Genomic DNA, 57671 nt, shown 5'->3' on the forward strand with positions numbered 1-57671 from the left:
CAGATTTACAGTCTGCCCTCGTTGGCCGCTTGAGTATCTCCCCGAGGCCTTTGATAACAACGAATCTTGTTGTTGTTAGCGGTGGCAAATATAGTAACACTTTTCGTTTCTACAAACATTTTTCATACTTAATTTGTAATTATTTTTAGTAGAACATTTAAAGTATTGGAATTGAATTAAATAAAAAAATCTCCACAAGGGAGATTTTTTTGTTTGACTATAAATGGGTTTTATTTTTTGTCTAAAAGCTCAATAACTTTAGCTTTTAAAGCATCCCCTCTAAGATTTGTCGCAACAACATTTCCTGACGCGTCAAGGATAAATGTGGCTGGTATTGATTCTACATTATATTGTCTTGCTATAGGTTCATCCCAAAATTTTAAGTTAGATACGTGAGTCCACGTTAACTTATCTTTCGCGATAGCTTCTTTCCATTTTGCTTTGTCTTTGTCCAAAGACACACCAATAATATTCAGTCCCTTAGCATGTAATTCATTATACATAGCAACTACGTTAGGATTTTCTTGTCTGCATGGTGCACACCATGAGGCCCAAAAATCAACAATTGTTACCTTTCCTAGGCTTTCTTTCAGCGAGATAACTTTTCCCTCTGGATTAGGCGCAGAAAATTCTGTCCTTCATTTGCCGGCTTCTACACCTGCACCTGCAGCAGGAGCTGCTCCTACACCTGGATTTTTCATTTCACCAAGTTTGGTTTTAATTGCTTTACCTGGTTTAGTGTTTTTCAACGATTCATCAAATCCATTGTAGATTCCTTCTGCTTTTTTAATATCTGCAGTTGGGTCATTCAACATTCCTTGAATAATCAAAGCACTGATTAATGATTTTGGGTGCGACTCAGCGTAACCAATATATTTTGTTTTAGAAGCATTTCCAACTTCTTCTTGAAGTTTAGAAAATTCTTGCATCAATCCGTTTATTACAACAGTATCTTTAGATTGTTGCGCAGCATTCATTTTTTCCATGTTCTGAGATTGGAAATCCATTAATTTCTTTTGGATAACTTTAATCTCTTCATTGAATTTTACATACTCATCATTGTTGTAAGATCCTGAAACTTTAGCGTTTTGAATACTATCCTTATTAATGACAATTTTAATATCACCATTTTCTAAGATGAAAGGCACTTTACCTTGAACACCTTCAATTTGCAAAGTATGAAAAGCAGGCTCTAAAGCTTTACCTTCAAATACGAATTTACCATTTTCAACTTTTACAGTATCAATAGATTTTAATCCCATTCCACTTTCGTCTTGTGTTTCAAGGATAATTGTTTTTCCGTTTTCGATACCTGCGATAGTTCCCGATACGGTGTACTTGTCTTTGTTACATGAAATCAATAAAAGAGAAGCAGAAAGTAAAAAAAATATTTTTTTCATTACAATTAAATTAGTTATTATGTTGAGCGAACAAAAGTATTATAAAAATATAGAACTCTATTAATTTTTAGCTTTAAAATTTTGTTATAGTTTGTTAATTTTAATGACTATTCGAATTTAGTGTTAATTCATTAAGATTAATCTAGTTTCAGGGCAATATTCCGAACTCAATTTATCTATTTTTCATAATCGAGCAAAAAAAAAGGTCTGTCTAAATTAGCAGACAAACCTTTTTTGATTCTTTTTAGTTTCATTATACTTTTCCTAAAGTGTATAATTGTTCCATGGTAGGACTAATACTTCCTCCCGCTGGCTCTAATGTAATTCCAAATGCTTCAGCATCAGCTGTTGCATCAACTGCAAAAACACGTTGGTTATTGGCAACAAAATTATCCAATAAACCTATGCTTGTTGGAGTCAGTGGATTAAGTTTTAATGCCCATACTTGATAAACCATCCCTTTTGGAGGTTCTGGTAATCCCGTTGCATCAACATATACTTTTTGAGTGGCTTTATTCCAATATACTTTTGCAGACGATTCTGGTGCTACAGCTTGTCCTCCAAGCGCAACGACTGTATTGTTAGTATCTCTTATGATAGCTAAACTAGATTCGATTGCTTTTTTCTCAAGAATCAAACTGTTTAATTCCTTCTCAATCTTTACTTTTTCAGTCGATGCATTCACGACTTGATTGTTAGCATTGTCTAGCTGGCTATATTGGTAACCAATACCAATCATAAGTAAAACTGCAGCAGCCCAACCAATGTAAGGTGCAAAACTTCTTTTTGGCTCTAATTCTATAACTTTCGGTTCTTGTTTTAATCCTAGTTTTTCTTTAATTCTTTCAAAATTAGAAACCGAATTAAATGGTGAGAAACTAGATGATAATGCTATGATAGATTTCTCTATAGCTATTATTTCTTCATTTATATCCGGGTTATTTTTCGCTTTTGCAGAAACTTCTGAATTTTCGGCTTCGGTTAATAAACCGTAAACGTAAAGTTCCAGAATTCCTGATTCTATATATTCAATGTTTTCCATTATATTTTCAAATAGGTTCTTAAATCATTTATACAATTCCTATTGTGCGTTTTTACTGTTCCAAGCGGGATCGCAAGTTCTTCTGCAGCTTCTTGTTGCGTGTATCCTTTAAAGAATAGTAAATCAATTATTTGTATGCACTTTGGTTTTAGTCTTTTTACAAATTCATGAATACCTATTGTATCCACTTTGTTCACCATTTTAGTGCTGTCTTCTAATAGATTTACGAAATTATCAGAAGAAAGGTTTTTTTGACTATTGTTAAAATTTTTAGAACGTAATTTATCGATAGAGGAATTTCTAGCTATGTTGAGAATCCAAGTATAAAATCTTCCCTTGCTTTCGTTATAGGAGTCAATATTTTTCCAAATTTTAATGAAAACCTCTTGGAGTACATCCTCAGCTTCTTCTGTGTTTTTTACTAAAACATTTATAACGGCAAATAAGCTTTTCGAATACATATCATATAGATGTGTAAATGCTTTTTGATCTTTCTTATAAATTAAAACTAATAACTCTTCTTGGGTCATAATTATTTATTTTTCTATTACAAACTTATGCAAACTAATTAAGATTTTAATTTATTTAACAATAAAAGCATTCATAATCACTATTTTTTTTTAGAATCGAAATCTAAATTTATATAAAAATGAACAGTTTACTGTGGTTCAAGCTGAATTATTAAGGTAGTTTCTTAAATAAAAAACTTCCTTTAACTCGAACTAATTTGTAATTAGCACTTGAAAAAGGAAGTGTTTTAATATTGAAAAGAAATTGGTCTTATTTAATTCACGATGATTTTTTTCGTTACTGATTTTTTACCTTCTGTAATTTTTACAAAATAGATCCCTTTATTTAAATCGCTAACAACCATTGTGGAACCATCTGTGCTCGTTCGTTTTTTTACAGTTTGACCTAAAGAGTTGAAAATTGATACCGAAAACGGATTGTTACTATTTTCGATATAAAGGTAGTCATCCACTGGATTAGGGTAGATGCTAAATGTATTTTTTTCAAGGTCATTGGTGCCTAAGTCTTCAGTATAACATGACCATCCTAAATCATCAAATATAACTCTGTTTGAAGTAGTGGAATTATCTGTAAAACTTATAATCACATTTCCAGAAACATCTATTCCAGGAATAGTTGTTGTTGTAGTTGTTGCACTATATGGAACTGTCCCTACGGCCTCTCCATTTACACGAACCGTAAATGTACCGTTTGTTCCAGAAAAAGTTAGCTTTGTTGTAACGGTTATATCGTGAATACCATGTTCAACTATAGAAGAAGTTAAAGAGCCATTTCGTATCGCGATTGATCTAGTATTTATAGATTGATCGGTACGGGCATCAGTAGCTGTCCATGTAATTCCGTTATTTGTCCAAGTGCGAGTAAGGTAAGAACTGTTGTTGGTTGGTACCGTTTCGAAATTTTCTGAACCGCAAAATTCTGGAACTGGTGATGTTGCAAGAGTGGTAATACTGATAGTATTGCTTGCTAATGAAAAATTATTTGAGGCATCTTTTGCAATTACAAATATACTGTAAGTTGTAAGTGGTGTCAATCCTGATAGTTGAACGGTATTCCCAGTAAGCGTTGTGTTTAGAACATCATTTACATAAACATCGTATCCTGCGACTTCGATATTATCGGTAGCTACTGTCCAGTTTAAAGATATAGAACTAGAGGTAGAGGCTGTACTGTTTAAATTTGTGGGTGCTGTTGGAGATTCTGTATCTACAATTGGAGCAGTTGTCATTCCGATTACAGTATTACTTGGCTGTGACGCATTGACAGCAGCATCTTTTGCAATAACGTAAAATTTAAACGTAGTAGAAGGTGTTAGATTTCTTATCACTGCTGTTGTTGTATTTACGGCTGCCTTAAAAACGCCATCTACATATACATCATAACTTGTAACTGCCACATCATCTGTTCCTGCTTGCCAAGTAAGTGTTACTGAGGTTGCATTTAAACTGCTCACAACTAAATTTGCTGCAGCTGTAGGCGCTTGCGTATCTGGAGCAGCATTCCAAACTTTTTGAACAAATTCTGGATGGTCAATATATGGATTTCTGTTTCCTTGTTGAGCATAGATAGCATTATTTCTATCAATTTCTCTCTGATTCACAGGGTCCATAGCGCTCCATGATAAAAGCATGTTTAAAAAATCTGTAGTGAATACCTGGGTGCTAGTCCCATTAAACATGGCATACGGGTAACCCGATACCGTAGTTTCATATCGTGTAGCAAAATAAAAATACATACGAGCAATATCCCCTTTAAATTCATCAATAGGTTCAAAAATGCTTCCAGTATAACCCGCTATTGCGCTTGTACCTAGTTTACTTCCATTTAATGATGTCTGGCTTACTGTAGCAACAATTCCATGTGGAAAATTAGATCGAATTCCGTTTACTTTTCCATCCGTAGGAGTTATAAAATGTGCGTCTGAAACCATCGGGGAAGCAGAGCCAAAAGTAGATTGCGGAATAATATGTTCTCTATTGTAGCAATCACCTTCTGATGAGTAATTACCACAACGTTGTGTGCTTCCTGATGAGTAATTGTAAGGGTCTGCTCCTGAAGGTTTTTCAGAATACATATCGAGTACGGTACCATCATTTTCGTAATAGTAATCTCTGTCTGAGGTTTGGTACGTAGTATATAAATCGCCATAACTTTTGACAGTATGGTCTTTTATAGTGTTGTACAGTTGAGTTTTTAGTGTGTAACCTGTTCCAGTTGCATTGCTGTAATAGTCAGCAGGAATTTGAGCATGCCCTACAGTTGTTAGTAGGAGCGAAAGAAAAAGTAATTTTAGTTTCATATATACGCATTAATTAGTGTTTAATTAAAAATACTGCAATGTGGTTATGGTTAGCGCGTAGTTATGTTAAGTAATAGTACTTTATTGGTTAAGTTTTATCTGGAAAATCTTGACTTTGATAAGCGCCTAAATCGGGGGGAGATGTTCTTGTTATTCCTTTTATATCAAGGGGTACATTATATAGTATGCTTCCTTGAGCAAAGGCACTCGATTTTGGACTGATATTAAAATTATTTGAGTTAGTATTTTGAAAATCAGGATTTTTATTTAATATTATATTGTTGTAATGCGCCGTATCGGTATTAAACTGGTAAAGTAAATATGTAGAGGTCTCAGAATGTTTTATCAAGCAGTTATTAAATGTATATTCGAATGCAGCATTTTCTTTTTTACTAAAATTAAGGTGATTGGTATAAGAACCATAAATAATGCAATTGTTAAAAGTGGCTTGAGTAAGATTATTTACTTCGGGAGTAGCACCTAATTCAAAATTATTTAACGTTACCGATGCAGGGCTATTTCCACTCCAATTGTTATTAAAGGTACAATGAGTAAAATTATAATCGCCACCATAGGTACAAGCTAAACTAGAAGTTCCTGCCGAATTTATAACAATATTCTCTCCCTTTATCTTTGCTCCCTTTGCTAAAATTCCATAGTTCGTACAATCGTAGAACTGACTGTTTTTAATAGTCATAATATCTTTATTGTTTTCGATCAATAATCCAATAGTAGCATTTTTTAAAGTTAAATGATTAATGCTATTTTCTTTAGTTTCACTTTGTAACCAAATTGTTCCCCATTGTCCAGGAATATCATCGTACAAGGGCTCTAATCTATCACCTTCAAAAATAACTTCTCCTTCTAATTTATCTGTGGTCGATGTAGTGCCATTAATTTTAATACTTGCGTCTTTGGATACGATTAAACCAGAATTGTTATGAAAATGAACTCTAGCTCCAGGATTGAAAATTACTGTTTTCCCTTCTGGAACAGCTGCATATCCGTAGATCACATAAGGTTTTGTATTTGAAAATAGCAATTCGTTCCCGTGTGATGCGTCATTTTCATCTAAGTAAAAGCCATATGTCTTATCTCCATCAACAGTGACTGTCTCCGTTGTGCCGTCGGTATATTTCTGAGGGTATAAAAATACAGCATCTTGAATTAAAGTTACAAGTTCTACTTTTTGTAAATTGGTGCCAGCATCAAATTCAATTTGATCAGTGTATAAAAAATCAGTTGGATTTGCATCTGATGAAGCTGCAGTGGTTTCTATAAAAATAAATAAACTGTCTTTTGCCAATAATGTAACATTGCTAAACTCTTTCCCTTCGATACCTGTCATTCCGTCAACAGTCATACGGTATTTAGAATTGAGTCTTTTACCGAGATTTATTGTTGGTATGTTAATGTCATTCTTAGAATCATTGTATACTTTTAAGGTATAAGTACTTGAGCCGATAGATGTAAAGACGGTGTCTAGGTATATTGTATCTCTAGAGAAAGCCAATTTACCAGTGCTGTCAACAGTTTCAAAATCAGTACGGCAAGAGCAAATAGCGATAAGGATGCCTATAAAAATTGATAAGGAAAAAGGACGCATATAAAAAGTTTTTGGTAAAAATAAGAAAAAACTATATTGGTTTTATAATCAAAATCGATTTTGGTTCTAGAATTGTAATTCTATTATCATTATGCTAGTTAAGTTTTCCTTATTTTTACGTCTATAAAATTAAAATTATGACATTAGACAAAGTCAAAATGTTGGAGCAGTGTAACGCTTTTTCCAAAAACACCTTAATGGAAACACTGAACATTGAATACATCGATGCTGGTGCTGATTTTTTGGTAGCTAGAATGCCAGTAAACGCAGCGGTACATCAGCCCATGGGATTACTGCATGGTGGAGCCTCTGTCGCACTGGCAGAAAGCGTTGGTAGTACTGCCTCGCATTTTTTTATTAATTCGAAAGAACAAGAGGTGAGGGGAATCGAAATCTCGGCAAATCATCTCAAAAGTATACGCGAGGGATTTGTTTATGGAACTGCCAAATTAATTCATAAAGGAAGAACTATTCATCTTTGGGAAATAAAAATTACAAATGAACAAGGTGAATTAATATCATTATGTAAATTATCGAATATTGTCTTGGATAAAAAACCGCAAACAAAAAAGCTTTAGTAATATAATAAGTTCAATAAATTATGATTGATTTTTTTATAAAAGTAAAACAGCAGGAAGCACAAAATTTGCCATTCGTTATCTTTAAAAAGTCTAATAAAAAAAAGCTGGTAGGTTTTTTTCAGAAGAATGATCATCTCTATTTTGCCGAAAATTTTAAGGAAAGAGGTTTTGTGTTTGCTCCTTTTGATGGAAGTCAAATGTTGTTGATCCCAAAAGATGAATCTGTAAAATGGGAAACTAAAATCACAGTTGCAAAAAGAAAGGAAGAAGACCAAGAGGAAGTTTCTTATGATGACGATTTAAAGTCTAAAATTTATTTTGAAGCTCTTGTTCAAAAAGGAATTGATGCAATCTCACAAGGGAAGCTCAATAAGGTTGTCGTATCTAGAGAGGAAATTGTAGCTGTTCCAGAATTTGACTTGGTAACTGTTTTTAAAAAATTGATAGATAATTATCCTAGTGCTTTTTGTTATTGTTGGTACCATCCCAAAATAGGACTCTGGATGGGAGCAACACCAGAGCGACTGCTTAAGGCAAATAAAAAACGATTTTATACAATGGCATTGGCGGGTACAAAAATTGGTGATGATGTCGAAAAGGTTGTTTGGAAGTCCAAAGAAAAAGAGGAACAGCAAATTGTAACTGATTTTATTTTAGAAAATATAAAATCGATTACATCTGAAGTTGCTGTTTCAAGTCCTTACACTTTACAAGCGGGTAAACTACTACACATTATAACAGATATTGAGGGTGTTATGAATGAAAACTCAAATTTGAGTCAAGTTATTGAGGTCTTACACCCCACACCTGCAGTTTGTGGACTGCCCAAAGGTGTTGCCAAAGAATTTATTATCAAAAACGAAAATTACGATAGAAGTTATTATACAGGATTTTTGGGTGAGCTGAATATTAAGGAATTTGATAAACATCAAAGCAAATCAGATTTGTATGTAAATTTACGATGCATGCAAATCATCAATAAAGATGCTCATCTATACATAGGCTGTGGTATTACAAAAGATAGTGTTGCAGAAAAAGAATGGAAGGAAAGTGTCAATAAATCTTCTACGATGAAGAAAGTATTGTAGTTTAGAAGGAAGAATCATTTATGTCAATTCTCTTTATTTTTTAGAGAAATTGATTAAGAGTTATAAATTAATAAGATTAAAAATGAAGTTAGATATTTTAGCATTTGGTGCTCATCCTGATGACATAGAGTTAGGTTGTTCTGGAACAATATTAAAAGAAATTGCATTAGGGAAAACAGTCGGAATCGTTGATTTGACTCGTGGTGAATTAGGAACAAGGGGGACAGCCGAAATTCGTAATCAAGAAGCCACAGCCGCTGCAAAAGTGCTAGGCGTTGCTGTTCGCGAAAATTTAGAAATGCGCGATGGTTTTTTCGTAAACGATGAAAAGCATCAATTAGAGGTAATCAAAATGATTCGTAAATACCAACCTGAAATTGTTCTTTGTAATGCAATTGATGACAGGCATATCGATCATGCAAAAGGTAGTAAATTAGTATCGGATGCATGCTTTTTATCAGGTTTGAGAATGATCGAAAGTACATTGGATGGTAAAGTCCAAGAAGCTTGGAGACCAAAGCTAGTATATCACTATATTCAGTGGAAAAATATAGTTCCTGACTTTGTTGTTGATATTACAGGCTTTGAAAAACAAAAGGTAGAATCTATTTTAGCGTATAAATCGCAGTTTTACGATCCCAATTCTGATGAACCAGAGTCACCAATAACCTCAAAAACTTTCTTAGAAAGTATCAATTATAGATCTAGAGACCTAGGAAGGCTCGCAGGTGTAGAATATGCAGAAGGATTTACTGTTGAAAGGTATTTGGCAGTCAATAGTTTAGGAGATTTAAAATAATTTTTAGATATTTTTTAAACAAAACATTTGCAAAACTGAAGTTTAGTTGTATCTTTGCAACCGCAATACAAATGGTGGTTGTAGCTCAGTTGGTTAGAGCATCGGTTTGTGGTACCGAGGGTCGCGGGTTCGAGCCCCGTCTTCCACCCAAAAAGTAAAAGCCTCTCAGAAATGAGAGGCTTTTTTTGTGGAATAAAGTGCAGCATTTTGATTTCTATTTTATATACAAAAAAACGCCCTAGATCGTATTATTATGATCTAGGGCGTTGTTGTATTTTAAATGCTATTATTTTACTTCTGGTTTGTTCTGAAACACTTCAATTTCAAAAATAAGCGTCGCGTTTGGAGGAATAACTCCACCGGCACCACTTTCACCGTAAGCTAATTTTGAAGGGATTATGGCTATCAATTTTTCGCCATAGGTCATTAACTCAATCGCTTCTGTAAACCCGGGTATCATACTTCCTTTTTTACCCACTTCATAAGGAAAAGGTTGGTAACCATTTTGAGCAGCGCGATTAGGGTTGTGTTGTTCGTATGTCTTACTTAGTTCCTCGTAACTGGTGTCAAATAATGAACCATCTTCTAAGTAACCTGCGTAGTGAAAGTACAAAGTTGAACCTGCTGCTGGCTTCACTCCAGAACCCTTTTTAATAATTTTATAAGCTAATCCAGATGGAGTAGTAGTAGCCGTTGCTTTAGCTTCGGCAATAGATACCTTTTTTGCAGCAATTACAGGCGCTATCTTTTCTTCAACAGCTTTCTTGTCATCTTCGATTTTCTGAATCTCTTTTTTTCTGTTTTCCTCGTCAATTAAAGCTTGTTTTTTTTCATCTTCTTCTTTATTGTTGAAGTAGTCGCTGAATACCTTTTTTGCATTAAATTTTTTGGCATCTCTACCAACCTTTGTTATTATAACTTTAGTAATAACGTCTTCTTGCTTAATTGTGTTGACAACATCCATGCCTTCTGTGACATGTCCAAAAATGGTATGTTTTTGGTTAAGCCAAGGTGTCTCTTTATGTGTGATAAAAAATTGACTTCCATTAGTTTTTGGGCCAGAATTTGCCATAGCTAGAATTCCGCCTTTATCGAAAACCAACTCAGGAAGAAATTCATCCTTAAATGCATAGCCAGCACTACCGCTACCATTTCCTTGAGGATCTCCAGTCTGGATCATAAAATCATTAATAACTCTGTGAAATTTCAGACCATCGTAAAAAGGTTTTTTCTTTAATTTTTCGTCTTTTACAAAGGGATGATTTCCTTCGGCCAAAGCAATAAAGTTTGCAACGGTAACAGGTGTTTTTTGATATTCTAATTCTAAAACAATATTTCCTTTGGAGGTCATTATCGTTGCAAAAATCCCGTCGGTTTTTACAGGTTTTTTAATGGTTGTTTTTGTTACCACAGTTTTTTGAGTGGCTTGTCCCTGCAGGTTAAGAACTCCCAAAAGTAGGAAGCATAAAAATTTTAATTTCATTGTACAGATTTTAAGGTCTTTTTTTAGTTTACTATTTATTGTCTACTAATTCAATTTCGAAAATGATATTAGCATTGGGCGGAATTACATCTCCTGCACCTCCTGCACCATAGGCTAGGTGAGATGGGATAAATAAAACAGCTTTATCACCATAAGATAATTTTTCTAATCCTTCGATAAAACCAGGAATCATGCCATCTTTTTTTCCTGCTGTGAAAGGAATAGGAATATATTGGTTCGCTTCAGCTCTTGCTGCTTCAAACTTTCCAAAAGTTTGTGCTACATTTTGAATACTTGTGTCAAATAAATGTCCATCTTCAAGAAATCCAGCATAGTGTATATTCAAATCAGCACCTTTTTCTGGTTTTTTTCCTCCCGCTTTTTTTGTAATTACATATTTTAAACCAGTTGAAGTTTTGGTCGCCTTTGCTTTTAATGCATTAAAATAATTAGTTTTATCTTGGCGTACTTCTTTGTATTTTGAATCTAATACAGACATTTCAGCCAATTGCTGTTTTTGCTTATCTGCTTCAACAGAAAAATAATCATAAAAAGTTTTTTCGGCATTAAACTTTTTAGCAGCTTCTCCTTTACGTATTATTGTCACCTTCTTGATGAAATCGTCTTGTTGCACTTTATTGACAGTTTCCATTCCGTTTTCTACAACATTACCAAAAATCGTGTGCTTGCCATTTAACCAAGGGGTTGGTAAATGTGTAATGAAAAACTGACTACTGTTTGTTGAGGGACCGTTGTTGGCCATTGCAAGAACTCCTCCGTCTTCAAATCGTAAATCTGTAATTTCATCTTTAAATTTATATCCTGCATCTCCTGATCCTGTTCCTAGGGGATCTCCTGTCTGAATCATAAAATCGCTGATCACACGGTGAAACTTCAAACCATCATAAAAAGGTCTGTCTTTAAGATGATCATTGGTCACAAATTTATTTTTACCTTCAGCCAATGTAATGAAGTTAGCTACTGTAATAGGAGCTTTTTCATAATTTAATTCTACGATTACCTCTCCTTTACTAGTTTCAATTTTCGCATATAGACCATCAGGTAAATTGCTGTTTTCTTCTTTACACGATACGAAAGTGATTGCTAATAGCAGTAGGTATAAAATGTTCTTTTTCATTTGATATTTAGTTTAAACTGTCTTGCGATTTTATTGGTGTTTTTATTGTTTTTACATTCGAAACAGATTCTTTTTCTGCATTTTGTTGTGCTTGAAGATTAGCTTTTTTACGGTCTTCAATCTCTTTTTTATAGGCTACTTCAGATTTAAAATCACGAAGGCTTACTGTAATTAACAACGGAGTATTGCTGCCAATTTTCTTGGTGTCACCGCGATATCCGTATGCTTTATGAGATGGAAATAGAAAATTAACGCGTTCTCCTCTGTGCATTAATTTTATACCGTCTCTCAAACCAATTAACACATCTTGTTTGTCAACATAATAGGTTTGTGGTCGCAGTTCTAATTCAGAGTAAATTATATCGCCGTTCAGCTGTTTAATTTCATAAGTAAAAAATGCAACATCGCCTTTTTTAGGAGTAATAGTATCCAGATCATTTTTGGTCTTATAACTGTACCAGTATCCTTTACTGGTGGCTATGTAAGGATTTTTACTGTCTTGTTTTATAATGGCCTTGATTTGTTGTTCTTCACTAGCCACAAGTTTTTTGTTTTTTTCGACAGATTTCTTCATAAATACGCCAGATGAGTGCGAGATCGGACGTCGCACTTCCTGATTGTTCTTACAACTGAAAATAAGCAGTGAACAAATAAATCCTATTGCAATCTTAATTTTCATATACTTCTAGTTTAATTGACTAACAATCGATTCGAATTTCTGAACAGTTTCTAGCATCGAAACGTCAGATCTTCCTCCTGCAGCATTACGATGTCCACCACCATTAAAATGATCTCTTGCAAATTGATTCACGTCAAAATCTCCTTGGGAACGGAAAGATATTTTGATGATCTTTTCTTCTTTATTTTCGATAAAAATAGCAGTCAAGTGTATGCCTTTCATGCTCAATCCAAAATTAACAATACCCTCGGTATCTCCTTTAATATAATTGTAGGTATCTAACTCTTCTTGCGTTAATGTGGTGTAAGACGCATGGTGTGCTTCTAATATCTTCATATTTTGCAAAGCGCATCCTAGCAATTGCAAACGGCTGTAGGAACTATTATCGAAAAGTAAATTTGGAATTTGTGTATTTTCTACTCCTAAATCAATTAAAGAAGCGACTATTCTGTGTGTGTTTCCAGTTGTACCAGGAAATTTGAATGAACCTGAATCGGTTAAGATTCCAGTGTAAATACATGTGCCTATTTTAATATCAATTGCAGCTACTTCACCGAGTAACGATATGAAATTGTAAATCATTTCGCAAGTTGATCCTATAGAGGTATCGGAATACATATACGCAGCATAATCATCTGGCTTTTGATGATGATCAATCATAACAAAAGTTTTTGATAATGAAGCTAACACTTTTTCCATTTCTTCACCTACGCGATGGAAAGCATTAAAATCTAAAGTAAATATTAAATCTGCATCGTTTAAAATTTGAGTGCATTTTTCTTTGTCTTTTTCGAAAATTTTTACTGTTTCAGAACCCGGTAACCAAGCTAGAAAATCAGGGAAATCATTTGGAGCAATAACAGTTGGCTCATGATTAAATTTTAATAAAAAATGGTATAATGCTAGAGTTGAACCCATAGCATCACCGTCGGGACCACGGTGTGGTATAATTGCGATTTTTTTTGGAGTAGCTAATAATTGCTGTATGGCTTGAATGTCTTGTGTTTTCATAATGTGCGAAATTACATTTTTTTAATGTAATAGTGGAATGGTTTATAAAATTAACAACATTTTAGAAATTACAAGTTCTTTAGCTTTTGTCTTCTAAAACGTTCATATAAATGGTATTTTACCCCTTTTGAGTTTTGAGAACTATAGATACCAACAGATCCAGAGGCGAGGTAGGCTATACCACAAGCCAATGCGATGTAAAGTCCGCTTTCGAGACCAAAAAGTTCAATTCCCATAGCAGTGCAAGCGATAGGCGTGTGAGTTGCACCAGAAAACACTGCAACAAAACCCATACCTGCGAGTAACGCAATTGGTAACGGAATTATCAGAGAAAGTGCACTGCCCAGTGTTGCGCCTACAAAAAAAAGTGGAGTAACTTCTCCGCCTTTGAAGCCACAACCTAGGGTAAAGCCAGTAAATAATATCTTTAATAAAAAATCAAAATTTGCACTAGGGGTTGTAAATGCATCTACAATCACGGGAACTCCCAATCCTACAAATTTTTGTACGTCAAAAAAATGAATCGCAATAGCTAAAATTGCACCACCTATAAACGGACGTAAGGGAGGGTACGAAATATATTTTGCAAATATTTTACCCCAGAGGTGGGTCGTTCTAGAAAAGGTCATCGCTGCCAAACCGAAAAGAAGACTTGCTAACAAAGACCATAAAATAATTGAAACAGTCCAAGTCGGAAGTGTAGGAATAGCATAGTGCGTGTGACCAACTGCCCAAAAACCGACCGTAAAATGAGCAACGTAGGCTACTAAAAAAGATAAAATAATAGTTTTTAAATTTATTTTACTGCAATACAATACCTCTATTGCAAATATAGCTCCAGCTAGTGGTGTTCCAAAAATTGATGCAAACCCCGCACTGATTCCCATAACAATTAAGGTTCTGCGTTCCCGATTTTCTAATTTAAAAATTACTTTAAATTGATCGGCAATTGCACCACCCATTTGTACGGCTGTTCCTTCTCGCCCTGCTGAGCCTCCAAAAAGATGAGTGATCAAGGTACCAAATAAAACAAAAGGTGCCATCTTGAGAGGAATCAATTTAGTAGGTTTATCATATTCCTCAAGTAATTGATTATTGCCCTTCACAACGGAAGCTCCAAAATAAAAATAAGTGAGCCCAATAACCAGACCACCTAGAGGTAATAACCAGATAATCCATGAATTATCGATTCGCACTTGAGTCACCCATTCTAAAGAAACCAAGAAAAAAGCAGAGGCCGAACCAGAAAAAATGCCTATCAAAACACAAATGAAAATCCATTTGAGTATGATAGGCAGTGTAATAGTGACTTTTTCTAACATTAATTTGTTTTAAAGTAGGAATGCAGTCCAAAGATTTTGTTTATTCAGAAAGAACAGCTGTCAATTCAATTTCAACCAAATATTCAGGTGCAACAAGTTGATTAATTCCGTAAAAACCTGTCGTAGGTTTGATATCTTTAAAAAAGGTAGCATGAGCAGTAGCAACAGCTTCAAAAGTACTTACATCTGTAGTAAAGATACGAGTACGAATTACATCTTTCATACCTGAGTTCAATTCTTCCAATACTTTTTCAACTCTCTCCAATATATTTAGAGTTTGAGCATGAGCATCATCAGCTTTTACATTTTCACCATCAATAATGGCTACGGTACCCGAAACTTCAATAATGTTACCTATGCGCACTGCACGACAATATCCCATTTTATCTTCCCATGGTGAACCTGTAAGGATGTTTTCTCTTTTCATATTATTTATTTTGACTTGATTATTAGTGTGTTGTGTTGTTATTGTAACTTTGGTATATTTTTTGCAATTTAAAAAAAAATGTGAAATAACAAACCTTCGAATTCGTTTTAAAAAATGTAAATAGTAGGATTGTTACCTATCTAGTTTATTTTCGAAAATAAAAAAGTTTAAAATTTCATTTCGCAGATTAAAATGGGTATTCTGTATCTAATATATTAGTGATTCACCTGAAGTTGAACATTATTTTAATTTCAAATGAAATGCATTTCGTGCTAAGGAGGATAATAAAGTAAAGTTAAATTGAAGTCTAAAAGTTATTTATGAACTTGTAGTTTCTATTTTTGAAAAATAAAACAACAAATTGAGTCTTTAAAAGTACGCTATGAAGAAGTTTCTTTTTTTTATATGTATGTTGGGAATAACCACAACGGGTTACTCACAATTTGAGTTGAATAAAACCTTCAAGGTGATTCCGCCTACAGCAATACCACCCACAGCCACAAAGAAAGAGACACCTAAAAAAGTAGATGATAAAGATTTATTTGCAGTGGTTCCCGTGGTGGACCCAAAAGATGTAAAACCAATTACTGAAGACCCCACATATTCTAATGGAATCGAACCAGAGCCTTTTTCTATGATTGTAAAAAAACCTGATTTTGATGATCCTGGTCAAGTATTAAAAAATAAATTAAGTCAAAGTTTAGAGCATTCGCTTGTTAGTAGAGGCATGAAGGTTGACCCTAGAAACTTAGTCCAAATCGATGTAAATTTTGGTGATATTAGAACAAAATCAAAGTATTTTGATGTAATGTGTCGTGATTTTGGAGAAATAGATGGCGATTTGATAAAAGCTACTTTAAATAATCGTGATGTAGAAAGTCGCCTATTATTACAGAATAGATACAAAACTTTCCGAATTACATTTAAGGAAGGAATTAATACTTTTGAACTTGAAGCCTTGAATCGCGGTACGTTGGGAGGGAATACAGCTGAATTTCAAATTTATGACGATACGGGTAAATTAGTTCGTTCCGATTTCTGGGAAAATTGGGATACTGGCGTAAAAGGTAAATTTATAATTGTAAAGGAGTAATTTTTTATTCGAAATGTATGTGCAACTTCTGTTCATGACTACTAAAGATTTTTAAGCTGGTATATTCAGTTTTTATTATAAAAAAAATGGCAACTGAATATATCAGTTGCCAATTTTAGTTGTCAAACTATTTTTTATTTTGTAGCTGTACTATCTGCGCAAGCCACAGCATCAAATTTATATTTTACATTGTCATAATCGATTTTTGTTCCTTTCTCGAAATAAGAAGCTCCCATGGTGGTTACTATTTGACCATTTCCAAGAATGAGTTGATTATTACGTTTTAAAAAAGCCATTGGGTTCTTGAAAGTAATCTTTTTATTTTCGCCTTCAATAAAGGTATAGCTTGCATATAAGGTATCACCACTAAATTTCCCGACAACTTCTCCACTTCTAACTGGCGTATTGGCAATATTCATCATAAGATCACCGGTTATTTCACCATCTTCCAAAGTATTAATCTGTAAATCGAGTGTGTCTGCCTCATAAATTGCTTTGTAGCAGTCAGTGCTTATTATTTTAGCGGTTTCTACTTTTTTATCTTTATCTGCATTCTCAGATTCATTGTTTTTGCAACTCTGTAAAGCAATTGAAAGTAAAGCGAAACACCATATACTTTTGTTTTTCATAATATAGTAGTTTTAATTAATAATCAATAGCTAAGTTATGTATAAAAACTTAAGAATGTAAATAGAACGGCTGTTTTTTACAATTGTGTGCAGACTTTGATAGTCTTCTACTTGAGTAAGAATATTAAATATATTTATGATTTTAGCTATTTGTAGATAAGCAGAAATTTATTCTCATAGTTAAAGTTTAACGTTTAGCTGCTATTTTTTAATGAATCTTGATGCATCTATTTTAATAGAAATCTTATATGTTAATTACTAGCTTCGCAGCGGAATTGTATAACCAATTGCTAATGCTCCTGCAATTTGCTGTACTAAAGGTTGGAAATAATAAGTAAAGGCAATATCAAGATTATGGTTGCGACCAATTGATAGCCCTAAACTAAACGGAATATGATGTATAATTCCGCTTTCGTCACGTTCTGAGTAGGGTGTAATAGATTTGAAACGTCCTATAGAAGCACCAATACCAGATTCTACATAGGGAGCAATATAAGGGATTGGAAAAGTTAGTCTAGCTTTTGCTCCCAATAGTAGTGCATTTGTGGTGGCTTTATAGGGTGTAAAATTGCCGTTTATATCTGTACCATTCGACTTGGTAAATAGTACACCTGCATAAGGTCGAAAAGCAATCCATTTACTAGCTGTTAATACATATTCTGCCTGCGCATAAACCCCACTGTTTATAATATCAACTTCTTCCTCATACGGGAACGTCAAGCCATAACCAAACGAAAGGTTAAGTGATCTTTCTTTTATAAATTGCGCATCCATTTGATTGGTTATCAATGCGTATAAAACGATTAGGGCTGCTTTTTTCATTTTTTCTTGTAGGATTAATTTTCCTGCAAGTGTAAGCAACTTTGATGAATTTGCAAAATAACCACCCAAGTTTTTTCTGTCTTTTATAATTACAAAAATCAGCGGTAAAATGGTGAAGTTTAATGGTATTTATTGTGGTAAGGGAGCTTTTTGGTTTTTAGAAGTATCAGGGAGTTTTGAGATTATGTCAACTATTGTCTATAATTGTTGGGATTAGACTTTTTTTAAATCTACTGACAGATAGCTGTGGTAAGAGATAGTATGTGGGCACATGCTGGAAGCTATCACAAAGGGGCTATTTAGCAAATATTATTCTAGCAGAGTGTGGAGATTTGCACCGTTTTAATAATGAAAGCCAATTTAGTTCCTTTATTGAATTAGTTCCCGGAATTTACAACAGTGACGATAGTGAGAAATGTTTAGGAATTACGCCGAGGAGTCGATCTCACCTTAGGAGTTATTTAGTAGAAGCCGATTGGATCGCTATTAGAAAAGATACAGAAATGCAGAATTACTACCGAAAACATCAAGGAAAAAACGTAAAAAGTGTCATTATAAAAGTTGCCCATAAAATGGCCCGCAGAATTTTATCAGTCATCAAAACGGAAACTGCTTATCAAATAAATAAAAATTTAGTCCCGACAGACATCGGGGTAGAACAATAAAATTAACCTTCTTAACAAGCTCAATCATACAAGAAAAATAGACTACAAAACAGCCATGGTGGTTCAATCAAATGAAGCCACAACTCAAAGTCGGTAGCTATTTTATTTATTGCTTCGCTAGTTCAAGCGAAGCTCTTGGGTCTTACAATCATACTGATGCTGGTGGCTGCCAAAAGCAGACCACACATAGGAGTGTGAGCTTTAAGATTATGAAAGGAAACAATATGAAACAAAAGAGGAATAAATTCTTGGCATCATTGAAAAAGTTAGAATAACTTTTTCAGTCCTATGCCTTCGGCGGACAAAAAGTTGTTTCCAACTTTTTCAACAAGCCGTTGGGCTGGAATTCTATACTCGAAAAACACCCTACATATAACCCTCTCAAAAGTTGTTAATAACTAAACGATGCTTTACATAGGAATGGCTGTTAGGTGTTGTTTTTATTTTTTGTCAATATATGTTTTTTTGTATTCTGTGGTTAATAATCCTTTATTTTTCTCCTCGTCAAACATATACTTGTCATCATGTCCGAACCAACCTACTCCGTCCGCTTTAAATGTTTTGGAATTAGCATCTTTCACTAATTTATTATGGAAAAAAACATGATTTTTATCTTTTATGTATTTTGAAGGTTTCGCTGGTTCATTCATGAAATAAGATTTTATAATCTCTGCTGATTCATAATCTAATGAGTCAACTCTTAAAGTTTGGTAGTAATAGTAGCGATTATCTTTTCCCCAATTTTCGTCAATTGCAACAAAGAGGTGTGGAGTTACCTTCTCTAATTTGTCAAATTCATAATAAACATTATTCTTGTCAAGTGACCATAGAAGATCTTTAATAACTTTAAAAGTAGTTGGTTCTGCACCCATGATTCTAGCATCTGTCCTTCCAAACTGCAAGAGATACACATTTTTTTTGTCTTTCCAGTAATAATCTTTTACGTGTCCAAAGGTTTTTGGGTCAGCATTTTCTAATATTGACGTATCAATGAAAACATGATTTTTGTCCAATGCAAGGTCAATATTCAAATTGTGATCTATTACTTTGAAAGTTTCATAATCCGCATTTTTAACTTCTGCATAATTAACTCCTATTCTTGCTTCATTTGAACTTCTCAAATAAACCTTTCCATCTTTCTTGGTGTAACCTGTACAACTGGAAATAAAAACAGCTATTAATCCGTATATGATTTGTTTGATTTTCATTGTCTTCTCACTTTTTTTCTTAAAATAACACCTAACGGTTTGCTGCTTTGAGATGGCTGGAAGTTCGTAACCGCTAATTTTTCGGCTTAACGAAAACTTGATACGAAACGGTAATTCCACTAAATTCCAGCTAGCTCAAAATGGCAGTTGGGCAATCGTATTTATGACATATTACAATTGTTAGATTTGTAATAAACGCCATTATTCTTCAACTTAAAGTTTCCAATTGAGTCTATTTCGACTTTTATAGATTCCTTTGTTTCGGGGCAACCTTTAGCTTTCATCATATATAATTCAAATCCATTAGTTGTCTTTTTAAACGAACCCGCTTTTTTTTCTTTATGGTCAAACCACAAATCATACATTTCTAAAATTAGAATAGCTTCTGCAAGATTATCAATTTTGCCAATGAATTTTTTCATTTCTGTTTCATCTGTGACATAATGAACATCATCGTTTTCAATATATGTAACATATGAAAAACAAGTCCCTGGTAAACATCCATTAAAGAAACCTGATTGAGGAGGATAAAAAGTATAACTATTTCTAATTAATGTATCACCATATTTTCTAATCACCTCTTTTTTATTTTTATATAAATCGGGTGTGAATGTAGCATAATCCCAATAGATATAATCTTTATTTGGTTTTATCTGTTCAATTAGTTTATTTCTATCTAGATATTCATCGTTAATTTTAGTAAAACCATTTTCAATTCGGACAAAATTCTTACTACAAGAAATTAAACTAAAAAAAATTAATATTGATACTTTTTTCATTCGCATTTTGGTTTAATATGTTGCCCAACGTGTCGCGGCTTGCAGAAGTGACGAACTTCGTGACCGATTATTTTCGGTTAAGATAAAATTTCTTGCGAAAGATAAACGTGAATTTACCACATATTTCGCCATTTTTGCAAACCGCTGTTAGGCGACGTTTATTTTATAGCATTTTTAATAATATCAATTAATTGTTGTTTATTTTGCGTGTGTGGATTTGTTAATTCACCAACTAATTGTTCTAATATATTTGGCCCTATATTTTGATATGCTTTAGCTCTTTCTTCGACAGTACTTAATCTGAATAGTTCGCAGAAAGTAATAGTTTCACTTCCTTTTGTTGTTTTTGCGACAAATAAACAATTTTGAATAATGTCGATGTGATTTGAATAATCATCATAGTGAGCGTGAACTATTTTAAAATTTGTTCCATCAGCAGGATAATTTGCATTTGCATTGTACAGAACTGGTTTAGTACTTTTCTTTGTATTACAAGCAGGACAACTTAAGGCTAAGTTTAGAGATTTAAAAGTAAAGTTAGGGTATTCTGACTTTGGAATTATATGTTCAATATCTACTTGTTTAATGTCAAAGCCTAGTTGATACTTACAATAACAACATAAATTGTTTTGTTGAGCTCGTAAATGTGTTATAATGTTTTGCTTGATTGGATTAAAGACAATCTTTACCCAATCATTATGAGTACTGAAATTTTGAGAAATAATCGCCGTTTCAACAGCTGTAAAATTATATGGAGTTTGAATACTATTACTCATTATTACTTGCTTCAAAAATGGCCTTAATAACAGTTTTCATCGGGTCATTATCCATTATATATGGATAAAAATTTCGTAGTTTATTTTGTATTGTAATTAATGATTCTTTTGAACTATCATTTTTTGCTAATAAAGCAAGTGCTTTGGAGACATTTTCATATAGGTCAATATTCCTTGTTGATGGCATTTCAAATACATTAAGCAAAATATCTTCAGCTGACCATCCGTAAGTTGATTTGTCAATTGTATTTGCTGAGATAATTCCTTTTTTATTTTTTAGAGATACTACAGAAGAATTATTTGGCTTTAAATCAGATGCCAAGAAAGGCGAGTGAGAGGCAATAATTACGTGACACCCAGAAACATTCTCTAAAATTTTATTTAATAAGTCAATATATTTGGCTTGCCATAGAGGATGAAGACTGATTTCGGGTTCGTCAATTAATATCAAGCTATTATCCTTTAATAGAGGAACAAGTGATAGTAAAGTTGATAAAATGTTAGCTTCTCCTGAACTTGCTTCACTAAAATTGAATGGAGTTCCTCCCTTTTTAAAGACATGAATCTCAAATGTTCTAATAAGTCCTATTCTTCTTAAAATATTGATTAAGTCGTATTCATAAACATTTTCGCTGTACAATGAGTTGTCTCTACGAATTCTACCTATATTTTTCTCTGAAAAATTAATGGTTAATTCATTTTCTGTTTTTCGATAATATAATTTGTCTAATATAAAATCGCACAGTTCATTAGCTCTTTCTTTAACAATATTTATTAGACTGTCATTTCTATAAACAAACCTATTTGCAGAAGATTCCTCAATATAATTGATTAATGTTTTAGGGGTAATATCCTTACTTTTTTCAAAGTAAGAACTGTCAAGTCTGTAGTTCAATTTTATTACTGGTTCATAATTTAGGTAATCAAATATATGTCTATAATTTCTTGAAACATCAAACTGAGAATAGCTTTCAAAAACTATTTCAAGAGCTCGATTCATTAAAGCTTTATTTGAAAAACTATTAATTCTATTTCTAGTGCCTAAATAGTTATAATTAAAATCTCTATGATAGAATTCTTGAGTTGAATTTCGCGAGGTTCTAAAGCTTTGGTCAATAGGAAATTTGTCTGAAATACTATTTGTTACAGCTATTATTTTTGAAGGTGTAAAATTGTATTCAAAATTTGAATCCTTAAATAGATTGGGTTGAGTGATTTCTTGATTTAACTTGTTGAAAAACCTAGCAACTTCGCTTAATATTCTACTTTTTCCTGTTCCATTATTTCCAATTATTAGAGTGAAGTAATTATCGTATTTAGAGTCTAAATCATTAATCAACTCAATTCTATCGGTATTAATTGATTTATTATCTAATTCTAGGCTATATAATCTAAATCCACTCATAATTTTCTCTCAGTTTTTTTTTAAAATGTCGCCTAACGTCCCGCAGCTACACGAGGTTTGGGATTAAGAATGCGTAATATTTCGGATTTGCCAAATTTTTCAAATACAACACCATATTTAAATTAAACCAAATGCCCAAATCTCGTGTAACTGATGTTAGCTGCAGTAATTATTCAAGCGATAGTCTTTTTGATAATAAATGTAAGTTTTCAAAAGTAGAATCCCATAATTTTAAAGTTATCATTTCATCTCGTATTTCTTGATAATCATCGTTTGAATGTAAAATTGTACTGCATGTTGCTGAATAAATGGAATTAGATTGGCATTCTTTTAGAGTTTTTTCTACAATATTAAGGAGTTTGTTTCTTCTAACGGTTAAATTATTTTCTTTATACAACTTAAGACGTTCTAAAGCTGTATCAATTAATTCTTCTAAACCTTGTCCTACCTCAAATCTTTTATTAACTGCTCTTTCAATATGATTTAAATTTACTGCATCAATTGTATTTTGACCTATTACATCTTTTTTTCTAATTCTATATAATTTAAATTGTAAATGTTTTGTTGGTTCAATATTAAATGGGTTTACAATTGGATATTTTATGACATCGTGATTACTTTTTGAACCATTACAACGTTTACATGAGGGTAAAAGGTTTTCCCAATCAAGAACTTTTGAAGGATAATGATTTTTATCTTCAAAATGTTCAACCTCCATATATTTACTCTCTTCCTTTATATCACATTCACAGTAACAACATTTATTTAAGCCTATATTAAGTAGACTTTCTTTTAACCATTCTATATTCCAAACTGCTTCTCCAGTTGAGGCAAAAACAGCACTTTGAGTAATAACAAAACTTGGAGTCAATAGAATTGGAGTATAATTTCGTTCTAATTTAATCATAACTATTCTATTGATATTAATTGAAATTTTAAAAGTTTTCTAAGTTGATTTTGCGGATGCAGTAATTCATCAATTTTAGTATAAATTTCATTTGCATTTTTATAGTTCTCGAGTTCAATTTCACTTTCAAAGTTTTCTATTAGCTTATTGAAAGTTGATGTTCTTAAATCAGTCATTCCCATAATATCTGTTAGAACTTCTTCAACAGTCCATCCTTGAAAACCATACTCACTTTCAGGAAGTTCACGTTGGAAAACTTCTCCATTTTCTATTCCTAATGCAATTATTTGTTTTGGTAATGAATTTTGAATGACATGCGGACTGTGAGTCGATAAAAAAAACTGTGCTTTAGGAAAAGCTTTCATTAAGATATTTACAACTTTTTCTTGCCATTCCGGATGTAAATGCAATTCTATTTCATCGATAACAATTATTCCTTCAAAATCCTTTGCATTTACTCTTGGTTCTTTGAAACGAAATTCAATTTCTTTTATAATTCCAAATAAAATAGAAATGATTGATTTAAATCCAGAAGATAAATATTCATAATATATTTCACCACTTGGAGTGTTAATCATGATGTCATTTGATGAAGCATCAACTCTACTAAAGGTGAAATCAGTATTAAGATATGAAAAGCATTGTTTAGCAAGTTCATAATTATTTATCTGTTCTTGGCTTAATGCATTTTTATGAACTGAATATAAATATCTATGAACAAACCAATTTTTTATGTCTAGTATATTAATTCCATTAATAGCCTCCATCCAGCAAGTGTAATCGTCTTTGTTTGAATCTCTATTAACCGATGAAAGGAGTTGGTATTGAAAAGTTCTAGAAGTTTTTAAAGATATTATCTCACTTGCAAAATCATGTAAACCATACATTTGTGTTAACTTTTCAGGAATGAAAGTGTCAAATTCTAATGTAGCATGAAGGATTTCTCCATTTTTTTCCACTAACGCCTTTATTTTACAATATTCAGAATTTACACTTCTTTTTAAAATGCTTGACTGTCCATTCGAAAATAGATGTGCTATCGATTCTAAAATGGTGGTTTTTCCAATCCCATTAGGTCCACATATTATGTTCATATTAGGATTAAAGTTTAATGTAAGATTTTTAATCCCTCCAACTCCTTCTAATATTATATTTGTTATTTTCATGATTTCTGGTATTATTGCAGCTAACGTTCTGGCGCTTGGCGAGGTTGGGGACTAAAGATGCGGGATTTTTCGGTTAAACACAAATTTTCCAAATACAAAACCAACTTTAAATTCAGCCTAAACCCCCAATCTTGCCAAACGGCTGTTAGGCGTAGTTTTTATTCGGGCTTCAAGTGCATTCCTCTATCATTAAGAACTTTAATAATTCTGTCAACATTACTGTTTGATATACCGAGTTTAATTGCAATATTTTTGCGAATATCATTTGGCCAAAGGCCACTTTTAGGTAAAAGCTTACTAACTGCAAGTATTATAGATTCATTAAATACTTTTGGATGAAGAACTGGCTTTATTAATATGTTTTCAAAATGTTTTGAAGTTCTCAATCTTTGCTTAACATTTTTCTTATAGGATTTTAAAATATCACCTTCGCCCCAAATCTCAACAATATATCTCGAACCTTTTGATAGTATATGGACTCCTAGATCCTCTAAATAAAAAACTTCATCTCCTACCCAAAAATGAAATTCAGGTTCTAAAAAATTAACTTTATCAGTTATCTTTGAATCGAATTCTATTCTTAAACGTTCTCCTTTATATTGTTTATAAACCTCAATTTTGGTATTGTCATCAATTAATTTTACTACTTTCTCTGAAACTTTTTCTGCATAAGTATAGACGTCATTGAATAAGTTTACCAATAAGTCTTCGGTTACTTGAATATAAGTTTTATTAAATCCGAAATCTTTTTTAAATTTCTTATCAGCTTTTCCTAATCTATGTACTAATATATGTCTTATCTGATGGTAATATTTCATTTTCTGTAAACCGACGCCAATACTACTTATATCGATACCTAATTGTTGTTTATAATATTTGACAACATCTTCATATCCTGCGCTAGATAACGGTCTTGTTTCTTTATTTAATAAATGGTTACGTATTTCACTAACAGAGGAAATGTTTAATATTTGAGAATAATTTAGTTCAACTCGTTTTTGATTACTTTTAAAAGGTTCACTCGTTTGTTTAAATATATCTCTTACTGATTGAACAAGAAACAATTCTAATGCAGAAATAATCCTTATATATACTAGTTCTCTTCCTAAAAAAGAAATATTTTTCCCGAAGCTTCGAATAATAAAATCAGATGTTGTTGGAGGAAAGTTTAGTAAGCTTTCAACTCTAATTTTCTCATTTTTGATGTCGTTAAGTTCCCAAATATTATTTTCTTCTAATTCTTTGTAATATGGATTGTTAACTATTAGAAAGCTTGCAAGTGATTTTAATTCTAATTCAAAATATTTAAAAGCTCGTAAAGGTTTATCTGACATAGTATTGTTTTTGAAATTACGCCTAACTATTATATAGACGAAACAAACATTCGTATATACACCCAAAATCGGATAGATAAGCGAAGGTTTGTTTCGTTTTATTTGTTTTCAAATATATTGTTTTTTTTCTTACAAGTCATAAGAAAGACTTTTCGTTTGTTGCAAATTTATCGTGACAAAATGAAGTTCTGTTTTCCACAATCTTGCGTGAGGGGGAGAAGCTAGCTACCGAAGTAGCGCGTATCACCCGACAGCACTATAGAAAGGGGCTTTGTAACTGCAAACAACTTTTAGCCCCTTTTTATAGTGTTGGCATGCCCAAATCCATCTTTTTGTAGGTGTAATAATTTAGTTTTTGAGAGAATGAAAAAAAATTAAATTCCGTTTTTACATTCCAAATTTTAAAAGTATTTTTGCGGTCATGCAACACAACGTACTTATTTTAGATTTCGGATCGCAATACACTCAACTGATTGCGCGTAGAGTTCGCGAATTAAATATATTCTGCGAAATTTTTCCTTACAATCATTTTCCAGATGATTTGTCCAGTTATAAAGCAGTAATTCTAGGAGGTAGCCCTTTCTCTGTTCGCGGAGAAGATGCGCCACACCCAGATTTGTCGCAAATACGAGGCAAATTGCCAATGCTTGCCGTGTGTTACGGGGCGCAATATTTGTCACACTTTAGTGGTGGCGAAGTTGCAGCATCAAACACAAGGGAGTATGGTAGAGCGAATTTGTCATATATTAAGGAGGACGAAGTTTTCTTTGAGGGGATTTCGCCAAACAGTCAAGTTTGGATGAGCCACAGTGATAGTATCAAGGCGTTGCCTACCAATGGTGTGAAACTAGCAAGTACTCACGATGTGGAGTTTGCGGCTTACAAAATTGAGGGAGAAACAACATATGCGATTCAATACCATCCAGAAGTTTTTCACTCTACTGAGGGAGGAAAAATGTTAGAGAACTTTTTGGTAAAAATTGCCGAAGTACCGCAAAATTTTACACCAACTGCTTTTGTTGAGGAGATGGTAGCAGAATTGAAAGAAAAAGTAGGAAATGACAAAGTGGTTTTAGGACTTTCTGGAGGAGTAGATTCTACTGTTGCAGCAGTTTTATTGCACCAAGCGATTGGAAAAAACTTGTACTGTATTTTTGTAAATAACGGTTTGCTTCGTAAAAACGAATTTCAAAGCGTACTGGATCAATACGAAGGAATGGGCTTGAACGTAAAAGGAGTGGATGCTTCGCAACGTTTTTATGATGCCTTGGCTGGAGTTACAGATCCTGAACTAAAAAGAAAAGCGATCGGAAATGCTTTTATCGAAGTATTTGATGCTGAATCACACCTTATCGAAGATGTAACTTGGTTAGCCCAAGGAACTATATATCCTGATGTTATCGAGTCGGTTTCTGTAAAAGGACCTTCGGCTACAATTAAATCGCATCATAATGTGGGTGGTTTGCCTGATTATATGAAATTGAAAATTGTAGAGCCTTTGCGCATGCTTTTTAAAGATGAAGTACGTAGAGTAGGAGCTTCACTAGGAATTGATCCTGAATTGTTGGGTAGACATCCTTTTCCTGGACCAGGATTATCTATTCGTATTTTGGGAGATATTACATTAGAAAAAGTTCAAATTTTACAAGATGTGGATAAAGTTTTTATCGACGGTTTAAAATCTTGGGGATTGTACGACAAAGTTTGGCAAGCTGGAGCGATTCTGCTTCCTGTGAACAGTGTTGGAGTGATGGGTGATGAGCGAACGTATGAGAAGGTTGTTGCATTGCGTGCGGTAGAATCTACTGATGGAATGACAGCTGACTGGGTTCATTTACCTTATGACTTTTTGATGAAAGTGTCCAACGATATTATTAATAAAGTAAAAGGAGTAAATAGAGTTGTATATGATATTAGCTCTAAACCACCTGCAACTATTGAATGGGAATAATCAACATTCATTTGTTGTAATAAATATAGAAACGGTATCAGATTTTTGGAACAAAATTTGGTACCGTTTTGTTATCTTTGAAAATATAATTTCTATAAAAATAAATAATGAAATACTTTTTTGCATTAATTCTTAGTTTTTTTCTAGTAGTAACAACATCTTTTTCGCAAGGAAAAACAATCATGCATAAGGTTGTAGCGGGTGAGACAGTGATACAAATAGCTAAGAAATATCAAGTTACTCCTTATGATATTTATGAATTAAATCCTGATGCACAAAGAGGAATTCAGCCAGATGTGTTTTTGCTTATTCCAAATAAAGGAGGTTACAAAGCGTCTACCTCTGCAACTGCAAAAGCAGTAACTCCAGCAACAGCTGTACCTGCAACTAATCAATCTAAGTTTAATTTGAAGACTACTTCACACGAAGTATTGCCAAAGGAAACTATGTATGGTATTAGTAAGATGTACAATATTACGGCAGAAGAGCTAACAAAAGCAAATCCATTTCTAGCGACGGATGGGGTACAAATAGGGCAAGTACTTGTCGTACCTTCGAAAACAAGCAAAGCGCCAGCTTCAGCTCCAGCAAAATCGTATGTTGCACCAGAAAAGACCGTTTATCATGAAGTACAACGTAGAGAAACAAAATATTCTATTGCAAAACAATATGGTATAACAATAGCAGAACTAGAAAAGCGCAATCCAGAGATAATTCCGAATTTAACGAAGGGATATAAATTATTAATAAAAGGTAGTAGACCAAAAGAAGTCGATAATGTACCATCTGTAGGATTAAAGCAAGAAAATACTGTTTTAACACCTTCAAGTAATGTTAAGACCTTGGTAGAATATACTAGTTACGAAGTAAAGCCTCAAGAAACATTATACAGCTTGTCTAAAAAGTTCAATTTGACGCAAGAACAATTAATCGCTCTTAATCCCGATTTGAATAATGGAGTAAATATTGGCGCAATTCTAAAAGTACCAGCAAATACGATTACAAAGTTTCAAAATAAGAAAGAATTTGGATCATTATCAAAAATGATTGCTGAAGGAAAGCGTAAACGATTGGTGCTGTTATTACCATTTAATATTCCTCATGTTGAAGGTGATTCTGAAAATTCTATTCAAAGTCGTCTTAAGAAAGATAAGTTTTTAGACATGACAATGGATTTTTACTCAGGTGCTTTGATGGCTATTGATTCCGCTAAAGTATTAGGATTACCTATCGATGTAGAAATTTACGATTCTGAAGAAAATAAAAATGGATCTGATGTTGCCAAACTAATCTCTCAACATAATTTACAAGCAGCAAATGCAATCATAGGGCCTTTCTATCAAAGTAATGCTGAAGTAGCGGCACAAATATTAGCAACATCTAATACACCTGTAATCTCTCCGTTATCGAAAGATGTAGGGAATCCGATGCGTAATTTATTCCAAACAATTCCTTCACAAGAAACGGTGAAAAACACTATGTTTGATTACATGCGTGCTAATAGAGGAAACATTATGGCAGTAGTAGATAAGAAGAAAACTTCTATAATCGATTATATAAAGGAAAATCAAAAAGGAGTTCCTTTTGTAGCATTTACGGACAAAGGGAGTGTTTCTGTAGAAAGTTTTAAAAGCTTGCTAGTTAAGGGTAAAATGAACTATGTTGTAATGGAAACTGGAAATACTTGGATGATTAAAAGCACTATTTCAATGATGATAGGTGTCATGAAAGATTATCAAGTACAATTAGTAATTTTAGAACCAAATGATACTTTAAATTTCGAAGAAATTAAAATTGATAACTTGGTGAAGTTAAAATTAATGTATCCTTCTGTTACTCGCGAGAACATAAGTCCAGAAGCTATGGCTTTTGATAGAAATTACAAGCAATTAAATAATGTTTTCCCAGATACCTATTCGACTCGTGGATTTGATGTTACTTTTGATACTATGATGCGATTAGTTCAAGATGTTAAGTTCGAAGACACAGTGAATTCAGTAGCGACAAAACAGATTGATAATCAATTTGAATATTACCGTAAGTCAGATGGTGGATATACAAATAAAGGAGTATTTATTTTATATTACGATACCGATTTGACGATAAAAGAGGCAAATTAACCTCATAACACTATACGCTTAAATAAAAAACAGAATTAAGAAATGAAAATAAATCTTAAAAACGGAATAGATAAATTGCTTTTCGGGATGAAGCAGAAGGATATTGTTGCGATCTACGGTAAACCATCCAAAGAATACAAGGACGAGGACGAAAATCTTATATTAGTGTACAACCTATTAAAAATGCGTTTGACATTATATAAAGATGAAGAATTTAAATTGGGATACATAGTAGCCTCAAGTCCCGAATTAGATCTACTAGGAACTAAAATTATTTCTAAAAAGATCGTTGATGTTAAAAAAGATTTGAGTAAAAAAAATATAATCAAATTCACACAAGAAGAATTTGATACTTTTGAAAATTACTTCAACGAAGAAAACTGGATAATCTTTCAAACCGAATTTGATGAAGTCGTTAAATTTGAGATTGGTGCAATTATCAATCAAAAAGACGAATTTGATTGGAAATTTGGTATGAAATAAGCAACTGTCAAAACATTAAAAAAGCCATTATTTTATAAATAATGGCTTTTTTAGTTTATAAAATATCCAGTTGATATGTGCTGTTACTATTTATAAGCGCTAAGTATAATTACTTTTTGTCTACTGTGATGCGATTTTCACGATTAGCAAGTTCCCATGCTACTGCAAAAGCAAGTTGTGATCTTTTAGTCAATGCGTCAAATTCAATTTTATCAACAGTATCTGTACTTTTATGATAATCAGCATGGACACCATTAAAAAAGAATACAGAAGGAATACCATTCTTCGCAAAATTGTAATGGTCTGAACGGGTATAATATCGGCTAGGATCATTATTCTCAGTATATCTAAAGTCTAGATCAATCTTAGAACTTTTCTCATTAGCAGCAATCACGATATTTAGTAAATCAGTAGACAAACGTTCTGCGCCAATTACATAAACATAATTATTACTTTGTGAATGATCGGCATCTCGTCGACCAATCATATCAATATTGATGTCGCTAATTGTATTCTCTAAAGGGTATAATGGGTTTTCGGAATAAAATTTCGAACCCAAAAGACCATGTTCTTCCCCGGTAACATGTAGAAATAATATAGATCGCTTTGGACCGTGACCGTCTTTCTGCGCTTCTTTAAAAGCTTTAGCAATTTCCAATAATGCAACGGTTCCCGATCCATCGTCATCTGCACCATTAAAAATGATTCCATTCTTTACACCAACATGATCATAATGAGCAGACAGAACTATGATTTCGTCTGGTTTTTCGCTTCCTTTTATAAATGCGGCAATGTTTTCTGAACTATCCAAAAATTGTCCGCCTCTCGTTTTTAAAGCAGACGAAGGAATGAATTGTAAGTAATCAGTAGTATTTGCAGCAGGAGCTATTTCGTTTCTCTTATATTGATTGATCAGATACCGACCAGCATATTTTTGACCAATAGAGCCTGTTTGCCTTCCCTCCATAGAGTCTGATGCGATGATGTAAAGATGCTTTCTTAAATCGGCCTCATTAATTGATTTGCTATATTTATTAAGTAGGGAGTCCGACCTACTGTCAATAGCTTTAGAGTTGGCGCAGGAGAAGAATAAAAATACAATAAAAATTAAAAAACAATTTTTCATTACTTAGATATTAATACTGTACAATTTAAAAAGGAAGTTGGTAATAGCCAGCGCATAGTATCAAAAACAATTTATAACAATTGGAGATCGAAAGATATTTGCTAGTTAAGTGGCGAATTTACATTATATTTCTAATTATAAAGTAATTAAGTTTTAAATAAAAACCATTCAAGCACTTGAAAGGGATTAACACTGTATAGAATTTAAATTTATCCATTATTTCGTTTAGATTCAAAACACCACTGATTTAGAATCTTTATAAGTATTAAAGTAGAAAAATAGCATTATTTTTGTAACTTAAAGCATAAAAAACGACATCATGCAACAAGTACAAAACGAACTTTCTTCTATATCTGAATCATTAATATCCAAGGAGAATCAATATGGCGCTCATAATTACCATCCTTTACCTGTAGTATTAGATAAAGGAGAGGGCGTATTTGTATGGGACGTTGATGGTAAAAAATATTTTGATTTTTTATCTGCCTATTCCGCCGTTAATCAAGGGCATTGTCATCCCAAAATTGTAGGCGCGATGATCAATCAGGCTCAAAAATTAACTTTAACTTCAAGAGCTTTTCATAATGATCAATTAGGTGTTTATGAAGAGTACATCACCAAATATTTTAATTTTGACAAAGTCTTACCCATGAATACAGGTGCAGAGGCAGTCGAAACGGCACTGAAATTATGCAGAAAATGGGCGTATGAAGTAAAAGGAATTGCTGAAAATCAAGCGCAAATTGTTGTGTGTGAAAATAATTTTCACGGAAGAACGACTACAATTATTTCTTTTTCAAATGATGAAGGAGCTCGCAAGAGTTTTGGTCCTTTCACAGAAGGATTTATAAAAATACCTTACGATGATATTGAAGCGCTAGAAAAGACTTTAGCATCTTCTAAAAATATAGCAGGCTTCTTGGTTGAACCTATCCAGGGAGAAGCGGGGGTTTATGTTCCAGCTGAAGGTTACTTAGCGAAGGCAAAAGCACTTTGTGAAAAGCATAATGTCCTATTCATTGCAGACGAGGTTCAAACAGGTATTGCGCGTACAGGAAGATTATTGGCTACTTGCGGAAATTGCTCTTGTACCAATGGCTGTGAAAATACGCCTGAGGTAAAAGCAGATATTCTAATTTTAGGAAAAGCTATCTCAGGTGGTGTATACCCTGTGTCAGCCGTATTAGCTAATGACGAAATAATGAATGTTATAAAACCAGGCCAACATGGTTCTACTTTTGGTGGAAACCCAGTTGCGGCAGCTGTTGCGGTGGCGGCATTAGAAGTAATTAAAGACGAACGTTTAGCTGAAAATGCAGATCGTTTGGGCGTTATTCTTAGAGACGGTTTGAATAAGATAGCAGAGAATAATTCGTTGATTACGCTTGTGCGAGGAAAAGGATTATTGAATGCGATTGTAATCGACTGCGATGAGGAATCTGATCTGGCTTGGAATATTTGCTTGAAATTTAGAGACCATGGTTTATTAGCAAAACCAACTCATGGAAATAAAATTCGCTTGGCTCCGCCTTTAGTAATCACTGAAGCTCAAATACAAGAGTGTTTAGAGATTATCGAAAAATCATTAGCAGAATTCAAATAGAACTTTATTTATTAGACTTCTTTAAAATTATAAAACCATTAAAAAAACTAGAATGCACGTTATGTATATTCTAGATTTTTAATGGTTTTTGCAGTTATAGTTGTAACCAATACATCTACTTTCGTACTTATTTAGTACACAATATAGTAAATGCTTACTGTTGCGAAACTATAACTTCTTTGTCATTACGCATTAATAGCTGTAACAACATTGACAATACAATTGTAAGCATTGCTCCAATAAAATTGAGCCATAAATAACCCAGTGTTTCTTTACCGCTAGGATAAATTATATTCGTAAAATAATATATCACAAAAATTGTCAATTGACTTGTTACCGCACTATAGAAAATTGCTTTAGATTTTACGAATTTAAAGTAGAATCCGACTAGGAAAATTCCAAGAACTGTACCGTAAAATATTGATCCTATAATATTTACAAGTTGAATCAAGTTTTCAAAAAGTGTTCCCACACAAGCAAAAAGAATGGCAATTATTCCCCATAATAAAGTAAATAATTTTGTTGCGTATAAATAGTGTTTCTCTGTTTTCTCTTCTTTTACATTTCGTTTATAGATGTCTATAGCTGTAGTAGATGCCAGTGCATTCAATCCTGAGGCAGTAGATGACATCGCTGCAGATATAATTACCGCCAATAATAATCCAACCAATCCAGTAGGTAAATAATGCAGGATGAAGTGGAAAAAAACGTAATCTTTATCATTTGTCTCACTATTACTATCAGCTTTGATAATGATTTCTTTAGCTCGGTCTCTTAAATCTTTTTCTTTTAATGACAAAGCAACCAATTCTTTCCTCAAAATCGGATTATCAAAATCTTGATTTAGTTGATCAATATATAGTAAGTTAATAACTTTTTTGTCCTCTGAGAGCGTAAGCAAATCATTTTCTAATACATGATATTCATCTTTGTATGATGACTTTTCTATGGCAATCTTATTGTTCGGATTAAAGTTTAATGGAACTGGATTGAATTGAAAGAAAACAAAAACCATTACTCCAGTTAATAATATAAAAAATTGCATTGGTACCTTTAAGAACCCATTCATTATCAATCCCATCTGACTTTCCCGCACTGATTTTCCCGATAAGTAGCGTCCCACTTGCGACTGGTCGGTTCCAAAATAGGCCAAAGCCAAGAAAAATCCACCTGTAATACCACTCCAAAAAGTATATTTGTCTTCAGGGTCGGTCGAAAAACTTACAATATCCATTTTCGAATTGGCACCGGCGATGTGCAGCGCATTGCTAAAAGTCATTTCATTTGGTAAATAATTCAATATTAGGAAAAATGTAATCATCATTCCCGACATAATAACAAACATTTGTTGCTTCTGAGTAACATTTACAGCCTTTGTTCCGCCAGAAAAAGTATATATGATTACCATACAACCTATGATGATATTCATGTAAGTAAGGTTCCATCCTAATAACGCTGATAATATAATTGCCGGTGCATAAATTGTTAATCCTGTTCCCAAACCTCGTTGAAACAAAAATAGAACTGCTGCCAAGGAACGTGTTTTTAGGTCAAAACGCTTTTCTAAATATTCGTAAGCTGTAAAGACTTTGTATTTATGATAAATAGGGATGAACGTCAATGAGATTACGATCATTGCAATCGGTAATCCAAAATAGAATTGTATGAAACCCATTCCATCATGGTAGGCTTGTCCTGGAGTCGACAGAAAGGTAATGGCACTTGCTTGAGTAGCCATTACAGATAAACCTACAGTATGCCATGGTGTCTCATTTCCACCTAGGATAAAATCTTGCACATTTTTGCTGCCTTTTGTTTTCCATGCTCCATAGATTACAATGAAAAGTAAAGTAACAATTAGAATAATCCAGTCAAATATTTGCATCAGCTTAAGAGTATAATTTCATTATTAAATAAAAAATAGTGATGTAAATGACATTAGCAATTAGCACCCAACTGTATTTTTTCTCCCATTTTCTAGCTTTTTTTGGTTCCATAGTGTCTTATTTATCTGTTTTAGAATCTTTATTGGAATCTTTATTTTGTAACGAAATTAAATTAGCCATTAATCGAAATGCTCCAGAAACTCCTTCTGGCAATTCTCTAAAAAAGCTTAAACCAGTATAAACATAGTGTCCTTTACCGTAAGGGGCAATTAACAAAGCACCGTCAACTGCTTGTTCACCAGTATCATGAGAAGACAGAATTGGAGTGAAAGCTGCATCATATTTATTGGGGTAATACAAGCCTTGCTCTTGTTTCCAACCTTTAAAATCAGCCTCCGTAATTTTGTTAGGATAATTCAGAACATCATGATTTGGAGCTAGGAAAGTAATTTTCGCATCTTCTTCAGTAACTCTATTATTTGAAATACTAAGCGGTAAAGGAGCTAGTTGCACACCTGGTAGTAAACTAGGCGTGTTATATTGAACAATCATTGTTTTACCATCTTTGACAAAATCAAATAAAAGCTGCTGTTTGTTGACTAAAGAATTGACTGTATTGTATGCCCTAATTCCTGTAATGATTACGTCAAATGATTTTATATTTGATGCATTTATTTCATCAGGATCTACATAAGTAACATCATAACCCATTTGTAACAGACTTGCAGGAACTGCATCACCAGCGCCCATGATATAACCTATCTTTTGTGATCCAGTTTTAATATCGAGTTTAATGAATTTTGACACCGCAGGCTGTAATATCTGCTGTTTTGCAATGTGCGGATATTCGATAATAGTTTGCTCAGAATTGAACTTTTTCCCATCGATTAGTACTATACTATTTGCAAATATTTCATCCGCTTTTGCGGGTGGCGTTACTTTAAAGTAAAAAGTTTTTTCACTTCCAGATTTCTCTAAGTTGAAATTAAATTTTTGTGGAGAAGAAATCCAGTTCTTTGATAGCTCTAATTTTAGCTCACCTTTTAAATTTTCTTTTCCAGACTTCACAACAACTGCTATTTCCTTTGAATAATCATTGTTGAAAAGAACTACATTTTCCTTAAATCTAGTTGAAACTTCAGGGACTATATCTAAAAATTGATACATTTCGCCCTTCGATGGGTGATTGTACTTGTAAACTATTGGTCGTTCTACTTTAATTGCAATACCATTAAAAGTAAGATTAAATGCAACCTTATTATCTCTAATAATATCCGGAATGCCTATTTTTTCCTGATCATTAACAATATACATTCCAAGTGTTCCCTCTTCTTTTAACCAGTATGGCTCAGTAAATTCTGCGGTTTCAGGTATGGTGATAGTTGTGTTAAATTTAAGATCACGATTATTAAGTAGTGATTTACTTTGTGCAGTAGTGATTTGATTAGGGTAAGTCGTGATACTTGCTAAGTTAATTTGAGCATCAGTTCTATTAATTGCCTCTATCGTTATTTGAACAGATTGTCCAGGGATGACTTCTGGTTGGTTGGCGACAGCTTCTAGATATAGACCAGCACAGTTTATAATACATTCTTTAATTTCTTCTGTCTTGATTTTTTTCCAATTTGAATCTTCTAATGACTGTACCATTTCATAGGCTTTGATCAAATTTGGAATACTTTTAGAAGGAGTTGTAAAATCGTATGAGGTTATTATTTTGGTAATTAGGTCACCAATGTTTTTTCCATTTTTTACGCGATTCCAACTAGTATCGATACCGTCAAATAGATCTGTATTTGATGATAAAGCTTTGCCGTTTATCGGTTCTAGGTATTCTACTTCCTCACCACGTGTTCCTGTACTTCCAAAACCTTGTGATTGATGGCTACTTCTACTCAATGCCGAAATTTCAGCATTTGATTTTCCTAAATTAGTGTAGTAAACTCCCGTTTGAAATTTAATGAAATTTGATTTATCAGCAGCATCAAATCTTTCTTGACTCCCATAAAACCAATAAGAAGGATTAAAAAACTGTCGCGTCACTTGCCATGGTTTTACGTACTTTAATTGATCAGAATATATAGAAGCATCGTTACTCAAGTCAAAACTTTCTACACTCAAAAGGGCAGAGGCAGAGTGATGTCCATGTGTGTTTCCAGCAGTGCGATGGTCAAAGCGATTAATGATGACATCTGGTTGAAATTTTCGAATTGCCCAAACAACATCAGATAAAACTTTGTCCTTATCCCATATTTCTAATGTTTCCTTAGGATTTTTAGAAAAACCAAAATCATTTGCTCGCGAGAAAAGCTGTTGCCCGCCGTCAATTTTGCGAGCTTCCAAAAGTTCTTGAGTTCGAATAACTCCCAACTGCTCACGCAATTCTGGTCCAATTAAGTTTTGCCCGCCGTCTCCTCGCGTTAGGGACAAATAAGCAGTTCGCGCTTTCTTCTCTATTGATAAATATGAAATTAGTTTGGTATTCTCATCATCTGGATGAGCAGCAATGTAAAGTACCGAACCAAGAAAATTTAATTTTTGAATCTGATTGTAAATTTCTGCAGAATTTGGTTTTTGTGGTTTTTGAGCACAAATAATTTGAAACGATAAAAGAAAAATTAATAAAGAAAAAGTACGGTTTTGATGCATATTCAAGTAGTTAATTTGCAATAAATTCAAATGTAGTAATTAAATTTTTTTAAGCTTTGATTTTCAACTTTTCTTAACAAAAAAAAGAGCATCAATTGTGCTCTTTTTTTTTACTTCAGGTCTTTATAAGACTAATGTTTTTTATTACTTTTTTTGCTGTTATTCTTCTTGTTTTCCTTTTTATAAGCCTTGTATTGTTTTTTATGGCTGTCAAAATGCTGGTATGGTTTATCCCCTTTATAGCCTTTTAAAACTACTTTCTGACAGGAATTTATATCATACTTACTATAACGAGACGGTAGGTTTTTTGCGCGTACCCAACTGCTTCCATTTAAATAAATAAAGACTGAGGAGTGCGTATCGTAGTAAGCTTGTACCTCTGGGATGTAGTAATAATCAACCGTCGTATAACCTTCCGCTGGAGCCCAAGTAGGACGCGGGCCTATATTTACATTTACTGATACTTGCGATTGTACTGCACTTGATACAAAGAACAGAAGGCTAAGAGCTACTAATTTTAAAATTTTCATGATGATTATATTTAACTGTAAATATTAATTTGGGATATTTTTGGCACGATGGTAAGGTAGTCGTTAAGGGGCCTAATTCAATCATTTTTTGATTATCTATAATTTTATAATAACTACAAAAACTAGGTTGAATCACTTCTCATTAGGTATAAAAAAAGGAGCATGTAAAATGCTCCTTTGTAAATCACCGCTTTAAATAGTAAAGCTATTAATGTTTGTTTTTGTATTTTTTACTATTCCCTTTTTTGTGATCATTTTTATCATAATATTTATCATGATAATTGTGTTTGCTGTTTTTTTCTACATAAGCAACACGTTGCTGTGGTTTGTGATAATTATAAGACTCATAAGGACGGCTTCCTCTATAACCATTTAATGCAACGATACGGGAATGATTTAAATTTACATTTCTATATTGGTAAGGTACATTTCTAGATCGTACCCAATTGTTTCCATTTTGGTAAACATAAACTGAAGAACGAGTATCATAATAAGCATGTACTTCGGGTACATAGTAAAACCCAACATTAGCATACCCCTGAGTAGGAGCCCAAACAGGACGACTACCGATATTTACATTTAGAGATACTTGTGCTTCAACTGAACTTGATACTACTAATAAGATTCCAACGGCTAATAATTTTAATGTTCTCATAATTCCTATATTTTAAATTGTTTTTATTTCAATGTCATTGTTGCTAAGATATTTTCAACAACTGTGCCAAAGCAATAGTATAGTCTTTGATGAGTGGTAATTCAGAGTGCTGTCTTTCGTTTTAAGAGTCAGTATATTAGACGGTTATCAATTTTTAAAATTAAAGAATATTTTATTCAAATTTCAGTTTTTAGATTGATTATGTATTTAGTTTATTTCAATTTGGGCATAAAAAAACTACCAAAATTAATCCGTTTGGTAGTTTTAAAAATTACAAAATCTTATTTTAATTATTACGCATTCACATCAAGACCAAAAGTGTTACGTAAGATTTCGATATTAGGATTGATTTCAAACAAACGGTTGTAACGGTCTTGGTCATTTAGGTTGCGTTTACTTTGCATGGTCTCGTTGACTATTACTTCAATATTAATATCATGGTTATGCAAATGACCTCGCAAATGACCTAGGAGTCCGATTTTTTCACTCTCAAAATCAAGTTTGGAACCTTCGTTTGGTAATTCGATAGTGATATTGGCAGTGCCTTGAAGTTTGGGATCATTGATCATAAGTAATGATTCCATGATACGGTAACCTTTATTCCCTAGTTTTTTAGCGTAATTATTCCATTGAATTAGCATCTCCGTTTCTGTAAAGGGTTCTGTAGGTAATACAGTATGATTGACTGGTTTTACGAAGTTTTTACTACTTTCAACTAATGCTTTTTTTGCACGTATACTGGCTAAAGAGAATGCAGACACATTAGGTCCATCAAAATTGGGCGTTTCTTTTACAATTGGGGTAACTGGTGGTGCTATAGGCATATCTACCGGAGCAGAAACCGTCTTTGATTCCTCAATTGTTGCTTTGGACATCGTTTGATCTGCAATCGAGTAATCTCTTTTTCTAAAATAAGTTGGAGGAATTATGTATGACTCAACTTTTTTTTTTCTCCATCATAAGTGATAGAGGCGAGTTGCATTAAGCAAAGTTCAACAAGTAAACGTTGGTTTTGGCTCAACTTATATTTTAGATCACAATCATTCGCAATGGCAATTCCTTTCAATAAAAAATCAGCTTCGCATTTCTGCGCTTGTACGCCATAAAGTTTTTGAGCTTGTTCTCCTGCTTCTAGTAAAACTAATGTAGCGGGTGTTTTGCTTACCAATAAATCTCTAAAGTGACTAGCTAGTCCAGAAACAAAATGATGTGCATCAAAGCCTTTTGCTAAAATAGCATCAAAAGCAATTAGTAAATCAGGAATTTTATTCTCGATAATTAAATCGGTAATATTTATATATGTTTCGTAATCAAGAACATTCAAATTCTCGGTTACAGCTTGACGTGTCAAATTATTTCCGCAATAGGAAACAACGCGGTCAAAAATGGACAAGGCATCGCGCATCGCACCATCGGCTTTCTGAGCAATGATGTGTAAAGCATCATCTTCAAAAGTGATTCCCTGACTTGTAGCTACTTCTCCCAAATGTTCTTTGGCATCTTTAACAGTAATTCTTTTGAAATCAAATATCTGGCAACGAGATAGTATGGTCGGAATAATTTTGTGCTTTTCAGTAGTTGCCAATATAAAAATGGCATGCTTTGGCGGTTCTTCCAATGTTTTCAAGAAAGCATTAAAAGCTGCAGATGAAAGCATGTGCACCTCATCGATAATGTATACTTTATATTTTCCTGTTTGCGGAGGTATTCTCACTTGGTCAATTAAGTTTCGAATATCATCTACAGAATTGTTTGAGGCAGCATCTAGTTCAAATACATTAAAAGAGAAATCTTCCTCTAAATCATCATAACCAGGTTGATTGATTTTTCGAGCCAAAATTCTGGCGCAAGTCGTTTTTCCCACTCCTCTAGGACCGGTAAATAATAATGCCGAAGCCAAGTGATTGTTTTCTATGGCATTTAGTAAAGTATTGGTAATAGCTTTTTGTCCCACAACATCTTTAAATGTTTGAGGACGGTATTTTCTAGCCGATACGATAAATTGTTCCATAGTTTTCTGTATTCGAAAGCAAATATAAGATTAGAATAATCATTTACAAAATTTATCTGCAGCTGTATTTTACTCAAGCCAAACAATGTTGTTATTTTCAGAAATAGTAAAGAAGCAGAATACTATTTTTCACAGTATTTGTAGTAGCAGAACATTATCCAAATTTGTGTTTGATATTACAAGACAAGATAGTGAAAATATAAAATGAAGTGGTCAAATTTGTAGTGCGATTTTTATTCTACGCATCTAATTTATTATGCAGGATAGCAACTTAAATGCAGTAGTCTAGTAAAAAAATCAAAAAGTATTTTGAACCGAAAATTGATATGTTATATTTGCTTACCAATCAATTACAGTCATGACGATATATCATTCGAAAAAAGCAGGTTTAGAAAGCAGTCTTAAGGCATTAAATGCAAAATACAGTACTATAAGTTTATTGCGATTGTTAACTATTCTATTATTTATGGGAAGTTTGTACTTCTACATGCAAAATAGCCAAGTTTTGTATATTGTTCTAGCAGTAGTGTTTTTTATAGGATTTGTTTTTTTAATGAGAATTCATTCTAAACTACAATTTGAAAGAAAATTTCAAGAGGCCTTACTGACAATAAATGGTAATGAAATTGATTTTCTGGAAAATAAAAAGCTTCCTTTTGAAAATGGTATAGAGTTCAATGATTTTAGTCATCCGTATGCTTATGATTTGGATATCTTTGGTAAACACTCACTTTTTCAAAATCTAAATCGTACCGCGACTTATATTGGTAAAAAAACCTTAGCCAATCAATTGTTAAATGTGGCTTCTGTAGAAGTTATAAAGCAGAACCAAGAAGCAGTTAAAGAGCTAAGTCAAAAATTAGATTGGAGACAGGAGTTTTCTGCTTTTGCTAAAATTACAAATGACAGTCATTCAAGTTACAGTGAATTGCTTAAGTGGAATAAATTTAATAGTGAAGCCTTTCCACGTTGGGCTGTGCTATTTTCTATTATAAGTCCAATAATTTTGGGCGGTCTTTTTATAACTTATTTAATTACGTCTAACACCGTTTTGATTAATAGCTTATCCTATCTGTTTGTCATTAATTTAATTGTTTTAGGAAATTTCATGAAGCGAATTAAAATTGAGATAGCCAATTCAGATAATATTGATAGCATTATTAATCAGTACAGCTTACTACTGCAAAAGATAGAAAATGAATCATTTCACTCGGATAAACTAAAAAGTTTACAAGAAAAACTGACTTTCAAAACAGAAAACGCAAGTGTACATTTGAAGAAATTATCAGGTCTTTTTTCGAATAATGATACTATTGCCAATTTGGTTACCGCTGTATTATTTAATGGTACATTTCTGTTCAATCTTCATGTATTGAAAAGGTTGATTCAGTGGAAGAGAGAGCATGCAGATGCGCTTGAAGAATGGTTAGAAATTATAGGAGAGGTCGAAGCTTTAAACAGTTTAGCGAATTTTGCCTACAATAATCCTGATTTTATATATCCAACATTAAATTCTAATTTTCAAATTCAATTTAAGGATCTTAGCCATCCTTTATTAAGCATTAAAACAAGAATTGGTAATGATGTGACTTTTAATCCTCAATCATTTATGATCTTAACAGGTTCGAATATGTCTGGTAAAAGTACATTTTTAAGGAGTTTGGGGGTTAATATGGTTTTGTCTGGAATTGGTTCAGTTGTGTGTGCTACAGAGGCAAACGTTCATCCCTTACCAGTATTGGTGACGATGCGACTGTCAGATTCTTTGACCGATAGTGAATCTTATTTTTACGCAGAGATCAAACGTTTAAAACAAATTATGGATGCGTTAGAAGGTAAGCCAGCCTTTGTTTTACTTGATGAGATATTAAGAGGGACTAACTCTGATGACAAGCGTAATGGAACGATAGAAGTAGTTAAGAAAGTAATTGCTCAAAAGGCATTTGGAGCAATCGCAACTCATGATATCGAAGTGTGTTTGACTACTAATGATTATCCTGATACCTTAATTAATAAATGTTTTGAGGTCGAAATTGTTAATAATGATCTTCATTTTGACTACAAACTTAGAGATGGTATTTGTCGAAATAAAAGTGCTTCCTTTTTAATGAAAAAAATGGGAGTTATTTAGGATTGAAAAATAAACATCCTAAAATCAACTAATCTTTCTGGCTAGCCGAGATAGAAGTGGTATCCTTGTTTGATTTAATTTTTCGGGGGTTAAATCCCGAAAAGGTGAACCAAAAAAGATACAGCGTCCCGAAGCTTCGGGAGCAGGAACAATAGTTACTGAAAATGCTGAATCTTCCACTCCTTAAAAAAAGTAAAAGCTGAAATTATTGAGCAAAAAAAAACCGCATATCCATATGGAAATAGCGGTTTTTCTAAATATAAAAAATGGTTGGTTAATAGCTCTTTTGTTCTACAATAATAAGTATAATTATCGTGTTTACAAAATATTACCCAATTAAATAATATATCAATATTAAATTAAGGTTAAATTAGCTATTAAGCATTACTGGCATAACCAACATAGTAACTGTTTCTCCTTCTTCAAGACCATCTACAGGCGTCAAAATACCTGCTCTGTTTGGTAATGACATTTCAAGCATAATCATATCTGACTGTAAATTGGTCAACATTTCGGTCAAGAAACGAGAGTTAAATCCAATTTGCATGTCGTCTCCTTGATAATCACAAGTTAAACGCTCCTCAGCTTTATTAGAGTAATCGATATCTTCTGCAGATACATTTAGCTCAGCACCAGCAATTTTTAATCGAATTTGGTGTGTTGTTTTGTTAGAGAAAATTGCTACACGACGTACAGAACTCAAAAACTGAGAGCGGTCTATCATTAATTTGTTTGGATTTTCTTTTGGTATTACAGCTTCGTAATTCGGATATTTTCCATCAATCAAACGACACATTAAATTGTAGTTATCAAAAGTGAAAGTAGCGTTAGAGTCGTTGTATTCGATTTTTACTTCAGCGTCAGACGTTGATAAGATATTTTTTAAGATAGTCAACGGTTTCTTTGGCATGATAAAATCAGCTACTTCAGATGCTTTTACATCGGTACGTGCATATTTTACTAGCTTGTGAGCATCAGTAGCAACAAAGATTAATCCTTCTGGAGAAAACTGGAAAAATACTCCAGACATTACTGGGCGCAAATCATCATTACCAGCAGCAAAAATCGTTTTACTGATTGCAGTTGCCAAAACTTCTGCAGGTACTAATGTTACAGAAGGCTCATCAAGATTTACCGATTTAGGAAATTCTGCTCCAGGTGCATACGCCAAAGCATATTTTCCAGAGTTAGAACTAATTTCGATAGTACTGTTTTCTTCAACTGTAAAAGTCAATGGTTGCTCAGGAAATGTTTTTAAGATTTCTAAAAGTAATTTTGCTGGTACTGCAACACTTCCTTGGCTTGTAGAATCAATTTCTAATGCTGCTGACATGGTAGTTTCCAAATCGGAAGCAGATACAGTCAATTCATTATTGTTTAATTCAAAAAGGAAATTATCCAAAATAGGTAACGTATTGTTACTGTTGATAACACTTCCTAAAACTTGTAATTGTTTTAATAAGTACGAACTCGATACTATAAATTTCATATGAAGATTATATTTGTTTTTTATTGTAATATGGTCGCCAATCTTTTTATTAATTTGGTTTCTTGAAACATGGCGATTTCATCTGTTATGCTTTATTTTTGAATTGTGTGTTCCAAATTTGATTTGGATAAAATAGAATACATTTTACAAATATATCGTAATCTAATTTAGTATTGAAAAATATTTATTAACACTATTTGCTGTATTTCTTTTTCCGAATGTAGGTAAATGCAAACCCAAATACACCTAGTATTACAAGGGGAAGTCCTATGGTGAGGAGTTGCGTTTGAGTATACTTATCTGACACTTTGTTTTTGTCTAATAACGGCAAATCTAAATCCTTTGATCGAATGTTAATAAGTCCTGTGTCGTCTAGTAAGTAATTGACACAATTGAGCATAAAATCCTTATTGTCGTAAAGATTTCCAGATCGTTGATCAAATCCTAATTCTACAGGTGAACCATCTTTATCTAACTGATTTTTGATTAAATCTCCGTCTGAGATAACAATCATTTTACTTGGTTTTGCAGACGTTTTAAAATCACTTTGTGTAAAAGCCAAAACGCGGTTTTCATAAACAGATTTAAAATTCCCTTCCAATAAAACACTCATAGGGATATCACCAGTATTAATATAGTGATTTGGACTCGTTTCTTCACTAACCATGTTTAAGTTAATTTCCACGGGTGTTCCTATTTTTTTCGAATATTTGGATGACTGTAATAAAACTACTTTTTTGATTCCGTTCTTTAGGGTATCAATAGAATTTGAAAAATCAAATTTGATACCCCCCAAGTTTTTCACGATAGGATGTTGACTCTCAGGGTAAACCAAAGGGGCAAACTTCCAGTTAAAATCTTGGTATTGTGTTGCACTTCCTTGCTCACCAGTTGCTAGTTTAATGGGGCTACCCAATTCATCTTTAACTAGATCAGGATTGATTCGGAAACCATATTTAAAAAACATATCATTTAAACCTAGATCTTTAGGGAAAGCTAGAGTTGCTCCTGCAGGATTGTATAAGCTATCCATTTCAGCCGTTGCTTGATCAATCAGCCACAAACTTTTTCCGCCATTGATGATAAATTGATCCAGAACTTGCTTCTCGGCATCAGAGAAAGTTTCTGTAGGTTTGGCAATTATAGCAAGATCATATTTTTTTAGCGCTTCTAAGCTGTTTATAGGATTTGTTGCAACTGAGTCTAATGTAAATGGGCCAATATGATAACTCTCTCTTATTTGCAATAAGAATTTTGCCATTCTTATATCTTGCAACTCTCCATTACCTTTTATTACTGCAATTTTCTTTTGCTTGTCAACCGTGACTTTATTTAATGCATCTGCAATCGAAAATTCCAAGTGTTGTACTGATCCAATCACTTTTTCAGTGGTTGATGCACCCATAATATTTTTTAACAGCGGAATATTAACTTCTTTATTTTTGTAATAAGCAATCGCCCAAGGAAATACCATGGCTTGTGATTGCTTTCCTTTGTCATCTACAGTTATGTTAACAGGAGTTAACCCCTTTGAATAAAGTGACTTAATATTGTCCATACTATCATCTTCATTCTCTAATGGATCAATGAATTCAAAATTGATGTTCTTATTATAAGCTTCGAACTCCTCCAATAATTGTCTTGTCTCTTGTTGAAGACGTTTGAATTCTGCAGGCAAATCACCTTGCATGTAAACTTTAATAAATAAAGGTTCATTTACTTGGCTTACAATCTTTAATGATGTTGTCGATAGTGTGTAACGTTTGTCCTTGGTAAGATCAAAACGATGGAAAAAGAAACTTCCAAGTCCGTTTATAACCAATAATAGTACAATAGTAAAAAGTACGGATTTTCTATTTTTATTGAGAGTGTAGCTCATTACAATTGAACTGATTTAAGTTTATAAACGGTAAGTGATAGAAAAGCGATGGTAAGACTAATAAAATAAATAATATCTCTAGTATCCAACACACCACGGCTCATACTTTTAAAATGTTCTTGCATTCCAACAGCACTAATGAAATTTGAAAAAGAGGGAAGGAGTGTGGCAATTCCATCAAATCCAAAATAGAAAAAGAAACAAACAAATACAGCAATTAAAAAAGCTACAATTTGATTATCAGATAATGAAGAGGTAAAAACTCCAATGGCAGAATAGCTCGCGATAAGAAATAAAAGGCCAAAGTAAGATCCCAAGGTGCTTCCCATGTCTATATTTCCTTCTGGGGCTCCCAAACTCCAAATCGCAAACACATAGATGAGTGTAGGTATGATTGCTAAGATAATCATTAAAAAAGCACCAAAAAATTTACCACTTACTATATCCCAAAGAGACAGAGGTTTGGTTAATAGTAATTCTAATGTTCCTTGCTTTTTTTCGTCTGAGAAACTGCGCATTGTTACTGCAGGAATTAAAAACAACAAAATCCATGGAGATAAAGTAAAAAACGGACTCATATCTGCAAAACCTGAGTTTAAGATATTGTAATCTCCCTCAAATACCCAAAGAAATAATCCGTTGAGAATTAAAAAAAGAGCAATTACCAAATATCCTATTGGAGAACCAAAAAAGGATTTAAGCTCTCTAAGTGCAATTGATTTCATTATATTTTCTTTATAATTAATATATCTTGATGTTCATTTAAATCGCCGGGTGTTACTCCAGACCAATTACCTCTAATGAAATGAGTAATTTGCAACTGGTGCTTTTCGAAAAGTGAATAAAGAAATTCTTTATCATAGGCAACATTTGCTTCTTTTACATCTCTATCCATTAAAGAATAATTTTTAAAATCATGAGGAAAATTTTTCAATCCATTTTGAGACATACTTGTTTTACTTTTTTCGTCAAGAATAAAAAATGTACAGAAACAAATTTTATCTCTTTGTAAAACTCTTCGAATTTCGACTATGTAATTTTCTACATCATCTGGCATCATATGAGTAAATACAGAAGTTAAGAACACAAAGTCAAAGTAATTTTCAGAATATGGAAAACGTAAACTAGCTGCTTTATCTTCTGTCGAATGATTGTATAAATCATTATGAAGCGGAATAAGTTTAAAATTGAAATTAGGAAATTGGCTGCTTATATTTTTAGTACACCAATCGACTCCCTTTTTTACAATATCAAAGCCTTCATACCTTCCTTCACTTGAAAGATAGGGTGTAAATGGAATCGCCATTCGACCGATACCAGATCCAATATCTAATACTTTACTATCAGGAGTTAAACGTCCATATTTTTGAAAATGATTGAAGAAGTTTTGACCAACCTTAAGATAGTCTCCTGATCCAGTAAATATCAATCCCTTTGGGGGCATAAGTAATTTTTTATCTCGAAAGATGTCTGCCGGAAAATAGATGATACGTCTAATACCATATCGCATGGGAATCGGCATTGCGTAAAATAATTTCCTAATTATCGAATTCATTAACTTTTATTTAAATTGAATATTGACAACATCTCGATAATGAAGCCCCAACAAACTATGGGCAGAACCGACAGTTGAAGGATTACTTCTGAAAATGGCAATTTCTAAAAAACCTGCTTCATTGAAAATAGCTAGCTTTTCTCCCTCATAATTTTTTATAAGGTATTTTTCTGAAATAGCAATATCAGAATAACGAGGCAAGATTGTCTTAATGTTCTTAGTTTTAAGAACTACTTCGTAGGGGCGACCTTTGGCTACTTCTATAAACTGTTTTTTACTTATATTGGTTACGACATTTCCTAGATGATCTATATAGATAACATGACCTTTAAGTATATTATTGTCTGCAGAAACAGAAGCTTGCAAATCAGTCACTTGTTTGATGCTGTTTAACTCTTTACCAATAACACTTAGCGATCCTCCTCGCGCTATGTGACAAGCTACTTTTACAAATACATCCATATCGGTCGCACTGCTTTCTAGACGATCATGAATATTGATTCCGACAATTTTTTGTGGCACAATTTTTTGCGAAAGCATACTAAGGATACCGTTATCGGCTGCAATAAAGTAGTGGTCATTCCACTGCATCACAAGATGCTGGTTTTCTTTATTTAATTCTAAGTCCACACCAATAATGTGAACGGTACCTTTTGGAAAGCTATTGTAAGCGGCCCCGATTATGTAACTAGCTTCTACTGTGTTAAATGGATCAATATCGTGTGATATATCAATAATTGTGCATTCAGCAAATTCCGATAACAGTTTCCCTTTAAGCGCACCCACAAAGTGATCTTTCAAGCCGTAATCGGTAGTGAGGGTAATTATTGACATAATTTTGTTTATAACTATTACTGGAATCTAAAACTAATTTTTATTAAATTTGAGAAATGCAAAGCTAATAATAGTAATCTCAAAAATGCAACAAAACAAAAAACAAATTCGACTTCATTAGGAATTAGATTAAGATTTAAATCCTAAATTGTAGTACAAAATTATTTGTCTGAATGTTAATTTAAAACTGAACAATTTGAACGAAAGAATCATCGAGCTCATAGACATCGCACCAAAAGAGTTTTGGGGCGCTCAAGACTCTCATCTTGAAATGATTAAAAAGTACTACCCTAAACTAAAAATTGTGGCGAGAGGCACAACGTTGAAGGCTTTTGGTGAAAAAGAAATATTAGATGAGTTCGAAAAAAGATTTCAGCGACTATTACTACATTTTTCTAGGTATAACAATATTGACGATAATGTAATAGAGCGCGTTATTTTAGGGGACGGAGAAGAAGATAAAAAAACAACAATAAACGATAAAATTCTTGTGCATGGCGTAGGAGGTAAGATGATAAAAGCACTTACTCCAAACCAGCAACTGCTAGTAGACACAATAAATAAAAATGATATGGTATTTGCTGTTGGACCTGCGGGGACTGGTAAAACCTACACAGGAGTAGCAATGGCTGTAAAAGCTTTAAAAGAGAAGCAAGTCAAAAAAATCATTTTGACGCGACCAGCAGTTGAAGCGGGAGAGAATCTAGGTTTTCTGCCAGGTGATATGAAGGAAAAGTTAGATCCCTATATGCAACCACTCTACGATGCATTGCGCGATATGATACCGAATGAAAAATTAGAGGATTACATTACCAAAGGAATTATACAAATTGCTCCTCTAGCATTTATGAGAGGAAGAACATTAGATCATGCCTTTGTAATTCTGGATGAGGCGCAAAATACTACGCATTCACAAATGAAAATGTTTTTGACGCGTATGGGGAAAAATGCCAAATTCATGATAACTGGAGATCCAGGACAGGTTGATTTACCAAGAAGAACAATTTCTGGACTAAAAGAAGCGTTATTAGTGTTGAAAGATATAGAAGGTATTGGAATTATCTATCTTGATGACAAAGATATCGTGAGACATAAGTTGGTTAAAAAAGTAATTGATGCTTACAAATACACCGAAAACACCGACTAAATGAATAAAAATTGGTAAATAGACGACCTCAAGTGAGGTCGTTTTCATTGGAGGAAAGAATAAAATAAATAATAATATATTGAAAACAGTATTGATTACAGGTGCTTGTGGAGGAATAGGAAAAGCTACAGCCTTGTATTTTGCTAAAAATGGCTGGAATGTAATAGCAACCATGATTAGTTTGGAAAAATGTGGAGATTTAGATAGAGTGGAAAACATTAGCTGCTTTATACTAGATGTCACTTCAACAGAAAGTATTAATAAATGCAAAGCAGATATTCTACAAAAATACAAAAATATTGATGTTGTTATCAATAACGCTGGTATTGGTTATAGAAGCTTTGTTGAGTTGTCTGAAGACGATAAAATTGATGCTATCGTAGATGTTAATTGGCTTGGAGTAGTAAAAATAAGTCGTGCTTTTATTCCTGTATTCAGAAAACAAAATCACGGTCTTTTTATTAATATTACTTCCATCGCAGGATTGGTTAATTTACCGCTTGGTAGTTTCTACCACTCGACAAAGCATGCTGTCGAAAGCTTCTCTGAATGCATGGCATATGAAATTAAAGATTTTAATATTGGAGTCGCTACAGTTCAATTTGGAAATACACCTTCTAATTTTCAAAAAAACGTCACAAAATCTCCAGAATCGAATGTCCCATCGTATGTTGCTTTAATGCAAAAAATAGATGGACTATTGGCCAAAAAAACTAAGAAAAATGTTGATTTGAAGGATGATATTGTTCAAACACTTTTTAAAATTGCTGCAAACCCGCCACGACATTTCAAGCGATACACGATCGGATTTGATGCTAATCTTTTAAATATTTTGAGAAAAAGAGTCGGATACCGATTATTTTCAAAAATTGTTAGAAGATCTGTTTTCTAGCATTTAAGAGCAGTGCTCCATTAGCTTTTTAAATTTCTATTACGTTTAAAAGACGGTAAACCTACAAACTAAAAAAATGAATCATTTAGAGAATATTAAAGTAATTGTAACGGATTTAGATGGAACTTTGTTAGATAAAAGCCACCAAATTGCAACTTACACTAAAACTATTTTTCGAGAATTACATCAACAAAATTATTTGATTATTGTTGCGACCGGTAGGCACCATCTTGATGCTATGCCATTGGTAGAAAGTTTGGGTTTTCCAATTTATTTGGTTACTTCAAATGGTGCTCGTATTCATGCACCCAACAAAGAGCTGTTGTTTTCTAAAGATATGAAAAGCGATTCGATCAAATCTGTTTTAGATTTAGATATTGATCCTGAAATTACAACTGTACTTTTTAAAGAGGATGTTTGGCAAACAAATAAACATAACGAAAAATTAAACGATTTCCAGAAAGTTTTAAATTATGTTCCAGAATTGGTTAATTACAAAGAGGTAACAGATTTTAAAGCTATAAAGATGTTTTTTACACATCCAAGTCATTCAAAACTAATAGCACTTCGAGATCAAATCTTAGTAAATCATAATGGTTTATTTAGTCATGCTTTTAGTTTACCTTATTGTTTGGAATTTATGGATAATACAGTAGATAAAAGTGTTGCGATAGCAAAAATTCTAGAAATTGAAAATCATAGTTTTGACCAAGCTATATCTTTTGGAGATGGCTACAATGATGAAGGTATGCTGATTAAAACTGCCAAAGGACTATTGATGGGCAATGCTCCTGATAGTTTAAAACAAAAACTATCCCAATTAGAAGTTATAGATACAAATGAATTCGATGGTGTTGCCAAATATTTATCGAAAAATATATTAAAAAGATCTAGTAGTCCTACATTGTAAAGTAGAATTGAGTTAACCTCGGAATTTTTATATTATGAGTCCGTTGCCAATTGTTTTAATGTCGCTGTCAATTGAATCACAGTAATGCATCAAAATGAATAGGAAATTTATTGATTCGTTTACCAGTGGCATGAAATATTGCATTTGCTATAGCGGGTGCCATGGAGGCTAAGCCAATTTCACCTACACCTTTACTTCCTAGTTCATTAATTATTTCATCATTTTCTTCTACAAATAGTACATCTAATTCATGAATATCGGCATGTACAGGAATATGATACTCTCCCAGATTTGTATTCATATACTTTCCTAAATGATGATCTGTCAAAGTTTCTTCTCGCAGTGCTTTGCTAATTCCCCAAATCATTCCACCTAGTATTTGACTGCGGGCAGTTTTCGGATTTATAATTTTTCCGGCTGCAACTGCTGTCACAGCTCTTGTAACATTAATAACTCCTAACTCTTCATCTACTTCAACCTCTACAAATGCTGCGCTGTGTGCTGCGCGTGTGTATTGTTTTATTTTTAAAAGGTTAGGGATATTTGTTTTTGAGGTTTTTATTACTTTTTCCTCGTTATCTATGACAACACTTTTGATAGATACAGCACTGTTTGGTTTATTTGGTAAAAATATTTTGCCATCTTCAAAAACTACATCTTTGAATTTTACTTTTTTGAATGCAGAATGCTTCATTTTTTTAGCTTGTCGAAAGATCTTTTTCTTAAGTGCAGTACAAACGGCTTTAACTGCAGAGCCAATAACACCAGTCGTATAGGAGCCGCCCTGAATTGGAGCCAAAGGCATTTTACTATCTCCATATGCAAAAGTGACATCACTAATTGAAATCCCTAATGTTTCTGCGGCAATTTGAGTCATGATAGTCTTAGTTCCTGTTCCGATATCTGTCACCGCACTTGTCACTTTCACTTTACCTTCTCTATCAATTTTCGCTTTCGCCTTAGCAGGAAGAGCAATAACATCCCAAATCCCTGTACTCATTCCAGTTCCTACTAATCGGTTTCCTCGTTTAGTTGAACGTGGCTCAGGGTTTCTATCCGACCAACCAAATTTTTCAGCACCTTGCAGATAGCATGCTTTTAATTCTTTACTTGAATAAGGTTTGTCTGCACTTACATCTCTTTCTGAGTAGTTAAGTAGTCTCAAGGCCAAGGGATCAATATTTAATTCATAGGAGAGAGCATCCATTGTGGCTTCTATTGCATGCAAGCCCGTACTTCCGCCAGGTGCGCGCATGTCCATAGGCGTAAACAAATCCAATGGTACTAATTTATAATCTAATAAAGTATTTTTTGCAGGATATAACATATTTGCCCAATTAACTACGACTTCTGTATAATCTTCAAAATGAGAAGTTTCTGCTATAGCGGAATGGTGGATTGCGGTAACTATCCCATCTGCTGAGGCTCCAAATTTTGTACGCTGTATTGTCTGCGGTCTGTGTCCAAAAGTAAACATTTGTGCCCTGTCCATTGTAACTCTTACATTTCGCTTAAGTTCCAACGATGCCATGACGCAAAGAAATAGTTGGTATTGCGGTCTTAAACCCGAACCAAATCCACCACCAACAAAAGGTGAAAGAACTCTAACATCTTTAAAATGTAGCCCAAAAACATTTGCTATATATATTTGGCAATTGTTTGTTCCTTGTGTTTTATCGTATACAGTTAATTTACCATCGCCTTCAAAAATAGTGGTAGTTGCAAAAAGTTCTAACGGATTATGATGTTCAGCACCATGAAAAAATTCTCCTTCATATTTTGCATCCGCTTGCTCATAAGCTTCTTCAAAGTTTCCAGTAGGGCTGGGAGGAAGAGGTTTAATAGAAGTTGCCATTCCTTTTTTAGGATTACGAGCTGCTGCTAATCGCATCATTAATTCGGTTTCAAAAGTTTCTTCTTCATAAGTTATTTTAAGTAATGAAGCGGCATAACGTGAAGTTTCAAAACATTCTGCAACAACTAAGGCAATGGGCTGACCATTATATAAAACTTGATTGTTATAAAGTGGTTTAAATGGTGTTCCAGGTGGCGCATCCATATCAGTATATAAAATGTCGAACCAAGGAAGCTTGGATCGATTAGTATGTGAATATATTTCGATAACACCTGAGATTTTCCTCGCACTACTTTCATCGATTGCGATAATTTTTCCTTTGGTAATGGTACTATTCACAATATATCCATGTACTAAATCAGATTCATTGTAGTCAGCTGCATATTTTGCGGCGCCCGTAACTTTGAGGTTTCCTTCAAGTCTACTTACTGGTTTTCCTATTTGTTTTGATGTTTTCATAGCTTATTATAAAGAGGGTTGTGCTCCTGGTCGTAGTGTTTCTGGATGAATGGCCATGATACAATTGCGTACAATTGCTCTTTTTGAAAGTTCGATTTTAAAATCATTGTCGCCAAAGCCTTTGGCATCTTTTAAAATAAGTTCAGCAGCTGAAGCAAAATTGACCGCAGTAGGATTTTTTCCAATTAAAAAATCTTCGGCCTCAGGAACGCGCCATGGCTTGTGAGCTATTCCTCCAAGTACAATACGAATTTTTTGAATTAAGCCATTTTCTAGTTTCATTCCGGTTGCAACACTAACTAATGCAAATGCGTAAGAATTTCGATCTCGCAGCTTTAAATAAGAATAATTCTCAGCAAAACCTTCTGGAGGTAAACTTATACCAGTTATAATTTCATTTGGTTGAAGATTATTATCTATTTCGGGAGTATTCCCCGGAAGACGATGAAATGCTGAAAATTTGATCTCACGTTTACCTACAGAACTTACGACATGTACAACTGCTTCAAGTGCGGCCAATGCAACACACATATCAGATGGGAAAACAGCAATACAATCTTCGCTGGTTCCTACTATAGCATGCATTCGATTTAAACCATTTTTTGCAGGGCAACCCGAACCAGGTTTTCTTTTGTTGCAAGGAGAAGCGGCATCATAAAAATAATAACAGCGCGTACGCTGCAAAATATTACCACCATTGGTAGCACTATTGCGAATCTGTGCTGATGCTCCCGCTAAAATAGCTCTGGATAATAAAGGATAGTTTTTTTCAACTTCCATATGATAGGCGGTATCTGAATTTGTGGCCAGAGCTCCTAAAAAGAGTCCACCATCTTCAGTTTGCTGAATACGCTTAAATTTTTCGATGCCGTTAATATCGATCAATAATTTAGGTTGGATAAGATTGTATTTCCATAAATCTATAATATTAGTACCACCCGCAATAATTTGCGTTAGATTACACTTTGAAATTTGATCCAAGGCATCAGCCGTTTCCGAAACTTTTTGGTAGCTAAAATTATTCATAATTCCCTTTATTTTTGATTTCGATTATGGCATCTATAATATTAGTGTTGGCCCCACATCTGCATAAATTGCCACTCATCTGTTCTTTAATTTCTTCACGAGTATTCGCTTTACCTTCCTTCAGCATTGCAATTGCGCTACATATTTGTCCTGGAGTACAATAACCGCATTGAAAGGCATCGTGCTTGATGAAAGCTTTCTGCAAAGGGTGCAATTCATCGCCATCTGCTATTCCTTCTATAGTTGTAATTTCAGATTTGTTTTTCATTACTGCCAATGTAAGACAGCTCAGTATTCGATTACCATCACAGATAACAGTGCAAGCTCCACATTGGCCATGATCACAACCTTTCTTTGTGCCAGTTAAGTTACAGTGGTCGCGAATGGCATCCAATAGACTAACCCAAGGCAATACATTTAATTGTAAACAATTGCCATTAATTTTTAATTTAACTTGAGAAGTGGTTAAATTAAAGTCATTATTATTTTCTCTATCGGTGCTTTCTGCTTTCATATTTTGCTTATATGTAGTGACAGTTAAAAACTGTAATATGTTTTACAATTATGAAAGTATAAAGGATTCTTGAATTGGTCAAATATTTTATAAAGGAAATTTGCTTTTAGAGTGATATGAGTTAATAATTTTTTTGTTTGAATTAATTACGGCTTAGTTGCTGTCGCAACTTTGTAATAGCTGTTTTTATTAGAATGAATTTTAACACTTCATTTTTTTAGGAAATACTTCTATGAGTTTGTTACATAGTGCGTTGCCATTGTTGAAAGATTTTAAAAATGCAAAAACAGTGAATAAGGTTTGTAAATCAAGATAGAATGTGAAGGGTAATTTAGACTTAATTATATGAAAGAAAAAAACAAATTGAAGAAAGAATCTCATTCAGATAATTTAACTGATGATGAAAATTTAATCTTAGATGCAATGGGGCTTAGTGCGTCCTCTAGAAGAAAGTTCTTAAAACAAGTATCTGCAGGAAGTTTAGGGGTCTATGCATCTTCACTCTTCGGTTCTGATTTATACGCTCATAATGCAAGTGAATTACCTATACAAGCGCGAAATTTATTAAATGAGATACAACTAAGTCTAAATGTTAATAGTACTGTCAAAAAGCTTGCGATCGATTCTAGAACGAGTTTGCTTGACGCATTAAGAGAAGGACTAGCCATGACAGGAACCAAGAAAGGTTGTGATCACGGTCAATGTGGAGCATGTACTGTTATAATTGATGGGAAGCGAAAACTATCTTGTTTAACACTTGCAGCTACATGCGAGGATAAGAAAATCACTACCATAGAAGGTTTGGCCCAAAATGGCGAAATGCATGCCATGCAAAAAGCATTTATTAAGCATGATGGTTTTCAGTGTGGTTACTGCACACCTGGGCAAATATGTTCTTCAGTCGCATTATTAGATGAAGCTAAAAATGGCGATGCTAGTTTTGTAACAGAAGATATTCAAAAAATCAAGACTGGACTACAACTATCTGAAGAGGAAATCAGAGAAAGAATGTCTGGTAATATTTGTCGTTGCGGAGCTTATAACAATATAGTACAAGCATTTAGAGAAGTTCATTCTGGTGATGGGGAAATGCCACCTTGGGAGTTTGCTACTCCAGAACAAATGGAAAAAGCTAAGAAAGCTTGAGATTTCTAAAATTTTCAAGTTTTGATGAAACGTTAGACGTTTTAAACACTAAAAATCACAAAAAATGAAACCATTCACTTATATAAAAGCTTCCAATAAAGAAAAGGCGCTGCAATCATTTAGTACCACCTCACATTATCTAGCGGGAGGAACCAATCTTGTAGATTTAATGAAAGAAAATGTAGAGCAGCCTGATCAAATAATTGATGTAAGTACTCTTAACTACAATATTATTACCAAGAATGATAAAGCAGGTTTGACGTTGGGGGCTATGGTTAGTAATGCAGATACAGCAAATAATAAGGACGTACGACAAAAGTATCCCTTATTATCAATGGCAATGCTATCTGCGGCTACTGCTCAAATTCGAAACATGGCTACAAATGGCGGTAATTTACTGCAACGCACTCGATGTCCTTATTTCTTTGACATAGCAATGCCGTGTAACAAGAGAGTACCAGGTTCAGGTTGCGGAGCTTTAAACGGAATGAATGCCACACATGCTATATTTGGGTATAGCGATAAATGCATTGCCACAAACCCGTCTGATATGTGTGTTGCATTAGCAGCGATAGGCGCTACGGTCGAAGTTCAGAAAATTGATGGAACTTCCCGTATGATAAATTTCAA

Annotated in this window: 50 protein-coding genes, 2 tRNA genes and 1 pseudogene (2 of these 53 running past the window's edge); 16 read left to right on the forward strand and 37 right to left on the reverse strand. The window is 33.4% G+C overall.

Features of this window, described 5'->3' with window-relative positions:
- The 7 genes and pseudogenes from LXH21_RS15070 to LXH21_RS15100 all read right to left on the reverse strand — a co-directional run.
- Window positions 1–43: transfer RNA gene (locus tag LXH21_RS15070), tRNA-Tyr, on the reverse strand; it reaches 39 nt to the left of the window's first position.
- 187 nt (window positions 44–230) lie between these two features.
- Window positions 231–620: pseudogene (locus LXH21_RS15075) on the reverse strand (peroxiredoxin family protein); the annotation flags it as partial.
- An 18-nt stretch (window positions 621–638) separates the two neighbouring features.
- Window positions 639–1400, reverse strand: coding sequence for a DUF4369 domain-containing protein (locus tag LXH21_RS15080; RefSeq protein ID WP_239867760.1), 762 nt, complete (start codon window positions 1398–1400; stop codon window positions 639–641).
- Window positions 1401–1653: 253 nt separating this feature from the next.
- Window positions 1654–2442, reverse strand: a complete 789-nt coding sequence (locus LXH21_RS15085; protein WP_239867762.1) for an anti-sigma factor — start codon at window positions 2440–2442, stop codon at window positions 1654–1656.
- Window positions 2442–2972, reverse strand: coding sequence for an RNA polymerase sigma factor (locus tag LXH21_RS15090; RefSeq protein WP_239867765.1), 531 nt, complete (start codon window positions 2970–2972; stop codon window positions 2442–2444). Before LXH21_RS15090 ends, LXH21_RS15085 begins: the two co-directional genes overlap by 1 nt.
- Before the next feature lie 254 nt (window positions 2973–3226).
- Window positions 3227–5272, reverse strand: a complete 2046-nt coding sequence (locus LXH21_RS15095; RefSeq protein WP_239867768.1) for an endonuclease — start codon at window positions 5270–5272, stop codon at window positions 3227–3229.
- A gap of 88 nt (window positions 5273–5360) precedes the next feature.
- Window positions 5361–6878: a hypothetical protein gene (locus LXH21_RS15100; protein WP_239867771.1), complete on the reverse strand. Its 1518-nt coding sequence runs from the start codon at window positions 6876–6878 to the stop codon at window positions 5361–5363.
- Window positions 6879–7015: 137 nt separating this feature from the next.
- Between LXH21_RS15100 and LXH21_RS15105 the strand changes: the two genes are divergently transcribed.
- From LXH21_RS15105 to LXH21_RS15120, 4 genes are all read left to right on the forward strand, one after another.
- On the forward strand, window positions 7016–7456 hold the full coding sequence (locus LXH21_RS15105; protein WP_239867774.1) for a PaaI family thioesterase: 441 nt from the start codon (window positions 7016–7018) through the stop codon (window positions 7454–7456).
- Between the two features lie 23 nt (window positions 7457–7479).
- Window positions 7480–8547, forward strand: a complete 1068-nt coding sequence (locus LXH21_RS15110) for an isochorismate synthase (protein WP_239867777.1) — start codon at window positions 7480–7482, stop codon at window positions 8545–8547.
- An 82-nt stretch (window positions 8548–8629) separates the two neighbouring features.
- The gene (gene bshB1 / locus LXH21_RS15115) at window positions 8630–9346 is read left to right on the forward strand and encodes a bacillithiol biosynthesis deacetylase BshB1 (RefSeq protein ID WP_239867780.1); all 717 of its coding nucleotides are present in this window, start codon (window positions 8630–8632) and stop codon (window positions 9344–9346) included.
- Between the two features lie 73 nt (window positions 9347–9419).
- A tRNA-His gene (locus tag LXH21_RS15120) sits at window positions 9420–9495 on the forward strand.
- Between the two features lie 137 nt (window positions 9496–9632).
- On the opposite strand, the gene LXH21_RS15125 is transcribed toward LXH21_RS15120, so the two are convergent.
- The 6 genes from LXH21_RS15125 to LXH21_RS15150 all read right to left on the reverse strand — a co-directional run bounded on the left by LXH21_RS15125 (window position 9633) and on the right by LXH21_RS15150 (window position 15406).
- On the reverse strand, window positions 9633–10829 hold the full coding sequence (locus tag LXH21_RS15125) for a peptidylprolyl isomerase (RefSeq protein WP_239867781.1): 1197 nt from the start codon (window positions 10827–10829) through the stop codon (window positions 9633–9635).
- Between the two features lie 31 nt (window positions 10830–10860).
- A complete protein-coding gene (locus LXH21_RS15130; RefSeq protein ID WP_239867784.1) occupies window positions 10861–11967 on the reverse strand; it encodes a peptidylprolyl isomerase in 1107 nt (368 codons plus the stop codon).
- A 7-nt stretch (window positions 11968–11974) separates the two neighbouring features.
- Window positions 11975–12646 (reverse strand): gliding motility-associated peptidyl-prolyl isomerase GldI, encoded by a 672-nt coding sequence (gldI, locus tag LXH21_RS15135; protein WP_239867787.1) that lies wholly within the window; start codon window positions 12644–12646, stop codon window positions 11975–11977.
- A gap of 6 nt (window positions 12647–12652) precedes the next feature.
- Complete coding sequence (locus LXH21_RS15140) at window positions 12653–13657, reverse strand: DHH family phosphoesterase (RefSeq protein ID WP_239867790.1); 1005 nt, start codon at window positions 13655–13657, stop codon at window positions 12653–12655.
- 68 nt (window positions 13658–13725) lie between these two features.
- Window positions 13726–14979 (reverse strand): voltage-gated chloride channel family protein, encoded by a 1254-nt coding sequence (locus LXH21_RS15145; RefSeq protein ID WP_239867793.1) that lies wholly within the window; start codon window positions 14977–14979, stop codon window positions 13726–13728.
- Window positions 14980–15019: 40 nt separating this feature from the next.
- Entirely contained in the window at window positions 15020–15406 is a 387-nt protein-coding gene (locus LXH21_RS15150; protein ID WP_239867796.1) for a RidA family protein, read from the reverse strand.
- A gap of 382 nt (window positions 15407–15788) precedes the next feature.
- Between LXH21_RS15150 and LXH21_RS15155 the strand changes: the two genes are divergently transcribed.
- Window positions 15789–16499, forward strand: a complete 711-nt coding sequence (locus LXH21_RS15155) for a hypothetical protein (RefSeq protein ID WP_239867799.1) — start codon at window positions 15789–15791, stop codon at window positions 16497–16499.
- Window positions 16500–16633: 134 nt separating this feature from the next.
- Here the strand turns inward: LXH21_RS15155 and LXH21_RS15160 are convergent, their stop codons facing one another.
- A complete protein-coding gene (locus LXH21_RS15160) occupies window positions 16634–17128 on the reverse strand; it encodes a hypothetical protein (RefSeq protein ID WP_239867802.1) in 495 nt (164 codons plus the stop codon).
- Window positions 17129–17386: 258 nt separating this feature from the next.
- Window positions 17387–17950 carry a hypothetical protein gene (locus LXH21_RS15165; protein ID WP_239867805.1) on the reverse strand — a complete coding sequence of 188 codons (564 nt, stop codon included), beginning with the start codon at window positions 17948–17950 and terminating at the stop codon, window positions 17387–17389.
- A gap of 263 nt (window positions 17951–18213) precedes the next feature.
- Here LXH21_RS15165 and LXH21_RS15170 point away from each other — a divergent pair, with 263 nt between their 5' ends.
- Window positions 18214–18615 carry an IS110 family transposase gene (locus LXH21_RS15170; protein WP_239867808.1) on the forward strand — a complete coding sequence of 134 codons (402 nt, stop codon included), beginning with the start codon at window positions 18214–18216 and terminating at the stop codon, window positions 18613–18615.
- Between the two features lie 440 nt (window positions 18616–19055).
- Here the strand turns inward: LXH21_RS15170 and LXH21_RS15175 are convergent, their stop codons facing one another.
- From LXH21_RS15175 to LXH21_RS15205, 7 genes are all read right to left on the reverse strand, one after another.
- Window positions 19056–19823 (reverse strand): DKNYY domain-containing protein, encoded by a 768-nt coding sequence (locus LXH21_RS15175; protein ID WP_239867810.1) that lies wholly within the window; start codon window positions 19821–19823, stop codon window positions 19056–19058.
- A 161-nt stretch (window positions 19824–19984) separates the two neighbouring features.
- Window positions 19985–20602 (reverse strand): hypothetical protein, encoded by a 618-nt coding sequence (locus LXH21_RS15180; RefSeq protein ID WP_239867813.1) that lies wholly within the window; start codon window positions 20600–20602, stop codon window positions 19985–19987.
- 158 nt (window positions 20603–20760) lie between these two features.
- Complete coding sequence (locus LXH21_RS15185; protein WP_239867816.1) at window positions 20761–21378, reverse strand: HNH endonuclease; 618 nt, start codon at window positions 21376–21378, stop codon at window positions 20761–20763.
- Window positions 21371–22783 carry an ATP-binding protein gene (locus LXH21_RS15190; protein WP_239867819.1) on the reverse strand — a complete coding sequence of 471 codons (1413 nt, stop codon included), beginning with the start codon at window positions 22781–22783 and terminating at the stop codon, window positions 21371–21373. Before LXH21_RS15190 ends, LXH21_RS15185 begins: the two co-directional genes overlap by 8 nt.
- Window positions 22784–22952: 169 nt before the next feature.
- Window positions 22953–23690 carry an HNH endonuclease gene (locus LXH21_RS15195; protein WP_239867822.1) on the reverse strand — a complete coding sequence of 246 codons (738 nt, stop codon included), beginning with the start codon at window positions 23688–23690 and terminating at the stop codon, window positions 22953–22955.
- 2 nt (window positions 23691–23692) lie between these two features.
- Window positions 23693–24856: an AAA family ATPase gene (locus LXH21_RS15200; RefSeq protein ID WP_239867825.1), complete on the reverse strand. Its 1164-nt coding sequence runs from the start codon at window positions 24854–24856 to the stop codon at window positions 23693–23695.
- Between the two features lie 158 nt (window positions 24857–25014).
- Complete coding sequence (locus tag LXH21_RS15205) at window positions 25015–26190, reverse strand: hypothetical protein (RefSeq protein ID WP_239867829.1); 1176 nt, start codon at window positions 26188–26190, stop codon at window positions 25015–25017.
- Window positions 26191–26611: 421 nt separating this feature from the next.
- On the opposite strand from LXH21_RS15205, the gene guaA reads away from it, so the two are divergent.
- From guaA to LXH21_RS15220, 3 genes are all read left to right on the forward strand, one after another.
- Window positions 26612–28141: a glutamine-hydrolyzing GMP synthase gene (gene guaA / locus LXH21_RS15210; RefSeq protein ID WP_239867831.1), complete on the forward strand. Its 1530-nt coding sequence runs from the start codon at window positions 26612–26614 to the stop codon at window positions 28139–28141.
- Window positions 28142–28248: 107 nt separating this feature from the next.
- Window positions 28249–30261 carry a LysM peptidoglycan-binding domain-containing protein gene (locus tag LXH21_RS15215; RefSeq protein ID WP_239867834.1) on the forward strand — a complete coding sequence of 671 codons (2013 nt, stop codon included), beginning with the start codon at window positions 28249–28251 and terminating at the stop codon, window positions 30259–30261.
- 42 nt (window positions 30262–30303) lie between these two features.
- Complete coding sequence (locus tag LXH21_RS15220; RefSeq protein ID WP_239867837.1) at window positions 30304–30744, forward strand: hypothetical protein; 441 nt, start codon at window positions 30304–30306, stop codon at window positions 30742–30744.
- Window positions 30745–30853: 109 nt separating this feature from the next.
- On the opposite strand, the gene LXH21_RS15225 is transcribed toward LXH21_RS15220, so the two are convergent.
- On the reverse strand, window positions 30854–31870 hold the full coding sequence (locus LXH21_RS15225; RefSeq protein ID WP_239867840.1) for a M28 family peptidase: 1017 nt from the start codon (window positions 31868–31870) through the stop codon (window positions 30854–30856).
- Between the two features lie 319 nt (window positions 31871–32189).
- Here LXH21_RS15225 and rocD point away from each other — a divergent pair, with 319 nt between their 5' ends.
- Window positions 32190–33473 carry an ornithine--oxo-acid transaminase gene (gene rocD, locus LXH21_RS15230; RefSeq protein ID WP_239867842.1) on the forward strand — a complete coding sequence of 428 codons (1284 nt, stop codon included), beginning with the start codon at window positions 32190–32192 and terminating at the stop codon, window positions 33471–33473.
- A 154-nt stretch (window positions 33474–33627) separates the two neighbouring features.
- Here the strand turns inward: rocD and LXH21_RS15235 are convergent, their stop codons facing one another.
- The 6 genes from LXH21_RS15235 to dnaX all read right to left on the reverse strand — a co-directional run bounded on the left by LXH21_RS15235 (window position 33628) and on the right by dnaX (window position 41204).
- Window positions 33628–35358, reverse strand: coding sequence for a sodium:solute symporter (locus LXH21_RS15235; RefSeq protein ID WP_239867844.1), 1731 nt, complete (start codon window positions 35356–35358; stop codon window positions 33628–33630).
- Window positions 35359–35476: 118 nt separating this feature from the next.
- Complete coding sequence (locus tag LXH21_RS15240; protein WP_239867847.1) at window positions 35477–38008, reverse strand: PIG-L family deacetylase; 2532 nt, start codon at window positions 38006–38008, stop codon at window positions 35477–35479.
- Between the two features lie 131 nt (window positions 38009–38139).
- Window positions 38140–38538, reverse strand: coding sequence for a hypothetical protein (locus tag LXH21_RS15245; protein ID WP_239867850.1), 399 nt, complete (start codon window positions 38536–38538; stop codon window positions 38140–38142).
- A 208-nt stretch (window positions 38539–38746) separates the two neighbouring features.
- A complete protein-coding gene (locus tag LXH21_RS15250) occupies window positions 38747–39193 on the reverse strand; it encodes a hypothetical protein (protein WP_239867852.1) in 447 nt (148 codons plus the stop codon).
- A 293-nt stretch (window positions 39194–39486) separates the two neighbouring features.
- Window positions 39487–40068 carry a DNA polymerase III subunit gamma/tau gene (locus tag LXH21_RS15255; protein WP_239867855.1) on the reverse strand — a complete coding sequence of 194 codons (582 nt, stop codon included), beginning with the start codon at window positions 40066–40068 and terminating at the stop codon, window positions 39487–39489.
- A gap of 50 nt (window positions 40069–40118) precedes the next feature.
- Window positions 40119–41204 (reverse strand): DNA polymerase III subunit gamma/tau, encoded by a 1086-nt coding sequence (gene dnaX, locus LXH21_RS15260; RefSeq protein ID WP_239867858.1) that lies wholly within the window; start codon window positions 41202–41204, stop codon window positions 40119–40121.
- A 358-nt stretch (window positions 41205–41562) separates the two neighbouring features.
- Between dnaX and LXH21_RS15265 the strand changes: the two genes are divergently transcribed.
- The gene (locus LXH21_RS15265) at window positions 41563–43335 is read left to right on the forward strand and encodes a MutS-related protein (protein WP_239867861.1); all 1773 of its coding nucleotides are present in this window, start codon (window positions 41563–41565) and stop codon (window positions 43333–43335) included.
- Window positions 43336–43705: 370 nt separating this feature from the next.
- On the opposite strand, the gene dnaN is transcribed toward LXH21_RS15265, so the two are convergent.
- The 5 genes from dnaN to LXH21_RS15290 form a co-directional block, all read right to left on the reverse strand.
- The gene (gene dnaN / locus LXH21_RS15270) at window positions 43706–44824 is read right to left on the reverse strand and encodes a DNA polymerase III subunit beta (protein WP_239867864.1); all 1119 of its coding nucleotides are present in this window, start codon (window positions 44822–44824) and stop codon (window positions 43706–43708) included.
- A 193-nt stretch (window positions 44825–45017) separates the two neighbouring features.
- Window positions 45018–46703: a gliding motility-associated ABC transporter substrate-binding protein GldG gene (gene gldG / locus LXH21_RS15275; RefSeq protein WP_239867867.1), complete on the reverse strand. Its 1686-nt coding sequence runs from the start codon at window positions 46701–46703 to the stop codon at window positions 45018–45020.
- Window positions 46703–47428 (reverse strand): gliding motility-associated ABC transporter permease subunit GldF, encoded by a 726-nt coding sequence (gene gldF / locus LXH21_RS15280; protein WP_239867870.1) that lies wholly within the window; start codon window positions 47426–47428, stop codon window positions 46703–46705. The genes gldG and gldF overlap by 1 nt, the downstream gene beginning before the upstream one ends.
- Window positions 47428–48258: a class I SAM-dependent methyltransferase gene (locus LXH21_RS15285; protein ID WP_239867873.1), complete on the reverse strand. Its 831-nt coding sequence runs from the start codon at window positions 48256–48258 to the stop codon at window positions 47428–47430. Before LXH21_RS15285 ends, gldF begins: the two co-directional genes overlap by 1 nt.
- 6 nt (window positions 48259–48264) lie before the next feature.
- Window positions 48265–49092 (reverse strand): SAM hydrolase/SAM-dependent halogenase family protein, encoded by an 828-nt coding sequence (locus tag LXH21_RS15290; RefSeq protein WP_239867876.1) that lies wholly within the window; start codon window positions 49090–49092, stop codon window positions 48265–48267.
- Window positions 49093–49288: 196 nt separating this feature from the next.
- Here LXH21_RS15290 and LXH21_RS15295 point away from each other — a divergent pair, with 196 nt between their 5' ends.
- The 3 genes from LXH21_RS15295 to LXH21_RS15305 all read left to right on the forward strand — a co-directional run bounded on the left by LXH21_RS15295 (window position 49289) and on the right by LXH21_RS15305 (window position 52041).
- Window positions 49289–50239, forward strand: a complete 951-nt coding sequence (locus LXH21_RS15295; protein WP_239867879.1) for a PhoH family protein — start codon at window positions 49289–49291, stop codon at window positions 50237–50239.
- 79 nt (window positions 50240–50318) lie between these two features.
- Window positions 50319–51131, forward strand: coding sequence for an SDR family oxidoreductase (locus LXH21_RS15300; protein ID WP_239867882.1), 813 nt, complete (start codon window positions 50319–50321; stop codon window positions 51129–51131).
- Between the two features lie 76 nt (window positions 51132–51207).
- A complete protein-coding gene (locus tag LXH21_RS15305) occupies window positions 51208–52041 on the forward strand; it encodes a Cof-type HAD-IIB family hydrolase (protein WP_239867885.1) in 834 nt (277 codons plus the stop codon).
- Between the two features lie 76 nt (window positions 52042–52117).
- Here the strand turns inward: LXH21_RS15305 and LXH21_RS15310 are convergent, their stop codons facing one another.
- From LXH21_RS15310 to LXH21_RS15320, 3 genes are read right to left on the reverse strand one after another with little or no spacing between them, the layout of a single operon-like run.
- Window positions 52118–54355: a xanthine dehydrogenase family protein molybdopterin-binding subunit gene (locus LXH21_RS15310; protein WP_239867888.1), complete on the reverse strand. Its 2238-nt coding sequence runs from the start codon at window positions 54353–54355 to the stop codon at window positions 52118–52120.
- Window positions 54356–54361: 6 nt separating this feature from the next.
- On the reverse strand, window positions 54362–55381 hold the full coding sequence (locus tag LXH21_RS15315; RefSeq protein ID WP_239867890.1) for an FAD binding domain-containing protein: 1020 nt from the start codon (window positions 55379–55381) through the stop codon (window positions 54362–54364).
- Complete coding sequence (locus LXH21_RS15320; protein WP_239867893.1) at window positions 55374–55895, reverse strand: (2Fe-2S)-binding protein; 522 nt, start codon at window positions 55893–55895, stop codon at window positions 55374–55376. The genes LXH21_RS15315 and LXH21_RS15320 overlap by 8 nt, the downstream gene beginning before the upstream one ends.
- Window positions 55896–56240: 345 nt before the next feature.
- Here LXH21_RS15320 and LXH21_RS15325 point away from each other — a divergent pair, with 345 nt between their 5' ends.
- Window positions 56241–57041 carry a 2Fe-2S iron-sulfur cluster-binding protein gene (locus LXH21_RS15325; protein WP_239867896.1) on the forward strand — a complete coding sequence of 267 codons (801 nt, stop codon included), beginning with the start codon at window positions 56241–56243 and terminating at the stop codon, window positions 57039–57041.
- 64 nt (window positions 57042–57105) lie between these two features.
- Window positions 57106–57671, forward strand: the 5' portion of a protein-coding gene (locus LXH21_RS15330; RefSeq protein WP_239867899.1) for an FAD binding domain-containing protein. 421 nt of this gene lie beyond the right edge of the window; only the first 566 of its 987 coding nucleotides appear in the window; the start codon lies at window positions 57106–57108; its stop codon lies off the right edge, out of view.

Origin of the sequence: Flavobacterium algicola (genome assembly GCF_022399565.1) — a bacterium.
GTDB classification, from domain to species: Bacteria; Bacteroidota; Bacteroidia; order Flavobacteriales; family Flavobacteriaceae; genus Flavobacterium; species Flavobacterium algicola.

Excerpts from the sequence above, each read along its gene's own strand:
- dnaX (WP_239867858.1), bottom strand. The coding sequence starts at position 41,204 with ATGGAACAATTTATCGTATCGGCTAGAAAATACCGTCCTCAAACATTT.
- LXH21_RS15255 (WP_239867855.1), bottom strand. The coding sequence starts at position 40,068 with ATGTCCAAAGCAACAATTGAGGAATCAAAGACGGTTTCTGCTCCGGTA.
- LXH21_RS15325 (WP_239867896.1), top strand. The coding sequence starts at position 56,241 with ATGAAAGAAAAAAACAAATTGAAGAAAGAATCTCATTCAGATAATTTA.
- LXH21_RS15160 (WP_239867802.1), bottom strand. The coding sequence starts at position 17,128 with ATGAAAAACAAAAGTATATGGTGTTTCGCTTTACTTTCAATTGCTTTA.
- LXH21_RS15140 (WP_239867790.1), bottom strand. The coding sequence starts at position 13,657 with ATGAAAACACAAGACATTCAAGCCATACAGCAATTATTAGCTACTCCA.
- bshB1 (WP_239867780.1), top strand. The coding sequence starts at position 8,630 with ATGAAGTTAGATATTTTAGCATTTGGTGCTCATCCTGATGACATAGAG.
- LXH21_RS15110 (WP_239867777.1), top strand. The coding sequence starts at position 7,480 with ATGATTGATTTTTTTATAAAAGTAAAACAGCAGGAAGCACAAAATTTG.
- LXH21_RS15190 (WP_239867819.1), bottom strand. The coding sequence starts at position 22,783 with ATGAGTGGATTTAGATTATATAGCCTAGAATTAGATAATAAATCAATT.
- LXH21_RS15095 (WP_239867768.1), bottom strand. The coding sequence starts at position 5,272 with ATGAAACTAAAATTACTTTTTCTTTCGCTCCTACTAACAACTGTAGGG.
- LXH21_RS15240 (WP_239867847.1), bottom strand. The coding sequence starts at position 38,008 with ATGCATCAAAACCGTACTTTTTCTTTATTAATTTTTCTTTTATCGTTT.
- LXH21_RS15155 (WP_239867799.1), top strand. The coding sequence starts at position 15,789 with ATGAAGAAGTTTCTTTTTTTTATATGTATGTTGGGAATAACCACAACG.
- LXH21_RS15130 (WP_239867784.1), bottom strand. The coding sequence starts at position 11,967 with ATGAAAAAGAACATTTTATACCTACTGCTATTAGCAATCACTTTCGTA.
- LXH21_RS15285 (WP_239867873.1), bottom strand. The coding sequence starts at position 48,258 with ATGAATTCGATAATTAGGAAATTATTTTACGCAATGCCGATTCCCATG.
- LXH21_RS15080 (WP_239867760.1), bottom strand. The coding sequence starts at position 1,400 with ATGAAAAAAATATTTTTTTTACTTTCTGCTTCTCTTTTATTGATTTCA.
- gldG (WP_239867867.1), bottom strand. The coding sequence starts at position 46,703 with ATGAGCTACACTCTCAATAAAAATAGAAAATCCGTACTTTTTACTATT.
- LXH21_RS15090 (WP_239867765.1), bottom strand. The coding sequence starts at position 2,972 with ATGACCCAAGAAGAGTTATTAGTTTTAATTTATAAGAAAGATCAAAAA.
- LXH21_RS15225 (WP_239867840.1), bottom strand. The coding sequence starts at position 31,870 with ATGAAAAATTGTTTTTTAATTTTTATTGTATTTTTATTCTTCTCCTGC.
- LXH21_RS15100 (WP_239867771.1), bottom strand. The coding sequence starts at position 6,878 with ATGCGTCCTTTTTCCTTATCAATTTTTATAGGCATCCTTATCGCTATT.
- LXH21_RS15315 (WP_239867890.1), bottom strand. The coding sequence starts at position 55,381 with ATGAATAATTTTAGCTACCAAAAAGTTTCGGAAACGGCTGATGCCTTG.
- LXH21_RS15145 (WP_239867793.1), bottom strand. The coding sequence starts at position 14,979 with ATGTTAGAAAAAGTCACTATTACACTGCCTATCATACTCAAATGGATT.
- rocD (WP_239867842.1), top strand. The coding sequence starts at position 32,190 with ATGCAACAAGTACAAAACGAACTTTCTTCTATATCTGAATCATTAATA.
- LXH21_RS15200 (WP_239867825.1), bottom strand. The coding sequence starts at position 24,856 with ATGAAAATAACAAATATAATATTAGAAGGAGTTGGAGGGATTAAAAAT.
- LXH21_RS15220 (WP_239867837.1), top strand. The coding sequence starts at position 30,304 with ATGAAAATAAATCTTAAAAACGGAATAGATAAATTGCTTTTCGGGATG.
- LXH21_RS15185 (WP_239867816.1), bottom strand. The coding sequence starts at position 21,378 with ATGAGTAATAGTATTCAAACTCCATATAATTTTACAGCTGTTGAAACG.
- LXH21_RS15085 (WP_239867762.1), bottom strand. The coding sequence starts at position 2,442 with ATGGAAAACATTGAATATATAGAATCAGGAATTCTGGAACTTTACGTT.
- dnaN (WP_239867864.1), bottom strand. The coding sequence starts at position 44,824 with ATGAAATTTATAGTATCGAGTTCGTACTTATTAAAACAATTACAAGTT.
- LXH21_RS15290 (WP_239867876.1), bottom strand. The coding sequence starts at position 49,092 with ATGTCAATAATTACCCTCACTACCGATTACGGCTTGAAAGATCACTTT.
- LXH21_RS15175 (WP_239867810.1), bottom strand. The coding sequence starts at position 19,823 with ATGAAAATCAAACAAATCATATACGGATTAATAGCTGTTTTTATTTCC.
- LXH21_RS15235 (WP_239867844.1), bottom strand. The coding sequence starts at position 35,358 with ATGCAAATATTTGACTGGATTATTCTAATTGTTACTTTACTTTTCATT.
- guaA (WP_239867831.1), top strand. The coding sequence starts at position 26,612 with ATGCAACACAACGTACTTATTTTAGATTTCGGATCGCAATACACTCAA.
- LXH21_RS15245 (WP_239867850.1), bottom strand. The coding sequence starts at position 38,538 with ATGAAAATTTTAAAATTAGTAGCTCTTAGCCTTCTGTTCTTTGTATCA.
- LXH21_RS15305 (WP_239867885.1), top strand. The coding sequence starts at position 51,208 with ATGAATCATTTAGAGAATATTAAAGTAATTGTAACGGATTTAGATGGA.
- LXH21_RS15105 (WP_239867774.1), top strand. The coding sequence starts at position 7,016 with ATGACATTAGACAAAGTCAAAATGTTGGAGCAGTGTAACGCTTTTTCC.
- LXH21_RS15250 (WP_239867852.1), bottom strand. The coding sequence starts at position 39,193 with ATGAGAACATTAAAATTATTAGCCGTTGGAATCTTATTAGTAGTATCA.
- LXH21_RS15150 (WP_239867796.1), bottom strand. The coding sequence starts at position 15,406 with ATGAAAAGAGAAAACATCCTTACAGGTTCACCATGGGAAGATAAAATG.
- LXH21_RS15265 (WP_239867861.1), top strand. The coding sequence starts at position 41,563 with ATGACGATATATCATTCGAAAAAAGCAGGTTTAGAAAGCAGTCTTAAG.
- LXH21_RS15125 (WP_239867781.1), bottom strand. The coding sequence starts at position 10,829 with ATGAAATTAAAATTTTTATGCTTCCTACTTTTGGGAGTTCTTAACCTG.
- LXH21_RS15310 (WP_239867888.1), bottom strand. The coding sequence starts at position 54,355 with ATGAAAACATCAAAACAAATAGGAAAACCAGTAAGTAGACTTGAAGGA.
- LXH21_RS15205 (WP_239867829.1), bottom strand. The coding sequence starts at position 26,190 with ATGTCAGATAAACCTTTACGAGCTTTTAAATATTTTGAATTAGAATTA.
- LXH21_RS15320 (WP_239867893.1), bottom strand. The coding sequence starts at position 55,895 with ATGAAAGCAGAAAGCACCGATAGAGAAAATAATAATGACTTTAATTTA.
- LXH21_RS15165 (WP_239867805.1), bottom strand. The coding sequence starts at position 17,950 with ATGAAAAAAGCAGCCCTAATCGTTTTATACGCATTGATAACCAATCAA.
- LXH21_RS15195 (WP_239867822.1), bottom strand. The coding sequence starts at position 23,690 with ATGATTAAATTAGAACGAAATTATACTCCAATTCTATTGACTCCAAGT.
- LXH21_RS15215 (WP_239867834.1), top strand. The coding sequence starts at position 28,249 with ATGAAATACTTTTTTGCATTAATTCTTAGTTTTTTTCTAGTAGTAACA.
- gldF (WP_239867870.1), bottom strand. The coding sequence starts at position 47,428 with ATGAAATCAATTGCACTTAGAGAGCTTAAATCCTTTTTTGGTTCTCCA.
- gldI (WP_239867787.1), bottom strand. The coding sequence starts at position 12,646 with ATGAAAATTAAGATTGCAATAGGATTTATTTGTTCACTGCTTATTTTC.
- LXH21_RS15180 (WP_239867813.1), bottom strand. The coding sequence starts at position 20,602 with ATGAAAAAAGTATCAATATTAATTTTTTTTAGTTTAATTTCTTGTAGT.